This window comes from Vibrio sp. T3Y01 (assembly GCF_013114525.1).
GTDB lineage: Bacteria > Pseudomonadota > Gammaproteobacteria > Enterobacterales > Vibrionaceae > Vibrio > Vibrio chagasii_B.
The window spans coordinates 1-57671 of record NZ_VTXJ01000028.1 but is presented as its reverse complement, the minus strand read 5'-3'; the positions used below and the strand labels follow the sequence as shown (position 1 = coordinate 57671).

The window sequence follows — 57671 nt, the reverse complement described above, 5'->3', positions numbered from 1 at the left end:
CCGTGAACGATAATGACAGTGCGAACATCCATTCTTAAGCATTGGCGCAAAAATGACAGCACTTCGTTGCGAGCATCTTTCAGCGTCTTTCTATGGAGATCGAGTTTGGCCTGAATGGGGTACTTACCAAGGCGCAGTTTTTTGTATACGCCTTCCTGAACACCATCTTTCTTGTAAGCAATAACGTCGTCTGGCTTAACCATCGGAGAGTAATCGAGTGATAGGTAATCTTTCTCATCATCAGAGAGCCACATAGCGGCTTCACGCTTAGCAAGGTGAGACTCTGTAACGCGATGTACTTTCTGGTGTTCTGCGGTGTCATGGTCGATACGTTTAACATCGCCCATCATTTGTTGGAATAGATCTAAATCGTCATCATGAGACATAGTTTGCATCTCAAGTTGGTAAGGATGGAGTAAGTATACCTAAGTTGGGGTAGGGTTTAAAAATGAAAAAACCGGAGGAGACAAGAGAAGTCAGCTCCGGTGCAAAGCGTTTTCAAGTTTACCTATAGCAACGAGGCTTGAGGTAAATGATTTAGGCTGAGCGACTCTAGTGAGGAGATTTGTCAGTCATAACTTTGTAGATGAAGAAGCCTCCATAAAACATCATGAGACCCAGAGCCCCGAAGATTACTATCATTGAAGATAGTCCCACCGCATTACCAAATAGGAGATCTAGCCAAAAGTCCATGTGTATACCTCAAAGTTATATGACATGGCTTAGTGTATTAAGTAGCATTATCAATTCACTGATCTGGATCAATCCTGTTGCATAAGTTAAATACTTGTTGGTAACTGTGTGTTTTTCGTCACATTGAGCTTGTTGCTGTATGTCTTTTGTTCGAACGATTCAAAATCGCAATAAATATGATAAAAAGCCCTTGCGGATAAACTCAGAATCCGTATTATACGCTCCATCGACAGGCAATGAGCCAGTCAGATATCTCGGTGAATAGCGCAGCTTGGTAGCGCATCTGGTTTGGGACCAGAGGGTCGGGGGTTCGAATCCCTCTTCACCGACCACTTATAGAAAGCCTGCTCAATGAGCAGGCTTTCGTCGTTTAGGAGCGTAGAAAATAGGATTAGAACCTAAGTGGGGTTCGTCTGATACTCAAAATAAGCTCTTCACCGACCATATTAAAGAAAGCCGTAGCAGAGATGCTACGGCTTTTTTGCATTTGGGTTTTATGGTTTGATTTGGTTTAGAACCCAAGCGGGGTTCGCCTGATGTTCAAAACAAGCTCTTCACCTACAACATTAAGAAAGCCTGCTCAATGAGCAGGCTTTCGTCGTTTCGGAGTGTAGGAAAGAGGATGAGAGCCTAAGCGGGGTTCGCCTGATGCTCAAAACAAGCTCTTCACTGACCACATTAGAAAAAGCTGTAGCACTCTTTGTAACAGAAGGAGCTACGGCTTTTTTGCATTCGAACTGCTTTGGCTGTTTATGGTTGAGAGCATTAGAGATAGGGCTATTGAACGAACTCATTAGTAGCGACGTTATTCTTCACCCAAATCAAAGCTTGTAAGCGATTCTTCACCTTGATTTTTTTAAATGTATTGTGAAGGTGTGCCTTAACGGTATTCTCACTGACATAAAGCGTATCCGCAATTTGCGTGTTTGACGCGCCATCACCAAGTAGTTTGATGATCTGCTGTTCGCGTTTAGTGAGCTTAAGGTAATAAGGGCTGGTTTTCGCGCACTGCCTATCTCTGTAGAAGCTAATGTATTGGTAAATGAGTTTTCTGCTCATCCACATTTCACCCTGCAAGATACAGTTAAATCCTGTCACTAGCTTATCAAGCGTGTCAGATGCATAAAAAATACCAACGAGATACTGCCATTTGAGCATTTCAGAGTGAGGGAAGTCATTGGGCGTATTGAGTAATACTTCATGAACATCACTCTCGATGTCATCTCTAAGCTCTTGATATTTTTCGGTGTACTGTTTACTCATTGTAGGGTAATCAATAATTACCAAATCTAAGTTTGGAGCTTGTAATGACTTAGTCGATAGCCTTTCTGGTGACACTAGTTTTATGTTTAAATTTATCTTTTGTTCTATAGATTCTTTGAGCAGCGTTGATTGCAAATTATTCTCTGCTATTAAAATGGCTCGATGAACTCCCGGGCTAGCCATGTGTAAACTCCTTTTACTGATCACCGCGTACTTATTAGACTTTAAAGTTTATAGCACGTACTAGTATTCCGCTAATTTGAATATCAAATATTTGAATAATTTTGAGCCTAATTAATAGAACACGTGAAGGTATATTTTATTCTTAACTGGAAGTGTATGTTTTTTCTCAGTTTGTTTTCACTCTTTTGTGATTTCACAGGATTTGGAAATTTCCCATGTTTCGCTGTTGATATGATTCTCTAATTTTACAGGGAATTGATCTAAGCCTAATATTAAAGTTGTCTTACCGCTATTAACTTTCTGATTATACACTGAGTTGGTATGTGTTTTTAACGTTAATGAGAACGGAGAGTCGTTCTCAATTTTCAATATGATATCTTGTTTTTTTATTGAACATTCAATCGTGTCCAACGTGTTAGCGTAGGTATTTAAATGTGTTAGGTAAAATAAAGCGGCGATAAACGCCGCTTTGTCATATATAAAATATGTCATATTAATTTTGGTAGATAAGACCAACGTTTCCGTTTGCACCGTTACCTAATACTGCGGCATTGTCGTGAGACGTTTGTTCAACCATGATTTGGTTCATGTCACTGTTCGTCAAGTCAATGGTTGCGTTTGAATATGAACCAGTTTGTAACGTAAATAGACGGTTATCGTTACTGTTCATTAGGTCGATGTCTACATCGTTTCTATCACCACCACCCACATCGGTATTAACGATAGTTTCTACGTAGTTTCCATCACCCCAGATATCGATAGCCACATCGTTTCTCTCAACGCCACCGTTACTAAACTCTGTGTAAGTAGTATTTGAGTCACCGTTGATGTATACGTCAGCTTCGTTTCGTACTGAGCTACCTTTCGCTTTCACTACGGAAATGTTGTAGTCACCATCTTGAGTAACTCGTAGATCGTTATTTTTACCTGACCCTTTCACTTTCACTCTAGCTTGGTTGCTCAAGCCATCTTGATCGATAAGCGCGTTGTTTCTTTTATAACGTAGTTTTACGTGTGCCTCATTGAGGTTACCGTCTTGAAGAACGACTACGTCTGAGCGCTTACTGTTGTGAGTATCGACAAGTGCGATATGACCGTCAGTGATACCTGAAGTGTTTTGCTCAATCAACACGTTAGCATGGTCACCATCACCCATTTGCCAAATTGCGGTGTTATCCATCGCTAGAGGCTCAATAGCTGATGCTTTATTTGAGATTCTCAGATCAGTAACACCCTCTTTCACGCCCACTCCTGGGACTGGTGCAGAAGTTGGCAGTGGATCTGCGTGAGCTGCATTAAAACCAATAATGGCACCGACTAAAATTCCAATTTTTGTAAGTTTCATAAGTTGTATCCTTATACATTTCCATGTCGACTATGTGTCACCTCAAATGAAGCGACTTTGAATCAAGCTATCCATACTGCGCGCTAATTTGCTTGATTGATGAAGATTCTCATTGAGCTCGATGCATTGACGATCGCAAAGTCGTGCCCGTCTTGAGAAATCCCTAAATTATCTCCTCCTGAGCCAGCCATAAACGCCACATTGTGATTACCTTTTTGGTCAATGCTTAATTGGCTACCTTGTCCAGAGAAGTTCGCTTGTCCTATGACCGCTAAATTGTGGTTTCCATCTTGGGAAATTAACGCTTCGCTATTCCCACCAATCTGCCCAATTGCGGCGGTATTATCAGATCCGTCTTGATTTATATATGCGACATTATTCCGTCCCACTTGGTTAATACTCGCAGAATTAGAGTGACCACTTTGTTTTATCTTCGCTCTATTATTTGCTTTTATTCCGGGGCTGTATTGAATAATGGCAGAACTTGAATCCGAACTGTTTGTTATATCTATTTCTGAGTAGTTATCTAAATCTCCAGAAGAGATATTATATAAATCGCTGTAGTCATTAATAATGTCCTGGTCGACATTATGTAAAAAGTCCCCTTCAACACCAGAGGCTGCAGCAATATTTGTACTACCTATTGATAAATATAAAAAAGTTAAGCTGGCAAGTGATGCTGTCCTACTTATCATTATTTTTACCTTAAAGTGTCTGATGCTCGTGTGTTCAACTAAATAATATATTCCTTGTTGAACGCCGTGTAACTCACTAGCATGTCGAAATAGTAGGTTCACAGGTGAATATCATCTATAAACTTAAAGGTAAAAATATTTAATTGCATATGACGAGTTTAATTAGTAATTGGCTTTTTTATCCCTCCATTAGTTAATTAAATCATCTTGTAAATTAATCCAAAAGTTTATATATGCTACTGGGGGCATGAATTAGTCTTTAATTGTGTTTCGATGAATCACATTCTCATTTTGTAAATGGACTTTGAATGGGGGCCCTTATGAAAATCAAGCTGCTTACAATTGCTCTATTGTCTTGTGTTGTTAACGCAGGCGAAAAGAGCCATGGTCTTGAAAATGGCGCTCCTTTGGAAAATGGAACAAAACTTGAGGATTCGACAAATAACCTGAAGGAACAGTTTAACGACTTTAGTGAAGTGAACGGAATCATAGTGGATAGAACAATCACACGCTTAGGTGATGATTTCTATTTCTTCTTCTCGCAATCACTTAATGAGAGTTATCCCGACCTAAAGGAAAATTTGACGGTAAAAGAGAGGCCAACAGCTTTATCAGGAAGCATCATAGAGGTTCAACACTCTAGAAAACCGATCTTCCGTACAGCGTTGTCCCCCGGTCGTAGACAAGCAAAAGAACGAGCCGCTGATGCAACACGAGTTGTAGGGAATTACATCATTAGATGGCAAGCGGAAAGGCTCTTTCAGGATACTTACGACCTAGACCATGATGAATTTTAAGGAGCCAAGGATGTCGATACTTTTCAGAAAGGCAGCGCTTATTGCGTTGTTAGCTTCCCCTTCGATTTACGCGAGCGAATTAGTTTATACGCCCGTAAACCCAAGTTTCGGTGGAAACGCTTTAAACAGTTCTCACCTATTTAATCACGCTAACGCTATCAATGATTACGAAGATCCAAGTGCTAGGGATATTTTTGATGAACAAGAATCAGCATTAGATCGTTTAGCCTCCAGCTTAGAGTCTCGCCTGATTAGCCAATTGCTTGCTGACGTGGGTAATGGCAATACTGGGCAACTAGAAACGGAAGACTTCTTTCTCAACATCGTTGATGACTCAGGGACGTTATTGGTTCAAATCGTCGACAAAGCGACGGGTGAGTCAACTGAAATCAGCGTATCGGGATTAAATCCAGACCTCTAATCACAAGGATTGTGTTATGAAAACGATTATTATCGTCTTTCTAACCTTCGTGTTAGGGGGATGCACTTACTCTATGCAAATTCCAGAGACTTCTGAAACGCCTAAACTGATGCCGAGAGGGTCCACTTACACCGATCTCATTTCATTACCTCAGCCTCGCGGTAAGATATTGGTCTCAGTCTATGACTTTAGAGACCAAACGGGGCAATACAAACCTCAGCCAAACAGTAACTTCTCGACGGCTGTACCACAGGGCGGTACGTCACTACTCACGACAGCATTGATTGATTCACAATGGTTCGTCCCTCTAGAACGTGAAGGGCTACAGAACTTGTTGACTGAACGTAAGATCATTCGTGCAGCTCAGAAAAAAGACAAAGTCGTGAATAATCATGGTGCGGATTTGTCATCCTTGAGTTCCGCTAACATTGTTATCGAAGGCGGGATTGTGGCTTATGACTCAAATATTGTTACCGGAGGGGCAGGCGCTAAGTATTTAGGTATTGGTGGTTCTGGGCAGTACAGAACGGATCAAGTCACGGTGAATTTGAGAGCCGTCGATGTTCGAACTGGGCAAGTTCTTTTGAGTGTCACTACTACTAAAACCATTTCCTCTCATGAGATCGGCTTCGGTGCATTTCGCTTTGTTGACTATAAAGAGTTGTTAGAAGTTGAGATGGGCTACAGCCAAAATGAACCAGTGAATATTGCCGTAATGTCTGCGATAGATGCGGCAGTGATTCATTTAATCGTTAAAGGAATGAAACGTGGTATGTGGTCGCCTGGTGACCCTAATGCAATGCAAAACCCAATCATTGCACGTTATTCGGAAGCGAGCACTGACATTCTTTAAATAACCGAGTAAGCAGCAAAATAGGGCTATGCGGAAAATGGATCTTACCCGTAGCCCTGTTTTTTTATCTGTTACTCAGCTGATTTATTTGACGTCACAAGTAATGTCTTTGATCGGTGTCTCTGAAGTAACAAAACAAACATAAGCTTCTGCTGGATTATTTGGACCAATTCGAATGTAACCCGCCTTCACTTCATCTTCATTAAACGTAGCCGAACTAGAGTTCCCAGTTTGATTATCGTAGAAGCTTGCTTCAAAGTTTCCATTCATTTGGCTGGCGATGCGGTTTCTCGTTGTCGATGTTATGAATGTTATCGTCGCACATCGCATTGGCGGCTTCTCTGTTATGAGAAATTGCCCACTTTCTTTATCTATCACACCACCCTTTGTATCTGGCTGAATGTCGATAGCTTGAAATTGTTCTACCGTACAAGTTTCTTTGGCAGACACTACTGTAGGCATAAGGACGGCAAAGGCTAGAGGAAAAGCGAAAAGTACTGGTTTCATTAGAACAACACCATTTATAAAAAGAGCGAAAGATGATAGCACCACTATAGCGTTGCTAAATGTAAAATGTCTGTTATTAAGGAAACGCTTTTATAATGAAAAAGTCATGGCATCAAAATTAACTAGTGATCTTCAAACTGACACTGTGCTTTTTGGCTCTTTGATTGTTGCGTCACACTGAACCCTTTATCTTCTAACAACTGCAAAAGATTACCTTCGCCAATTAGGTGTAAGGTGCCGACGACTAACAAGTAGTGTCCTTTCGTATCGAGTTTCCAGTCATTGGATGATAGTTTATTTGCCCAGTCTACGTTACGATCCGTTAGGAATGCTTTCTCAAGCTCGGTTGGCATTTCAGACAATTCCGCAAAATCCTCAAGTTTGGACTCATCGCCCGCTTTCCAGCTTTCAATGAGGCAATGCACGACACGGTCCGTTTGGTCAAATTCTTCAAGGCTAGTCAACAACCACTCTTTACCCGAATCTTTTTGTCCTGCGATTAGGTCAATTTGAAATTGTAGAGGCTCTAAGCTGATCACCGGAACGTCTTGTATGGTTGCCTTATAGGCTAATGTTGCGTCTACACCGCCCGCCGAGCCATAGCCGAGATTCTTTAATTGCTGCATTTGTATCGATAGAGATGTCGCCCAAGGTGGAGAGCTCAATAGTTGCTGAGTCGGCATCCCCAAAGATTTTGAAATGCTTGTTAGTAACTGCTTTTGTTCTGCGCTGAGCACATCAGCCGTGGTAACTGTTGTAGCCGGGTATACGACACCTTCGGATTTCCTGATATCCGTTTCGATGATTAGGCCATCGCTCTCTTTTAATGTGTCGGTAATCTGCGTGGGAAGTGGATACATGCTTTCATCCCCAACGTGTACAGAACCTAAAATTGTTAAGGTCAGGTCATCTTTTTTGGCTTGCCAATACAGAGGTTCTGCTAAAGCGTGCTTAGTCGTAAAGGTAAGAGCGAGTAACGTTAAGTATAAGAATGTACGCAAAGAGAGCTCCTAGAGGAAGACGTAACTCGTTAAAAATGATTTTGACGGAGTTTTTTAACGGTTTTTTTTGAGAACAATGTCACGTTGTTTGTACGAAAAGTATAACAATACGCTGAAACTCTAAATCCTTTCTGACTACCAATGACACGATTTTATGAAATCGGTAAAAAAGATTGTGATTCATTTCTCAAATTTTACGTCAAAATTAAAATGACGGAAGTGCCGTTGCTTGTAACTTGATGATTTTATTTAAATTAAATTTATCAATATTTTTGAGATTTGAAGCCGATCACTTTATTAGCTCGATTTAATTCACGGTAAAAAATAAGCCCATATAGTTTATCTAACTTTCGAAGCGCTCCATTTTGCTTCTTACTCAATTTTTAACTTATGGGTGAATACGATGTTGAAGAGAAACTTACTATCTGTAGCGGTATTGGCTGGCCTAACAGGTTGTGCAGTAACGCAAGCACCAGAACAAAAAGTAGTGAATGCACTGGCTGACAATCTTGATGTTCAGTACGAAATTCTAACTAACCATGGTGCGAATGAAGGCTTGGCTTGTCAGGATCTAGGTGCTGAATGGGCGTCATGTAATAAAGTGAACATGACGCTAACCAATGACGGTGAAGCGATTGACTCTAAAGATTGGAGCATCTACTTCCACAGTATTCGTCTTATTTTAGATGTTGATAATGAGCAATTTAAGATCACTCGCGTTACTGGTGACCTTCACAAGCTAGAACCTACTGAAAAATTTGACGGCTTTGCGGCTGGTGAAGAAGTGGTTCTTCCGTTAACGAGTGAATACTGGCAACTGTTTGAAACTGACTTTATGCCAGGTGCATTCGTGACGGCGCCAAACGCAGAACCTAAGATGATTGCATCATTGAATACAGAAGATGTTGCATCGTTCGTAACCGGCCTTGAGGGTAATAACCTTAAGCGTACGCCTGATGATAACAACGTAATGGCGACAGCGGTGACGCGTTTTGAAAAGAATGCTGATCTAGCAACTCAAGATGTATCAACAACGCTATTGCCAACACCAATGTCGGTAGAAGCGGGTGAAGGTTCAGTAAGTATTGCTGGTGGTATTGCTTTACCAAAAGACGCATTCGACGCTGATCAGTTCGCTGCAATTGAAGAACGTGCAGATGTGGTAAACGTAGATGTGAGTGGTGACCTTCCTGTAAGTGTCGCTGTTGTTCCTACTCAGTTTACGGGTGATTTAGCGAAATCTGGCGCTTATGAACTAAGCATCTCGGAAGAGGGGATTGCGATTAAAGCGTTTGATAAAACCGGCGCTTTCTACGCAGTTCAGTCTATTTTTGGCCTAATAGATAGTCAGAACGCTGAATCATTACCACAACTGTCAATTAAAGATGCGCCGCGCTTTGATTATCGTGGTGTGATGGTGGATGTTGCTCGAAACTTCCACTCAAAAGATGCCATCTTAGCAACGCTAGATCAAATGGCGGCATACAAGATGAATAAACTGCACCTTCACTTAACGGATGATGAAGGTTGGCGTTTAGAAATTCCAGGTTTACCAGAGCTAACGGATGTAGGGTCTAATCGTTGTTTTGATTTGGATGAACAAAGCTGCTTACTGCCTCAGCTAGGTTCTGGTCCAACAACAGACAACTTTGGCTCTGGTTTCTTTAGTAAAGCGGATTACGTCGAGATCTTAAGCTACGCTAAAGCGCGCAGCATCGAAGTGATTCCTGAAATCGATATGCCAGCGCACGCTCGTGCAGCTGTGGTATCAATGGAAGCGCGTTACGACCGTCTAATGGATCAAGGTAAAGAAGCAGAAGCAAACGAATACCGCCTGATGGATCCTCAAGATACATCGAATGTAACCACGGTTCAGTTCTACAACAAGCAAAGCTTCATCAACCCATGTATGGAATCTTCAACTCGCTTTGTTGATAAGGTCATTTCTGAAGTGGCGGCAATGCACCAAGAAGCGGGCGCTCCACTAACAACATGGCACTTTGGTGGTGACGAAGCAAAGAACATCAAGCTAGGCGCTGGTTTCCAAGACGTTAACGCGGAAGATAAAGTCGCTTGGAAAGGTACGATTGACCTATCTAAACAAGACAAGCCATTCGCACAGTCTCCACAATGTCAGACGCTAATCGCAGATGGTACGGTAAGCGACTTTGGTCACCTACCAAGCCACTTTGCAGAAGAGGTGTCTAAGATTGTGGCAGAGAAGGGCATTCCAAACTTCCAAGCTTGGCAAGATGGCCTTAAGTACAGTGAAGGTGAGAATGCGTTCGCAACAGAAAACACACGCGTTAACTTCTGGGACGTTCTTTACTGGGGGGGCACATCATCAGTGTACGAGTGGTCTAAGAAAGGTTACGACGTGATCGCTTCTAACCCAGACTACGTGTACATGGACTTCCCATATGAGGTTGACTCGAAAGAGCGTGGTTACTATTGGGGTACTCGTGCAACCGATACTCGTAAAATGTTTGGTTTTGCACCAGAGAATATGCCTCAAAACGCGGAAACATCTGTAGACCGCGATGGCAACGGCTTTATTGGCAAAGGTGAAATCGAAGCGAAACCTTTCTACGGTCTATCAGCACAGCTTTGGTCTGAGACAGTACGTAACGATGAGCAATATGAATACATGGTGTTCCCTCGCGTACTAGCAGCAGCAGAGCGCGCATGGCACCGAGCAGATTGGGAAAACGACTACAAGGTTGGCGTTGAATACTCTCAAGAAACTAACCTAGTGAATAAGCAAGCGCTAAACAGCGACTTCAATCGCTTCGCCAATATCGTGGGTCAACGCGAGCTGGCTAAGCTAGAAAAAGCAGGTATTGACTACCGACTACCAGTACCAGGTGCGAAGGTTGTTGACGGTAAGCTAGCGATGAACGTTCAATTCCCTGGTGTAGAGCTTCAATACTCAGCAGATGGTGAAAACTGGCTAACGTATGATGAGCAACAACGTCCATCAGTTTCTGGTGAGACTTACATCCGCTCTATTTCAGAAAGTGGTGAGAAAGTAAGTCGAGTGACCTCAGTTAAATAATCGATAAGCACTATTAGTAGAAGAGCTCCTGGCCTTTATCTTATTCAAGATAAAACAGGAGCTCTTTTTGTTTACTGCGAATTAGGTGCCTATCCAAAACTGAAACATATAGAAATCTTGTTTGTTTATATCGTCAACAATGCACATAAGGTGACTTTAATCCCAAAAGTGACGAGCCTCTCATTATTCTCTTCAAAAAATAAGTCTCCAATAAAAAACTCTAAATCAGATGTGATTCAACTATCTAAATCTAATTTTTCTTCGTGAAATAACGTGATCCCGATCTGTATATTTTTCCATCTTGAGTTTTTTATCAATTTTTATGTTTTTAAGTTGTTGATTTTAAAGTTTTAAATAACTTGTCTTTTTTTGATAGTGAGAGGGATCACTCTGTTGGTCCTTTTATTTTGAAACGCAAATTAATTCGAGCAACATAGATTTCATGCCAGGGAGGCGACCAATTACTCAAGCGGTGAAGGTGAATGATATACCGAAGATATGCCGCTGAAAAAATCAAACTAAGGCAGTTTACTATGAAAAAAATTATCGCTCTAAGTGCTCTTTCTCTTGCTTTCGCTTCTAGTGCTTTTGCTGGTTCTTCTTACGTAACAGGTAACATCCAAATTCACGATGACGGCCGTATCCACGGTTCTGACATGACTTCTACGCTAGAAGCTGGCCACACGTTTGACAACTCTCTAGGCGGCTTCACGGTTTACACTGAGTTTGACGGCATCCAACTGGGTGAGCTTGAAGGACTAACTGCTGCTGAAACTGGTGGCTTGCCAACGACTGGTCAAGCGAACGCATTCATCACGGTTGGTGGTGAGCAAGCGTTCAATATCACTGACAACCTATGGGTTGCGGCGGGTTACCAACATGTATTCTCTGCGGGTGAGAGCATTCAATTCCGTCCATTAGTTAAGATCGGTTACAACTTCGATAACGGTATCTCGATTAGCAACCGTACTCGTGCTCACATCGATGATACTTCTGCTGATGCTGATACAGACTACCGCATGGATAACCGCATTGCTTACACAGTGAATGAAGACCTAGCACTTAGCTACAACAACGTTTACATGATTGACGCTGAAGCGATGGACCACGAGCTACGTGCAACATGGACTCGTCAAGGTGTTCAACCTTACTTTGAGTTCCGTAGCCAAGCTAACGGCGTAGATTTCGCAAACGGTGCTTCTAAGCAGAACAACGCATTCGTATTCGGTGCTTCTTACGGCTTCTAAGCTGATTTGCTTAGCTGCTTAGCTGCTTAGCTGCTTAGCTGCTTAGCTGCTTAGTCGATTAGATTATTAGCTGAGTGAACTTCTTTGTTAAATAGCTTTGCTAGCTAATTAGCGGGGGAATATAGCGGTACTAACAGCCCGGTTGGTACCGCGACAAGATTTGCTTTACTGTCCAAAAGCAAAGAGCCTAGTAAGCAAACCACAGTCTTGGGTTTGCTTGATACTAGGCTCTATTTTTATGCTTTCCATTCTACCGTAGGTGAATTGGTACTCTAGTTACCTTTATAGTGACGGTACTCAAACACCTGACCCTTATCATTAAACGCGTACACCGAGTACTCGTCTTTCTTATCGCCATATTCCATACCCGGTGAGCCCATCGGCATGCCCGGAACCGCCAAACCAATCGCATTACGTGGTGGGTTTTCTAAAAACGCTTTTACGTCTTCTGCTGGAATGTGACCTTCAAATACATAACCGTCGATCTCTGCGGTGTGGCATGAAGCCAGCTCTTGCGTTACGCCTAACTTTTGCTTGATAGGGTTCATATCATCGTGGAGCTTCTCTGTTACATCGAACCCGGCATCACGCATATGCTCCGTCCATTCTGTGCAGCAGCCGCAGTATGGAGATTTATGGTTTAGAACATCAGTAGCTAAAGCCTGTCCTGAAATTGCAGCGAGTGCAGTAAGAGTCATAACTTTACGAATCATGGTTAACCTCATGAATATGGTTTTTATTGATATTAGAATGAGTGGGCTTGAACAATCTCAGCCTGTTGGCATTGCTTACCACAGTAATTGACGACATCGCCATAGCAGCTCCTGCAACTACTGGGCTAAGCAGAAATCCAAAAAACGGGTAGAGCACACCGGCAGCAATAGGGATGCCAAGCGAGTTGTAGATGAAGGCCCCAAACAGGTTTTGCTTCATGTTTCTTACGGTCGCTTGAGATAGCTCGATCGCGTTGCTTACAGACAGTGGCGACGAGTTGAGGAGTGTCATTTGTGCACTTTCAATCGCAACATCACTGCCACTGCCCATTGCGATACCTATATCGGCTTGAGCCAGTGCTGGTGCGTCGTTAATACCGTCTCCAACCATGGCTACACTATTATATTGTTGTTGAAGCTGAACAATATGTTGCGCCTTCTGCTCTGGAAGTACTTCAGAGATAACCTCATCGATACCGACGCTTTTGCCAATCGCTTGAGCAACCGAGTGGTTGTCACCAGTGAGTAGCACAGTGTGAATTCCGGCGGATTTTAGTTGAGCAATAGCTTGTTTGCTATCTATTTTTAACGCGTCTGAAATGCCTAATATGCCTTCCAGTTTTTGGTCGATGACTACGAAGATGGGTGTCCATGCTTGTGTACGGCAAAGCTCGATGAAATCTGTGCCAATTTCTGTATTTACGCCTAATTGTGTTAGGTATTTCAGCGAACCGACTTGAACGTGTTTTCCGTTAATGTTGGCTTGTACGCCAAGGCCGCGGCTGTTTTCAAAGTCGCTGTGTGGGATTGCTGAAACTTCTAAGTTCTCGGCATATTGGCAAACAGCTTTGGCGAGTGGGTGCTCAGATCCTACTTCCACGGAATAAGCGTAAGCCAGTAATTCCCGTTCCGTTAGATTAGGGTAAAAGGCCTGTTGAACGCTTGGTTTACCTTGGGTTAGGGTGCCCGTTTTATCAAATACCACAGCATCAATTTTGCTCGCTGACTGCAATACATCGGCGTCTTTGATTAGAACACCAAACTCAGCAGCTTTTCCGACACCGACAGTAATAGAAAGTGGAGTGGCTAAGCCTAAGGCACACGGACAAGCGATGATCAGCACAGTCGTGGATACCACAAGCATGTAGCTTGCACTTGGTTGCGGACCAACAAAGAACCAAACTAGGGATGCAATTGCTGCGATCGCGACGACAACTGGGACGAAAATAGCTGAGATAGAGTCGGCAAGTTTCGCAATTGCAGGTTTACTGCTTTGTGCTTGGCGAACCATCTGGATAATGCGAGCCAACATAGTGCTTGAGCCAATTCCTGTCGCTTCAATAATTAAGCTGCCATCACCATTAATGGTACCTGCAGAAACGCCATCATTAACTGATTTTACGTTGGGAAGCGGCTCACCAGTTAGCATGGATTCATCGATGTAAGACTCACCTGATACCACAACGCCATCAACCGGTACTTTCTCACCCGGTTTGACACGTATCTGCATACCCACTTGGATAGCTTCTACAGCAATGATTTGCTCTTTGCCATCGACGATAACCATCGCTTTTTGAGGCTGTAAATTAATCAGTGCTTGTAGCGATTTCGTAGTGCGTGCTTTGGCCTTGGCTTCGATGTAGTGACCCAAAGAAATAAGGCCTATTATCATCGCGCTTGCTTCAAAGTAGACATGGCGAGAGGCTTCTGGAAACCATGATGGAATCAGCACAACCAACATTGAGTAGAACCATGCTGCGCCTGTACCCAAAGCAACTAGTGTGTCCATGGTCGCACGTTTATGCATCAGAGATTGCCAAGCATTGGTGAAGAAGCTGCGTCCAGAGGTGGCCAGCAGCACTAAACAAACCACACCGATTAATCCCCAAGCCAGTTGGTCGTTAAATGTAGTAATGGTCATGCTGCCGCCGAATACACCCCAAGCCATCAGCGGAGCTCCAAGCAGTAGCGCACTTACTGAGTTTTTCAGGAAGGCCTGTTGAGTGCGAAGTTGTTGCTCTTGCTGTTTTTGTTGTTGTGTTGCCGCATCATCAACAAACTCGGCACCATAACCTGCAGTTTTAACCGATTGGATGAGCTCGTTTTCGATGAGGTCACGTGTTTTAGAGGTGAAAACCAAGGCTGTTTGCTCGGCAAGGTTGATCTGAGCTTGGTCGACGAACTTGTTTTTTTTCAGTGCTTTTTCGACTGAAGAAACGCAGCTCGCACACGTCATTCCTTCAAGAACAAGGTGGTAAGTGTATTGACTCGCAACGGGGTCAGTTGGCGTCGCTTCTGTAGGATCTAATTTTTTATCTTCTTCTAAATCTGAACTCGGTGAGAGCTCATTTGCTTCAGAGTAGGGAGCGGCGTGATAACCCAGGCTTTCGACCAGCTTAATCACCTCAGATTCAGAAAGCAGAGTAACCAGTGATAATTCCTGTTTACTGACTTCTAGGTTTGAGGCTTGCTCAGTTTGTTCAAGCGCTTTAGTCAGTTTGCTCACACATTTGCCGCAACTCAGACCGGATAGCGAAAGGTGCAGCTGATTACCCATAGAATAGCCAAGCGTTGCTAACTGTTCGTTGAGCTGAATGTAACTAAATGGAGTCGAAATATCGATGTAGGTCGGTGATATGTCATTAATCATCGTGCTGTCGAGATCGCTAAACAGTGTGCGAACTTTCTTCGCGCAACCCATGCAATTTAGGCCGTTGAGCGCCGTTGTGTAGTGGTTCATATCGATACTCCAATTCTCATCTACGCCTAACATAAACCTTCCCGTAAGGGTAAGGTCAAACATAAATTCAAGAATTTGAACTTGGTGGAGTGCTAGCTGGTGGTTTCAGTTTGGAATGGAAGAGGGAAATTCAGAATGTGCGACTATAATCTACTGGCTAAGACTATTTATTTACGACTTTTAGGGCGTAATTGGCCTTTCAATAACGGCTTTCGTACAACAACAGCACATTAATCATTCACTACTGATTGTAGATTTAAGCGGTGGTGATAAAATAGCGCCCAAAATTTAGTGATGTTTGACTATTGCAGGCCTTGTAATAGGCTCCACTAAAAGAATCACCTACATAATCAAGGTATTTAAATGACGGTTAAAACTCGTTTTGCTCCTAGCCCAACTGGCTATCTTCACGTTGGTGGTGCACGTACTGCACTTTACTCTTGGCTATTCGCTAAAAACCAAGGCGGTGAATTCGTTCTACGTATCGAAGACACAGACCTTGAGCGTAACTCTCAAGAAGCGGTTGATGCAATTCTAGAAGGCATGCAATGGATGGGTATGGAATGGGACGAAGGTCCTTACTACCAATCTAAGCGTTTTGACCGTTACAACGAAATGGTTGATAAGCTTCTAGCTGAAGACAAAGCATACAAATGCTACGCGTCTAAAGAACTGCTTGATGAAATTCGTGCAGAGCAAGAAGCAAACAAAGAGATGGCTCGTTACGATGCGAACCACCCTAAAATTATTGCCGCTAACGAAGCAGCACAAGAAGGCGATGCGTGCGTTATCCGTTTCCGCAACCCTAAAGAAGGCAGTGTAGTATTTGATGACCAAATCCGTGGTCGCATCGAAATTTCTAACAGCCAACTTGATGACCTAATCATTCGTCGTACAGACGGTGCTCCTACTTACAACTTCGTAGTTGTAGTGGATGACTGGGACATGGGTATTACACACGTTGTTCGTGGTGAAGACCACATCAACAACACACCTCGTCAAATCAACATCTACGAAGCACTAGGCGCGCCAGTTCCAACTTTCGCTCACTGTGCAATGATCCTAGGTGATGACGGTGCGAAACTGTCTAAGCGTCACGGCGCTGTATCAGTAATGCAATACCGCGACGAAGGTTACCTACCAAACGCACTAAACAACTATCTTGTTCGTTTAGGTTGGTCTCACGGTGACCAAGAGATCTTCTCTCAAGAAGAGATGATTGAATTCTTCAGCCTGAACGCAATCAGCAAGTCTGCATCAGCATTCAACACTGAAAAGCTACTTTGGTTGAACAACCACTACATCAAGACTTCTGAGCCTGAGTACGTTGCAAAGTACCTACAATGGCACCTAGACGCACAGAAGATCGATACAACAAATGGCCCAGCGATCACTGAAGTGATCAAGCTAGTTGGCGAGCGTTGTAACACGCTTATCGAACTTGCTGAGCAATCTCGTTACTTCTACGAAGATTTCTCTGAGTTTGAAGCTGGCGCGGCTAAGAAGCACCTACGTGGTGTTGCTAAAGGCCCACTAGAGCTTGCTCTTGCTAAGGTTGAAGCACTTGAAGAGTTCACGACAGCAAACATCAAAGACGGTGTGATTGCAGCAGTATGTGAAGAGCTAGAGATCGGCATGGGTAAAATCGGTATGCCACTTCGCGTAGCAGTAACAGGCGGCGGTCAGTCTCCTTCTGTTGATGCTGTGATGGAGCTTGTTGGTAAAGAGCGCGTAATCGCTCGCATCAAGATGGCTCTTGAGTTCATCGCAGAGCGTGAAGCTAACGCTTAATTGAGCGATTGCTAGATTCAAAAAAGGGTCAGTAACTTGGTTGCTGACCCTTTTTATTTGTCTCAATTTTTATTGTCTAAACAACTTCGTTTGTTGTCTAAACAACTTTGCTATAGCTGGTCGTCGACAATCATTTGGGTTGCTTGCACGGCTGATTTCTTATCGAACAAGATATCCATCATCGCTTTGATGCGTTCCATATCGTCACCAAACTTGGAAAAGTTGCCGCTATTCGGCGCCTTAAACTCTACGTTACCAACGCGCTGTTGATCTTGATAAGCCGAGATCTTTGCGTCTGCCACAAAGGTTCTCAAATCCCAGCTCCAACGAGATACGTAATCTAGCGTGACTTCTTCAGGCTTGTGTTCAGAACCGTCCGCGACAACCTTACACTTTACTTGGTTGTTCAAACACCAGTCGAGCATCGAATCAAGAAACACAGTGCGTGTTTTGGTGTCTTCTACGATGGTGATGTTTTTAATGTTGTTTGCTTCTGGCAGTGCGTTTCCTGAATATTTAGGAGCACTACAACCTGCGAGTAAAGCGACAGCAGCAACGGCTAACCAGTTTTTCATTACGTATCCTAGATTTTCTTGAAGATGATTGAAGTGTTGATGCCGCCAAAGGCAAAGTTGTTGCTCATCAGATGTTCAACATCCAATTCGCGACCTGAGCCCGTGATGTAATCGAGCTTGCCGCACTGTTCATCGACATTCTCTAGGTTTAGGGTTGGGCTGAACCAACCGCTGTGCATCATCTCAAGGCTGAGCCAAGCTTCAATCGCACCACATGCGCCAAGCGTATGGCCAAAGTAACTCTTAAGAGAACTAATAGGTACTTCGCCAAAGATATTCGCTGTCGCGTTACTTTCGGCGATGTCACCTTTTTCAGTCGCAGTGCCATGCGCCGAGACATAGCCAATCTTTTCAGCTGGAAGTTGTGCGTCTCTCAATGCTTTTTCCATACAGATTTGCATGGTTTCCATTTGAGGTTGGGTCACGTGGGCGGCATCGCAGTTGCTAGCGAAACCAATGATTTCGGCATAGATTTTTGCGCCGCGAGCAACCGCATGTTCGTATTCTTCAAGGATAAGGGTTCCAGCGCCTTCGCCGATAACTAAGCCATCACGCTCGCTGTCGTATGGGCTAGGGGATTTCTTGGGTGTATCGTTTTTTAAACTGGTAGCGAAAAGGGTATCGAAAACGGCAGACTCAGTTGGGCATAGCTCTTCACCACCGCCAGCAACCATTACGGTTTGGTAGCCATGTTTGATCGCTTCATAGGCGTAACCAATGGCTTGGCTCCCTGAAGTACATGCACTGCTGGTGGGAATCACGCGGCCACGCAGTCCAAAGAACAGACCTACGTTAACTGCTGCAGTGTGCGGCATCATCTGTACGTAAGTGGTTGCTGTGATTGCTCGTGTAGACTTCTCGTTCAGCATCACTCCAAAAGCACCAACCGCATCGGTACTGCCGGTTGAAGAGCCGTAAGCGATACCAGTCTCACCATTGGTCAATACATCGTGACCAATTAAGCCGGCTTGCTCCAATGCATTCTCAGTAGCAACGGTTGCTAGACGTGATACTCGGCCCATGCCACGAACTTGCTTACGCTTGTAGTGTTTAGGCAGTTGGAAGTCATCAATAGGCGCTGCAAGCTTAGTGTTGAGACCATCATATTGCTCGAAGCTTGGCATATATTGAGTCGCATTTTCACAGGCCTTTAGTTTTGGCTCTATCTGTTGCCAGTCGTTACCAAAAGCAGTAACACCAGACATGCCAGTTACAACAACGCGGCGGGTCATACTAAGCCTCCATTTACTGAAATCACTTGGCGAGTTACGTAGCCTGCAATATCCGACATTAGGTAGCTCACTAGGCCTGCCACTTCTTCCGGCTCACCCATTCGGCGCAGTGGTACTTGAGGAAGCGCGTGATCTTTCACGTGCTCGTCAACCATACCTGTGTCAATTAAGCCTGGAGCGACACAGTTTACGGTGATCTTACGTTTTGCGAGTTCTAGAGCAAGAGACTTAGTTGCACCAATCACCCCCGCTTTTGCCGCTGCATAGTTAGTTTGCCCACGATTACCCATAATGCCTGATACAGACGCTAGAGTGACGATACGGCCACCTTTACGCTTTTGAACCATAGGCATAACACAAGGGTGAAGTACGTTGTAGAAGCTGTCTAGGTTGGTGTGGATCACGCCATCCCACTCTTCTTCTGTCATCGCAGGGAATGCATTGTCGCGAGTAATGCCTGCGTTGTTTACCACACCGTAGTAAGCGCCATGTTCAGCAATATCTGACTCTAGCTTTTCACGACATTCGCTGCGGTTGCTGATATCAAATTGGATAAGACGTCCAGCGCCACCTTGCTCGGTGATCGATTGTAGAGTCTCTTCAGCACCCTGTTTGTCACCCATGTAATGAACGGCGATTTCAAATCCGTCTTTCGCGAGTTGAATAGCGATCGCTTTACCAATGCCTTTGCTGGCACCAGTGACTAAAACCTGACGGGTCATGATGGGCTCCTAGTTTTCATTTCTTGTAATTTTTGTTCAGTTGGCACGTAGACATTGAGTTGGCATTGAGCCACTAATTCGCCTTGGTCTTCGACTCTCGCGGTAAACACGGCCATGCCGCTGTCTTCCATCAGTTGTTCAGCATAGATATCAAGGGTCTGGCCTTGAGTAAACTCATCACACAGTGATTTATAGCGACGAGAGCCAAGCAGAAAACCGATAGGGGGAGTGGTGCCGCTTTTCAGTGCGTGATATCCAGACCATGCCGCTACAGACTGCGCCATAAACTCGATGCCAACATATGCTGGTACTGTTTGAGATTCGGCATTAAAGAACAGATTATGGTCACCAATATCGACCTGACAGTGGATCGACAACGCCTCTACGCTGATAGCACGATCGATTAATATCATCGGATCATCGTGAGGGAGAAGTTGGTCTACAGAAGGGATATCAGTCATTTACTACACCAAAAATCAGGCTAATGTTGTTACCACCAAAAGCAAACGAGTTGCTTAAGATATTCTTTACTTTAAGTTTCTGGGAACAGTTTACCAAATCAACCTCAATATCTTCAGCTTTATCCCGACATTTTTGTAAGGGAAGCGGTAAGTCATATTTCAAAATATGCCAAGCAATTGCAGCCTCAATCGCACTTGCTGCGCCTAGAGTATGCCCGGTCAACGGCTTGGTAGAACTTACGGGAACCTTGTTTGCGAAAATACGATGGATGGCTTTACTTTCCATCGAGTCATTGAGTGGCGTTGCGGTACCATGCGCATTGATGTAACCGATGTCTTCTGCGGTTAACTGTGCAGAATATAAAGCTTTTTTCATTGCTTGTTCGGCGCCATTTCCTTCAGGGTGAGGCGCTGAAATATGGTGCGCATCAGAGCTGTCACCACAGCCTAATAAGGCAATTTGAGGTGTGTTTTGAGTAGAATGAACACGCTTGATCTTGGTTTTACTGAGCAACATAAATGCGGCTGCTTCACCAATATTAATGCCATCTCGAGATTCGCTAAATGGCTTACAATGTTTGGTTGAAAGGGCTTCAAGACCATGGAAACCATTGAGTGTCAGCTTACACAATGTATCCACACCACCGACTAACACGGCATCAGCCATGCCTGAATCTAACAAGCGTTGGGCGCTCAGAAATACACGGCCACTGGATGAGCAAGCCGTAGAGATGACATAGTTTGGTCCCGTTAACGCGCAATATTGGCTAACGAACTCAGAAGTGTCACCAAGCTCTTGTTTTGAGTAATGGTAATATTCTGGAAACTCACCGTTTGTCAGTTTTTGTTTGAAGGCCGCTTCACCATCCGAGATACCTGAGGTGCTGGTGCCAATTACCACAGCAATTCTATCTGCGCCAAATTGTGACTTTGCTTTCTTAATAGAGTCTTTGATTTGATTGAGAACTGATAACGCCAGTTGATTGTTGCGAGTGGCATACTTCGCGAGAGTGGACGGAACCTCTGGTAGCTCACCTGCGATTTTGCCAACGACAGTGTGTTTGCCGTCGTTCAGCATATCACTCACTTCAATCATGTTTGGTTCACGTTCGCCTTTTAGGCAGCCATGAATGTCAGTAATACTTGAGCCTAGCGCTGAGTGGAAACCACAGTCTTGGATATAAATAGGCATAGTGTTTAGCTCTTACTTGGGTTATCGATAATCGTTGAATTCAACGTTTGTATCGTAATGGTGTAGCCTTGGGTCAAATGTTTAAAAACAATGTTGCCTGCTGTTTTGTGTGTATTCGGTTGTGCTTGGTAATCAATTCGGATGATTGCCTGCTTCTTGTCATCAAACACAGTGCGGCTGTTATCTGTATCGACCAAATGCCACCCAATACCTTGTAGCGGTTGGGCCCATGCTTCTGCAGGCCACAAGGTGAGCATTAAATTAAACAGTACTTGTTCGGGCTGAGGTAGGGTAGCTCCGAGGCCAGATAGCACTTGTGTTTCAATGGCTTGGTTTTGATACTGCAGCGATAAGATGCGTGTACCCCAAGAAGAGAAGCCCGCCAAAACGACTTTATCGGGCGTGACTTCAACTTGAACCGGTAACTGCTGGGTATCCTCTTGCCAAGTCGCGCTGATCAACTGACTTGCCGTCAATGAGTATCCAAGATCCGCAGGAAGGGGTAAGGCTAATTCTGTCTCTTGATCGATTGCGACACTTGCACCTGTCGGTTGTTGAGAAACCAGTGAACAGGCATTGAGTAGGAAGCTAAATACGACAGCGAGTGCTATCTTGATCGTCTTGTTCATCTAAAGGCCTCACGAGGTTTGTTCTTTTCTGTGGCTTGCTCATTGTTGATCGCGAGTGGGGAGAGCAGCCACGCCACAAAAATTCCGGTTAACACGGTAATCCCGAAGCTATGAATAGCATGAGTCTGACTCAGTGACAGTAAGCCGAATGACAGCAGTGTCGTGAGGCCAGACAAAGTGATCGCTAATAGGGTGCTTAGCGACTTCTTCTGCTCCGCAAAGAACAGGGTATAGTCGATACCGATCCCTAAAATCAGAATCAAACCAAGCAGATTAAATAGGTTCAATGTTGAGCCTAAAACGCCAGTCACCGCTAACCCCGCTACACCTGCGATAAGAGATGGTAGAAGCATTAATAGGCTTTGTTTCACGCCATATCGCCAACCTAGCACCATGCCAATAGCAGCGAAGGCAATCAATAACAGCTCGGTAATTTTGACGCGGTACTCAGCAAAAAGAGAGGAGATTTCATCTGCTTTATTGAGGTATTTCACACCCTGTTGCTGAGCGAAGTCTGACTCCAACCACTGTGAGAACAGCTCAGTGTTAATGACGTCTTTGATCATGATAACCGACGCTGCTTGGTTATTGATTGGTTGTAACCAAAGCGGACGAATCGGCTCTGATACAGGCGACAATAGAAACTCATCGAGCGTGATCGGACTGTATTTAGGAAGCTCTGGGAAGCTCGGCCAGCCAAGCGTACTTTGCAATGTGGTGTTTTGACTATCATAAAGTTGCTTAACTAGCTGATAGTTTTGGTGTTGTTCTTGTTCACTTGGTAGGTGTTGATTGACGCTGCGATAACCTGAGATAGCTTGCAGAGCGACTAAGTTATCAAGATTAGAGCTGATCAACGCTAACTTATTGAGCAGCGCTTGGTTGCTTTCGGCAGTAACTAACAGCATGTTCTGAGCACTGCCTAGGCCAGATATTTCTGATATGGCCTGCTCTTGTTGTTTTAGCTCGTCAGGCATTGCTTGAAGTTGCCTGATATCGTCGTCGTAGCGGACCTGGGTGATTGACGCCAAACTTAAGACGGTCACTATCAATGGCAAGCCGATTCTAAATCTGGGGTTGCTCCACAAGTTTAACCATGTCTGCCAAAGGCCGGCCAAAGGAAGCGCTCGCTCTTGGCTTGGTTTAGAGGCCAATACAGGGTACCAGCACACCACGCTAGCGTAGGCGGCGATAAGCCCGATAGACGAGAATAGCGCAAGTTGCTGTAGGCCAGGGAAGGGCGCAACCAGCAGCCCTAGATATCCGATTAAGCTAGTGATTAAACCCAGGGTGATGGCAACTAAGATGTGCTTTAGCCCTTTATCACTCTGCCATCGGCTTCCTGCGGCCAAACGGTCAGTGAGGTAATGGAATGAGTAATCAATGGATACGCCAATCAAGCTCGCTCCAAACACCAAGCTGAATAGGTGGACCTTGCCAAAGATAGCGACGGTGCACGCCAGTGCGACCAATAACCCCGTGCTAATTGAGAGCAACGACAAGGCAAGTGGCAGTGCGCTACGAAAGGTTAACCACACCAATAAAATTACGCCCGCTAATGACCCTAAGCCAATAGTGCTGATTTCAGACTTCGCACTTTGAGTACCGTAATTTGCGTAGAAAACTACGCCAGTGTGCTGAACTTTAACGTCAAATTGCTTCTCAATGTCTCGCTCTAAAGTATCTAACGCAGGAAGCTGTTCTTGAATTGCCAAGCTATAAGGAGAGCCCGCGAGCGTCGCGGTAACGAGGATATGTGATTGCTCTTGAGATTGAGCGGTGAGATAGCCATCTTTAAGCCCAAAGTTACTCGAGCGGGTGCCCACCTCGCTTATATAGTCACGGAATAGCAGGAATGGGTCTAAGGTTAGCTCGGTCGCTGTCACGCCTGAAAAAGGGTTGTACAAGGATTGAATCACATACTGAGCACGTGACTCTGGTGCGTGCGTCAGAGTCTCTTTTTGTTGCTCTGTTAGTAGTTGAGCTCGATGACGGAAGTAGAAGTCACTCCATTGGCTTTGTGTGCTCGAGTTGATTTTACCTTGCACGTGTTTGAAGAGTACTGAACCACCTGAAAATGAGTCGTGATTGAGTGCTTTTTCAAAGACTTTGGTTGCCGCGATGGTGTTCTTGATGTCTGATCCACTCAAGATAAATACCACTTGCTCACTCATCGAGTTGGAAATCTGCTGGAAAGCTTGTTCAACCATAGGATCTTGCTGATTTTCAGGCAGCAATTTCATGATGTTGCTTTCGATCGGCACTGAAGAAGAAAAAGCGAACTGTTTAATCAACAGTCCGCTAAAAAGCGCCGCAATTACTAGCCAGACAAGGGCGAGCTTAGAGTTGAAATTGTTGCGCTTCGGCATCTGACAATACTTCCGGTTGGTGGCTTAGCTGGCTAAATTCGATCACCGTGCTATCTCCACGAATCTCTTTTAACTCGATACGCTCAATATCACCGTTGCCTTGCAGCGTGATGGCCTCAAATACTGCATTCATTGGCGCGCTTTTGGGCTTAAGAGTCAGTGTCCAAGATCCTGTGTTATGGTCTGAGCTTTGCACGGTTGCAGGCTGGAATGACAGTGAGAATTGGTCTTGAAGTTTTTGTGTATCACCGTGGAACACAGATAGGAAAATATGGCTGAAATAAAACGCCATTGGGTTTTCTTTATCAGTGATGATCTTTGCGGGCTGGTCGGCAAACCTTTGGCTCAACTTGTTGTCGGTGAGCACTAAGTTCACCGGAAACGGTGTGGTTTGTGTCCAGAGTAGGCCGTTTGATTTGTCTAATAGGAATGTACCTTGCGACGTCAGAGGCTGGGCGAACATTTCCATATTGCGTGTTTGAGTAAACTCGCCACGAACAATGCTATTTTCACTCAACACCGTTTGCAGTTCTGAAATAGAACCGACGGCAGCGGTGTTTTGACTAGCGCTAGCAAGGCCACTCGCAATCATCGCAGCGAGTCCTAACAGCAAGCCGCTGATGTGTTTACGACTGAGTTTAAACAGACTCATGATTCACCTGCTGTGGGTTAGAGGCCTGAGATTGATGTTCAGCTAGAGGTAAGCAGCCAAACTGGTGCCAGTGTTCTACCTTGTCGGTAAACACTTTCGGTGAAGCAAAGCACATCTCTTGCTCTTCAATGGTTACCGCAACCTGCATTGTGTGAGCACGTGTCATGCGAGCGCCTGTTAGAGCATCATGAATTTCATAATCGACGCGCAGGCGGTTTTCCCACTCGGTGAGCTTCGCCGTGACCTTAATCTTGTGATTAAACGGTATCGCCTTAATGTATTTTACGCGGGTATCGATGATAGGCCACATGTAACCTGAATCCTTCATCTCATGGTAGTTGTATTCAATCTTATCCATCATGATGCGTCTTACTTCTTCAAAAAATCGGAAGTAGTTGCCGTGATAGATCACACCCATTGGGTCGGCATCTTGGAATGAGGTGACAAGTGTCACCTCAGATTGTAATGGATGAAGGATTTCAGACATAAATCGCTCTCAACAATATTGCGTAAAGGGTTGGTTACTATATGAACTTAGCTACTTTATGAGGTTAACTACTCTATGAGTAAAGTTCTTTTAGTAAAGTGACCAATGCTGATTTTGAATACGAGAAATAAAGTGGCGTAGATCGCCTTCCAGCGGACGGTCCTCGACAATAAACTCAAACTCTTTCAGTACTTCGTCGCGAATGTGCTTGAGGTTCTCACTCATGTGGTGCTCATCAAGTTCATTGTGGCGTTTACGAAGTTCAAGCGCTTGCGTACCAGCCAGAAGTGACGCTGCCGCGACTTGTTCGGTTAGCTCTAGAACACGTAAACAGTCACGAGCAGCAATGGTGCCCATGCTTACTTTGTCTTGGTTGTGACACTCAGTTGAGCGAGAGAACACACTTGCAGGCATGGTGTGTTTCAATGCTTCTGCTGTCCAAGCTGACACGCCGATCTGTACTGCTTTGAAGCCGTGGTTGATTGGTTTACGTTCGCCTTCAGCACCCGTTAGGTTGAATGGTAAGCCGTTGTTGAACTTGTAATCCATCAGCTGGGCCATTTGGCGATCAAGCAGGTCAGCAAGGTTGGCTACGGCAGTTTTTAGTGTATCCATTGCCATTGCGATATGACCACCATAGAAGTGTCCACCGTGCAGTACGCGTTCGTTATCACCGTCGATAATTGGGTTGTCGTTTGCACTGTTTAACTCGTTCTCGATCATCTGGCGAAGCCAAGGTAGAGAGTCTTGAACCACACCGATAACATGTGGAGCACAGCGCAGAGAGTAACGATCTTGTAGGCGGTCACTGTTACGTGGCGGGCGATCTGCTTGCAGATCATCACGCAGCCATGCCGCAACTTGTTGTTGACCCGGATGAGGTTTTACTGCGAACAAGGCTTCATCGAAGTGGAAGTCATTGCCGTGCATACCGACCGATACCATAGCCGTGATCTTAGTTGATAGCTGAGCTAGGTATTCTGCACGCTTATAAGCGATACACGCTAATGCCGTCATGACAGACGTACCATTCATCAATGCCAAGCCTTCTTTTGGCTTAAGCTTAATAGGGCTAATGCCTAGCTCTTTGTAGACGTCACTGGTTGGGCGTACTTCACCTTTGTAGATGACATCACGCTCCCCAATCAACGCGGCTGCTAAGTAAGACAGAGGTGTTAAGTCGCCACTGGCACCCACCGATCCTTCTTGAGGAATACGCGGTGAGATATCTTGGTTGATAAGGGTAACGATCTGGTTAAGCAGATCATGAGTCACACCAGATACACCTTGTGAGAGCGAACAAAGACGAGTTGCAAGTACCGCACGTGCTTGCTCGTGAGACAGTATGTCACCCAAGCCACAACCGTGGAAGCGTGTTAGGTGAAGAGGCAGTTCATCGACAAGGCTTGGCGGAATCGCAACCGTACAAGAGTCACCGTAACCTGTTGTAACGCCGTAAATCACGCCTTCTTCTTTAAGTAGGCGCTCTAGGAATGCTACACCGCGGTCGATTTTTGAAGTGAACTCGTCACTGGTGTTCATCGAGGCTTTTGCGCCCTGTGAGATAGCGACAACATCCTCAATTGTGAGGCGTTCGGCACCAAAGGTGATGCTATTTGGATTCTTTTTCGTCATGGTGCTTGCTCAATGTCCAAAAATTAAAAAAGTTGTACCACTGAAGCGGTGCTTTCAGTGTGTAGTGCTGAAGTCGGTCTGCGTATTGTTGAACGACTTGCTTTAAAGATTGTTCGCGTGTTTTTCTGGGTAGCTCGATTCTGTCGCTAAAATGCTCGAAATAGACATTAAAGTGCGGGTTTGCTTGTGAATCGTCACGTAACCCAAATAGCAAAAATACGGGTGCTTTGAGTACAGAGGCTAACATAAATGGCCCTTGAGGGAACGGCGCTTCCTTACCCAAGAACTCTGCCCATACCGAGCGGCTCTCTTTGCTGGTGGAAGTTCTATCCCCGACAATAACGATCCACTCACCTTGCTCTAACTTCTGCTGTAAAAGGATAGCCGTATCAGGCCCCATTGAAGTCACTTGAATTAGGTTTAGATCTGACTGCGGATTAACCGCTTTCATTACTGAATTAAAACGCTCTGCGTGTTCTGTAAAAACCAGCGCATTGATTTTGATGTTTGAGTGTCTGCGACCTAAAGCGCGACATAATTCAATGTTGCCTAGGTGTGAGCCTAAAATCAGCACACCTTGCTTATTTGCCACCATGTTTTCGAATTGGTCTTGGCCATGGATGGTGAGGTTCTCTACTGAGAAATCGCCTTTCCATGCCGCAAGCTTGTCGAGCATGGTATGCCCAAACGAAAGCAGATGGTTGTAGCTGGTTAGTTCGCCGGGTAACTCAATATTTTGCTGTTCCGCATAGGCCTTCAACTGAAACAAGTATTGCTCAGAAGCGTTTCGCGCGCGCTTGCCCGTTAAGTGGTAGTAACGCATGACGGCACGCAGAATAAGGTTGAACACACCGCGACCTAACAAGGTATAAATGGCTAATAACAGTTTGATACCTAACACGGTGCCGCGTTCCTGGGTGCGAGACCAGTGCGGTTGCTCTGAAGTTTGCAGTTCTGAATCCGTCGATGAAGCTTGGTAACTTTCAGCAGAATCGGATTTGAAATGGCGAGCAATCAGCTTTGGTGCTCTTGGCAACATGCCGAAGAACAGGCGCGTATGCATCCAACTGATTTTGATGTTATCCCACAATGCATCGAAATGAGAGATGCCGTTTTCAGGATAGATGACTCGAGTTTCAACGAAGTCTATGTCGCAGCCTTCCCAGTACAGGCGAACTAGAATTTCGATATCGAAGTCCATTCTAGAGCCAATATCGTATTTGCTAAGTACCGCTTGTGTTTGGTTGATAGGGTACGCTCTAAAGCCGCACATGCTGTCTTTAATTGATAAAGAAAGGGTTTCTATCCATACCCAAATGTGTGTCGCGTAGCGCCCGTACAGTCTCGCCTTTGGCACACTCTCGTCGTAGACAGGCTGACCTGATATCAGACGTTGTGGCTTAGCTTGTGATGCCTTAATTAATGTTGGTAAGGCTTCAAGGTCGTGTTGTCCGTCAGCATCAATTTGAATGGCGTGGCTAAAGCCGAGTTCGTGTGCTTTTTTGATACCGGCCTTTACTGCACCGCCTTTGCCTTGGTTCTGGTCAAGTGTCACCAAGGTTACGTGTGAGTGCTCTGCAAGAGGAGCTAGAAACTGTTTTGTGGTCAGTTCACTGCCATCGTCGACGATGATGATCGGCAACTCAAAGTGATGGAGCGACGAGACCACAGTAGGCATGGTTGCGCCATGGTTAAAGCACGGGATAAGGAAGCAAGCCTTGTAGCTGCTTTCTTCTGTTGGGTGTTGAGAAGTAGCCTCGACGGGAGCGCTATTCACTTTTTTCTCCCAGCTTCATTTTGCCTGAAGAGTGGGTCTGTTCACCGTTGTTCGAGGTGTAACTAAAGCTCAGCTTGTCTTTGTCAGCATCCCATTTGAGTGATAGCTGGATTGTAGCGTCAGGCAGGATAGGCTCTTGGAACTTAATGACTTCCATGCCTTTAAAGAAACCAGGAACGCCTAACTCTTGGACTGCGTAGTGAAGTGCCCAATCAATTTGCGTGACGCCCGGTAGAATAGGGAAGCTCTTGAAGTGCCCCTTAAAATCGGTGATATCTCCGCTAACATGAAGTGTCAGGGTCGATTCATTTTCTACCGTGTCTACAGTAATGATGTTTGGTTTTCTTTTATCCATAGGGCGTGCTTAGAATCCTTGGGCAAATATTGGCTCTTTGACAAAAATATAAAAAGATAATCTCAGTGTAAAATACGATCAGCGGTTTCTATGATTTTATTAGCTGTTCTATGTGAGATGTTAATCGCTTGCCTTGGCTGTTGAGAGGGATCTCATCAACAATACGATACTTTCGTGGGATAGCGATTGGCTCTAACCACTTTCTGAGCTCTGTACGCAGCATCAACCAGAATTTACCTTTGCTCATGGTCGATAGAGCGGCTTGGCCTTCATCTGATAATACCAAAACAGAGGCTAAGATTAATCGTTCAGGCTCCTCAAATGGAATCACCACGCACTCACTTATCCAAGGCAGTTGCTCCAGTCGTTTCTCCACTTCAACCAGTGATACTCGTTTTTCTTCTATCTTGATCACTCGGTCGGTTCGGCCCTTCAATATGAATTGATTCTCCGAGACCATCTCGCACTCATCAGCGGTTTGATACCAGTTGTTCTTATCGATATACGGCGACAATAACTTAATGCAATTCTCACTGTTGAGACTAGCCTCAATACAGTCAAAAAGCTGCCAAGGGGTTTGAGCGCTCTCTTGTTGGCGAAAGGCGATGCCACCGGTCTCTGTGCTGCCAAATACCTCGATAGGTAAATGTCCTAGTAGATCTCGTGACTGGTGAGCCGACTCGGTAGGCAATGGGCCACCCGAAGAGAAGATTCCTGCAAGTTGTACCTTGTTGGTCTCATGCTTTAATCGCTTCAGTAGTGCAGGGCTGCTGATCAGAACACAGTTTTTATTGGCATGAGACAGAATTTGTTCAGGGTACTCGAGGTTGTTGCGAGCAAACGGAACACCAGAGCTGAGTGGCCATAAAATTCTAAACAGTAAACCATAGATATGTTGGTGCGAGACCGTACTTTGGACTCGGTTATTCTTGAGTAATTCGCCCCAGTTTTTGTTTAACTGAGCGGTCTCAATATCTAGGTGTTCTAACGTTTTATCTATCGCTTTTGGCGTACCGCTGGAACCTGAAGTAAACAGAGTTAATGGGATTGTTGCCAAATCAATGGTCGTAAGAGCACCGGTTAGAGGCTTTTGTAGTTCGGTGCTTGAGTCCAATAAGGTTTGGATATTGCGAACGTCACTTACCTCAACTTCGCCAATCGAGCCATCAACTAGCAGGCAATCAAACTGTTCACTTAACTCAGCAAGTGCACAAGGTTGGTAGTTACCCGGTAAGATGATGTGTTTGTTCGCTGCTGCACACGCTAAAAATGCTATCGAAAATAGGTAGCTATCTTGGGTACAAATCGCAACTCGTTGAAAAGGGGATGAAGATAAAAGGTGCACGAGTTGAGATAAGTCGTCGTTAAAGGCTTGCCACGTAATCTCACTATTGTCGTTAAAGCAGACAATAGATTCAGGGGCTCTGTTCTGGCTGAGAAGTTCAGACAACGAGGTGTAAGATACGGTTTGGGTCATAACAATTTAACTCTGACGAATGCGTTGTCTTACTACCCATTCCCCGGCAAAGAGCACCCCTGCAAACAGATAGCTGAGTAAGCCATTGTATAGGGTCCATACTTCTAGCGGTTGGAAGCAGGTGTAAAAAGCAATAGAGCCGTTGATAACGAAGAACAAGCACCAGACTTTGGTAACTTTTCTGGTGTAATCAATGCCACTTTGTGGAAGCTCAGGCTCTTGAAGGCGAGCAAGACGTTCGATAATCGTTTGTGGTTGCCATAGGCTTGAAGCAAATACAGCCAGCATGCAAACATTAACGATAACGGGATAATAGGTTAGCCAGCCATGCTGCTTAAAGGCTAAACCTAATGTCAGCAGAACAATACCAGCACTTCCACTGATCCAAGCTAGGTGTTTTAGCTCTTTGATTTTTGCCTGGCCGCCGGTAAAAATGCGAACAGCAAAGATAACGGCCAAGACGATACCCACGGTTTGCAGGCCAAACTTGTTGAGTCCAAAGTAAACCGCTATTGGATATGTGAAAAGTATGATTGCCGACAGCAAAGTCAGCAGAGGACGCATTATGCGTCCTTCAATAGTTCAACCACAGACTCTACAACGTCATTAACGGTGCGCACTGCTTTGAACTCTTCAGGCTTGATCTTCTTACCTGTTACGTTCTGTAGGTGAACGACCAAATCAACCGCATCAATGCTGTCTAGGTCTAGATCAAGATAAAGATGAGCTTCTGGTGTGATATCTTCAGCATCAAGCTCGAACAGCTCAATCAGCGCATCTTTAACCTGGTTGTATACTTCTTGTTGGTTAGCTTGTGTCATAAAGATCTGTCTAGTTGTTCGTTTGAGATGAGATGTACTTCGCTAGGTTTTCAACCGATGCAAAATGCTCGCGAGTGTTTGAATCATCAGCATCAATTACGATGTTGTACTTCTTCTTGATAGCAAGGCCAAGTTCTAGTGCATCAATAGAATCTAGTCCTAGTCCATCACCAAACAGTGGAGCTTCCGTTTCAATCTCATCAATGCTCATGTCTTCAAGATTTAATGCGTCGATGATCAGTTGTTTCAGTTCGTTGTGTAATGTTTCCACTTTGGCCTACTTAATGCTTTGTCTAAATGCTGCTTTAAGGGGGCGATTCTACATTATATGAGGTATTTTCGAAATGCCGATATCGCCTGTTATGTTATTGATACGCTAAATGTTTTCTTCGGAAGGGAAAATTGTTTGTGCAAGATGATGATTAAGGCGTCTTGCTGCCGAAGTTAAATTATTTGAGCCTTCAATAAATGGTGCGACTTCTATTTTACCTTTCACCGCGACATGAAAAAAGGGCTTCGTCACAGGAACTTGATACCATTTTTTCTCTTTCGTTAAGAATGTCGGAGAAACCGTAATATGAATCACCCGTAAATCGGTTTGTGTTCGGGTGGCAATTTGTGCCGCACCACGCTGTAAGGATGGTTCAATTCCGGGCGTTGTGCGAGTGCCTTCGGGAAAAACAAGTAACACATTCCCGCGCGAAAAGCGCTCTTCACAGCGTTCTAAAAGATCGTCGGGAGCCTGATTGGGTATGTAGCCCGCGGCTTTTACGATCCTTTTCATAAATGGGTTTTCCCAAATGGCTGCTTTAACGAGGCAATCACATTGAGGAAGTTGCGAGGCGATCAGTACATAGTCAATCAAACTTGGGTGATTGGCGACGATGATACAGTTGCGATCTTCTCGCAGTAGTTCCGCACCATCAATTCGATAATCTATTGCGCCTGTGAATTTCATGATCTGGCAGAAGGCATTGAATGAGAAGCGAATCAATCGTTGAGCTCTGAGCTCACGCTGAATGGTGTTAGGAGTGATGAGCGCGATAGATGGCAAGATCAAGAAGCTGAGAATTAGGCCTCCCAAGCCGAAGATGGTAAAGCAGAGGCCTGTCGCGAATACTCGCCAATATTGGTCGACCTTGCTCATTATAGTTCTCCGGCTTTCGCGTTGTTTGTCCAAGTCCAATCTTGATGCTTACCTGTTATGGTCCAGCTCTGTGAACCTAGAAGGATGTTTTGTAGCGCCTGCAAGCCTTGTGGTAAAGGAGTGGCTGAGCTTTCGTTAGCTACAGACTTTGATACTGAAGTTACAGCTCTTGATACTGAGTAATCACTTCCTGAGGTGAGCACTAACCCTAGCGCATAGTCGGCATAATTTTGAGCTTCGAACTCTTGATAGAGCTCAGGTAAAGGCTGGTCGAAATCGATAACTAAAACACGATGCGATGGATATTGATTCAGGTAAAGATAGGCTTCAATCAAAGCGTTGTGGAAAGTATCTTGGCCGGCCGCGATAGAGGTCAGAGGGATTGGTGCTTTCGCTGCGATGGTAGTTAACCCTGCGGCTGTATTATGCACGGACTGTGAAAACGCCATTGGCGAGGCATCATCACCTTCCAATATCGACTGGATCAAGGTTGCGGTTCGGTGCAGTTCACCATGTCGACTGGCAAAAACCAGATAATCAATCGAGTTGTCTTTTAAGAGTGTCAATGCAGTTTGAACGGCCAATTTACTTTGTAGGCTCATTCGGCGGCGCATCATCGGTGGGATCGCTTTAAATTCAGTTGAGCCATCTTGCGGCCAATCTAAATTAGTGCTCCAGGCTTGCCATTCGGCATCAGAATTGAGACCAGCCGAGTTTGCAGACCATTTCTCAATATTAAACGACATTAATTGGGATTGATTTGACATAGAGTATTGATTTGCTTTGGGTCTAACTAAATACTATGCGTGCTTATAAATAAACACAGGTAAGGAATTTAAATGAAATTACTAAAAATAGCCGTTTCAATGTTATTCATATTGGTTCTTGCAGGGTGTGGACGTGTCCAGCCTGTAATGAATGTTGAGGATACTCCAGTTGCACATAATCTTCAAAGTAAACAGGTGAAATCAGCTATTTATGAATCTGCTGAAAATCGAGGCTGGTTAGTTTCTGAGATTAAACCTGGTTTGATCCGCGCTGAATTGTATGTTCGTTCACATCACGCAGTGGTTGATATCCCTTATAACGACAAATTTTACTCTATTCTTTACGTTGAATCAGAGAATTTGAAGTATGACGATGGTGAAATACACCGTAATTACAACCGCTGGGTTAATAACTTAAACGTTGATATTAAACGTAAGCTTGCACAAATGGCAGCTGAGTAACCCTCTATTATTTATAAGTTAGGTTTTTCGTGTCGGAATATAAATTAGATCCATTCAATGCATTAGAAGCAAAAACAGAAGCACAAAAATTATCTTTTGCTCCTATTGTTTTTCATACTGCTCGTACACTTCGTGATTTAGGTATTTTAAAAGCGCTCGATGATGCCGGGAGCGATGGCTTACCTGCTGAGACTATTTCAGAAATAACAGGTGTATCTGAATATGGTGTGAAAGTGTTACTTGATATGGCGCTTAGCGCTCATATTGTTGTTTGGGAAAAGCCTAACTATAAGATAGCCAACCTTGGTTTCTACCTGTTGCATGATGGCATGACCAACGCAAACATGGATTTCACAGCCGATGTTTGTTATGCCGCGATGATGCATCTCACTGAAGCGATTGAAGAGGGCACTCCTGCTGGTTTGAAGGAGCTAGGGGATTGGGAGACGATCTACCAAGGCTTGTCTCAATTACCTGAAAAAGCGAAAGAGAGCTGGTTCAAGTTCGATCATTTCTATTCTGATCGCTCATTCCCCGTTTTGCTTGAGAAGGTTTTCAGCAAGAAACCTAAATCGCTGGTGGATATTGGCGGCAATACCGGTAAGTGGGCAATGCAGTGTTGCAACCATGATTCTGATGTTGAAGTCACGATTGTTGATTTGCCACAGCAGTTAGAAATGGCAATGGCGAACGCTAAGCAACATGGCCATCAAAACAGAGTGACGCCTTTCCCGGCCAACATGCTAGATAAGCAACAAGCGCTGCCAACGGGTGCGGATGTGTGGTGGATGAGTCAATTCCTCGATTGTTTCTCGCCAATGGAAATCCTTAGCATCTTAAAGCGTGTCCGCTCTCATATGTCAGAACAAGCGACCGTTTATATCCTTGAATTGTTCTGGGATGCACAGAAATACGATGCAGCTTCGTATAGCTTAAACGCGACTTCGCTTTACTTTACCTGCTTGGCAAACGGCAACAGTCGTTTTTACCGCAGTGAAGATTTCTTAGAGATAGTTGAAGAAGCTGGCTTTGAAGTGGTGACTCGTACCGATGATATTGGTCTTGGTCATACGCTTCTTGAATTGAAAGCTAGCGCGCAATAACACATAACAAACATGGCTTAAATTAATGAAAAAACTGTCTACTCAAGTAGTGATCATCGGAGCTGGGCCATCAGGGTCTATTGCCGCGTCTTTATTGCACAAAAAAGGCATCGATGTTCGAGTAATCGAAAAGAGCGTGTTCCCTCGCTTCTCAATTGGCGAAAGCCTACTACCCGCTTGTATGGAAGTGATTGAACAAGCGGGCATGACCGACGCGGTGACCAAGGCTAACTTCCAATACAAAGATGGCGCAGCATTTCGTAAAAATGGCGTGTACACCGCGTTCAATTTTGAGGATAAGTTCTCTACAGGGCCGGGAACCACTTTTCAGGTTCAACGTGGTGCTTTTGATAAGGTGCTTGCAGATACTGCTGAGGCACAAGGTGTCACTATTGATTACCAGCATGAGTTGACGGGCATTAATTTTACCGACGACAGCACTATTTTAGATGTTCAAGTACTTGATGGAGAAAGCTATCAGCTCGAAGCACAGTACGTTTTGGATGGCAGTGGTTTTGGTCGAGTGTTGCCGAAGATGCTTGATCTGGAAGAGCAATCATCACTTCCACCTCGAAAAGCTATTTTCACGCATATTAACGATCATATCGCTGAGGTGGATACTGAGCTAGATTATGACCGAAACAAAATCCTAATCTCTGTGCACCCAACCAATCCTGATGTCTGGTATTGGTTGATCCCGTTTAGCAACGGTGTTTCTTCATTTGGTGTGGTAGGGGAGCCGAAGTTCTTTGAGTCTTACCCTGAAGATAAGATTGCCGCGATTAAGCAATTGGCAATGGAAGAGCCGGGTTTGGCTGAAATATTGGCAAACGCTGAGTACCCAAACCCTGCGGGTGAAATCGGTGGTTACTCTGCCAACGTTAAACACCTTGCAACTGACAAATACGCACTACTGGGTAATGCTGGTGAGTTTCTTGATCCTGTGTTCTCGTCAGGCGTGACGATTGCCATGAAGTCGGCGCAGTTTGCGGTTGAGTGTGTGGAAAAGCAGCTCAATGGTGAGACGGTCGATTGGGAACGTGAATACGCGGACCCGCTGATGGTTGGCGTAAACACCTTCAGAACGTACGTTGAAGGTTGGTACTCCGGTACTCTGCAGGATGTGATTTTCTATCAGGATCCCAACCCTAAGATTAAACAAATGGTGTGCTCGATTTTAGCGGGCTACGCATGGGATCAAACCAATCCTTATGTGAAAGATTCAAAACGCCGATTGACGACACTGGCAGAGATTTGCCGAAGCTAGATGGTCTATTTAGTGCTTTGCCATCGTGATAGTTCTATCTCATTGCTCTAAAAATAAAAAAACAGCCGCAAATGCGGCTGTTTTTGTATCTGATTCATTAGGTAAACTGATTGGAATTTAAAGCTACTTCAGGTCGATGCTGTTGAGGCGTCCCATGAATATGAGTAAATCAATCACGTCTTTGTGAGCGTCAAGTAGTGCGCGTTTAGTTTGGCTGTATGCGGCCAGTCGACCGTGCTTTCTGATGGAGCAGACCTTGGTTTTGTATTTGTAATCGCCGTTATCGGAGAACACGCGCCATTTGGCTATATAGCACTCATCACGATGTTCAGGGTCAGTTTGTGTTGGGTTTGGCTTGAATACAATCTTAGGCTCTAAACTATGCGGAAGGCGCGTCATTAGGTAAGGCTCCTTGAGAACCTTCTTCCAAAACTTACCCCAAAGCTCTTTACCCAGCTCGTCTCTCAATTTGATGGTTTTCTTGAGTGCTTTTTCTTCGCCCATACGAACAAAACCGACAGACCGGTGCAGTACCGTGTCTTCTGGTGTGTGGATGTGGATCTTAAAAGCGGTCTTACCTTTCGAAATAAAGCGATAGCCGGTAGCACCAATTAGATTATTCTGACTCATAGCTTGCTAAATGATGATTATGTTATTAGTAAGGTTACGACAAATACGTAAAAACCGAAACTAATACCCATGAAAAAATTAAAGCCTTAACAGAGGTGCTAAGGCTTTATTAGAAACTATGAGTTTAGAGTGCTGCTAACTACATGATTTTTTGCATCACATCACCAATTTGAATGCTTCCCGCCAGGCTTGGCTGATCAATCGTCAGTTCAGCTTCGTTCTCGTAGACGCGAGAAACGGTCAGTGTGATATCGCTTTGTGAGACTTTATTGCGAGGTAAACCTCGTTGGTCGATAAACGAACCTGTGTGCCATAGCTGCAGTTTGTCACCCTGTTGTACGCCATGCATTCGGCCCAAATCAATGGTCACTGTGTTACCGAAGACGGCTGCAACTTCAGGAAGCGTGATCTTACAAGACACTTCAGACTCTAAGTCCAACATGATGTTACGGCTAACACGAAGCATCATGCTGCCGTAGGTCGATGCCCAGAAACGAGCACTGCGAGTGTCAACTTCACTGGTTTTAGCAAATGGCCACTTTGCTACTTCACGATAGCTACGGGTGTAGATTTGATGACCTGTCTTACCATCAAATACTTGCATCTCTAATGCAAACTGACGGTTGATGATGTCATCTTTTAATAGCTTGGATTCGATGGTTGCCGTTAAATCGGTAATGTCACCACCGATAATGTATTGCGCGCCCGTGTCTTGAGCGATCATCTTGATCACTTCAGGTTGACGTTTGTCGATGTCGTAATTGGTGGTACCGACAGAAACAAAGCTGCGAGACTCTTTTGCTAGCTGCCTATCAACCACGTGGCCGAAATCATCACCGATGTTGTAGATTCTTCCCATCACGGCTTGTTGTGGAGAGGTGACATCGATATTCCCCACCAAGAAGGTTTTCTTGTATTGGCTCTCATGGCAAGCATTTGCCGAAGGGTAGATGTCGACTCTTGCGGTGATCATTAAATTGCCACCGCGTTTCTTCTCTTTATCAACCAAGATGTAGCGTACTTCGTGGTTAGTAAATTGGTATTCCTTTTTCTTGCCATCGAGATAAGGCGTCAGGTTCGCAATACTGCCAATGTCAGCCCCCGAGAACTGAACGGCCTTATAGACCGCGTCTTCCAGAGCGTGGATCCTTGCCGTCTCTTCTGACGAGACGATGGTTGCGGTACCGGTAACTTCATACCATGAGGCATGAGCACTGAAGCTTATGATTATCAGTGAACCTATTGAAAATAAGTAAGAAATTATTTTTTTCATCTATTCGTTACCAGTTGGGTATAAATATTGCTTAACAAATAACTATAAGCTTGAAGCTGACTTAAGTGCGTTTTTCTTAATCTGAACCATTAATGAAAAGCAAAGACTGTTCCAACATTGTAATCCATTGAAAAGAATAATGGCGAGAACATATTGGAACAGGTAGCACTAAAACTATCTGGAGATTAGAGAATGAAAAAATGGCTCGTAGTAATGAGTGTCATGTTGCTGACATCATGCGCTTATTCGCCGATCTATAACGGCAAGACTGAGTATGCCGGCAGTCAGTTCATGCTGATGGACAGCCCTCGTCACACCATGGATTTCTTCGTTGAAAGCATGACTGAAGACTTGATCGTGTCGAACACCAGTATCTCAGCAAGAACGCCTATCGCGATCACCTCGTTTGTTGACCTGCAACACATGGACACAACAAACTGGCTTGGTAATTCAGTATCTGAAGGCTTCATTCATCAGTTTCAACGTCGTGGCTTCAAGGTGGTCGATTTTAAAACCACGGGTTCTATCCAAGTGACTCATCAAGGTGACTTTGCGATTAGCCGTGACTGGAAAGACTTAGCTCAAGAGCAAGACGTTCAATACGTACTAACGGGTACTATGCTGCGCCAAGAGGGCGGTGTGCTTGTTAATGCTCGAGTGGTGGGCATGCAAACTCGTATTGTCGTGGCTTCGGCACAAGGCTTTTTGCCTGCAGACCGTATTGGCCGTGACCTCGATACTCTGAACAGTATTCGAACTCAAGATGGCGTGATCATTCGTTCTGACCCAACGATCAGTCAGCCTTATACTGTTATTCTTCGCCCTTAGGAGTTCGAGATGAAGAAGTTAATATTTGTGGTTGCTGCTTTACTGCTTGTTGGCTGTCAGCCTTTGCAGAGCATGAGACCAGACGATTTCTTGGTTGCTGTTGGTTACGCGAGTATCAGTGAGCAAAAAGGTCGCAACGACGAAGAGAAGCGCATCCGTGCGATGAGAGCCTCTAAGATCGATGCCTATCGTGAACTTGCGGAACAAGTTTATGGGATGCGAGTCAGTGGCCGTGCTGAACTTGAAGACCAACGTCTTGGTACAGAGCGCACATCAGGTGCGGTTGATGGGGTTATCCGCGGTGCAGAAGTCGTGCGCAGTTACCCAGTTGGCGATAGCTATGTGACTGAGCTTCAGTTGGATATCCGCAAGATGGATCAATTACGTAACTACGGCGAAGTTCAGGCTGTACCTGAGAAGAGACAACAAACGCTGTTCTAGTATCGGAGCATGAATAAATGATATTGGCCGCCAGTCGCTTTCCAGATGGCGTATCGGCAACCAATAACTCATATGAATGAGAAAGCGGCAAGTATGAAAATACTTGCCGCTTTTTGTTTTTGCTGTCTTGGGCGTACTTTCAGATATGTGGGTGTTTGATTGGAGTCGAAATGTAGATAGGCTGAGATGCAGATGCAGATGCAGATACAGATACAGATACAGATACAGATACAGATAGGAAAAAACAATGGTGTTATCGAAAAGGTGTAGCTTAACTAAGCTTTTACGTTGGTTCCCAACGTTGAAATAGTGTGCGTTTGACCACCGGCGTTGTAAGTCATGCCAATTTTACCGTGGCTTTGTTGCATCATGTTGCTGAGTTTTTTGAAGCTGAGGTGTGCTCGATTTAGGGCTTCGCCATTCACCAGGTTCGCTTGATGACAATCGTGCACAATAGACTTGATGGTTGAGACTAACTGAGCGAGTTCAGGATTCTCGGTCAGTTCTGAGATATTGCTATGGGCAGCGATGCGTTGATCGGTTGATCTTAGCTGTTCGACAAGGACCACTTTTTCCTTGGCAATTCGCTCAATATCTGTCGATTGTCGGCTTGTAATAGCGGTTTTCTCTGAACTTAGTAGCTCAGATAAGGCTTTGGCATTTTGAAGTTGGAAATTAACTAAATCTGCTAGTGCCGCCATAACGTAACCTATCAATAACCTTGTGTGTCTTAAGTTAAGCACTCAGTACAAGAGGGGAGAACTTAAAGACCTTTTAATTCGTTTTCGAACTTCATCATATTGTCGGCCAGTTTTTCTGGGTCAACTGTGTATGAACCGTTCGCGATCGCTTCTTTGATTGCTGCAACTTTTGCAGAGTCAAAGCTTGGGTTTGCTGCCATGTCTTGGTGGAGTTGACCGATCGCTTTGCCTTGTTGGCTTAGTGAAACCGCATCTTTGCTCGCTGGTGATTTAGTTGAAACATCAGAGCGTGATGACTCGGAACTAGAATCAGAGCGTACTGCTGATCGGTTAGTGGTCGTTAGGGTTTGCCCTGAACGAATGTTATCAATGCCTGCCATAGTTAAGCCTTTTTCTTCAAAAATGGGAACCTGTACAGTCAATATCGACCAAGGGTTCGATTACTTTAGCAATTTTTCGCTCTTTAGTCGAAAAGGGATATAACACTGAAGCTACGTATTTCAATGCTAGAGTCGAAAGCGAAATAGCTAACGGTACCGCCAATTGAGAAGTAGAGAGTTAAAAGTAAACCGTGACTTCAGACATGTTGGTAACAATACCTTCAATTATACGCTGTGATTTATCATTTTTCACTCTTACTTGATCACCCATAGAGCCATCAGTTAGCGCTGTGCCTTTAGTAGTAATGGTCATGCCACCTTTTACTGCCTGTATGATAACCTTCTCGTTTCGACATACGACACAAATGTCACCCCTTTCGACAACGTCACCCGGCCTTAGGTTCTTTTTTACCTTGGCGCCGATAACTTGCTCTGGAGCGGTGAAGCCTTGGCGACGGAATTTGTTAAGAGAAATCATCGCGGTTGTCACATCGTATTGACCGATAATTTCGCCTCTCGCTAGTGCTCGAGTAGTCGTCACAAGCGGCACCGACATCGAAAGACGTACCGGTACATAAACTCGCCACTCATCAGGAACACATTGCACTAAAACCGTAATACTGCTGCGGGTATTGGTGGTGGTTGAGGCACTTGTCTCAAGAGGAACCGGGCAGTCTGTTGCTTTGATTCTTGAGTCAACATTTGCTGAATTAACAAAGAGTTCGCCGCCTCGTGGCTGTTCAACGGTATCAAGGATGTGTTGCTCCGCCGCAGACTGAATCATCTCAATTTGTTCTGGGGTCGCAGCTTGCACAAAAAAACTAAACAATATTGATAAAATGCCGATAAACTTAGCGACAGTTTTAAAAGTAGCTCTACACATTGCTATGGAAAGAGGTGGCAAATTTGTTTTATAATACGTCATTCCGTTTCTCTGGTGGTTCGTAGCCTGCAGTAGACTAACACTTTTTATACAAAAAAGTTTGATATGGAGATGAGCTCATGACGGGTATTCTTGATTCGGTGAATCAGCGTACGCAACTCGTCGGTCAAAACCGATTAGAATTACTAACCTTTCGCCTAATGGGGCGTCAGCGTTACGGCATTAATGTCTTTAAAGTAAAAGAAGTGCTTCAATGCCCTAAGCTGACGAAGATGCCAAACTTGAACCCACTGGTTAAAGGTGTCGCACACATTCGTGGCCAAACGATCTCTGTGATCGACCTGAGCTTAGCGATTGGTGGCCGTCCGACAACGGATGTTGAAAAGTGTTTTGTGGTTATCTCTGAGTTCAACCGAACCATTCAAGGTTTCTTGGTTAGTTCAGTAGAGCGCATTATCAACATGCACTGGGAATCGATTCTTCCGCCGCCAGATGGCGCTGGTAAAGCGAACTATCTGACAGCGGTAACCAACATCGATAATGAACTGGTTGAAATTCTTGATGTTGAAAAAATCCTAGCTGAAATTTCGCCTGTTGATGAAACCATGGACAGCAAGATTGCTGAAGAAATCGCAGAAGTAGAACAAGAAAAAGAACTCGTTCGCCGCATCTTGATTGCTGATGACTCAACCGTTGCACGTAAACAGGTTCAACGCGCTATTGAGTCGATTGGTTTTGAAGTGATTGCCGTGAAAGATGGTAAAGAAGCCTACGAGAAACTGATGCAGATGTCAGCAGAGGGCAGTATTTACGATCAGATTTCATTGGTGATTTCAGATATCGAAATGCCAGAGATGGATGGCTATACGCTGACTGCTGAGATTCGCCGTCACGCTGAACTAAAAGATTTATACGTAATTTTACACTCATCTTTGAGTGGTGTATTTAACCAAGCCATGGTTGAGCGTGTTGGAGCAAACTCCTTCATTGCTAAGTTCAATCCTGATGAGCTTGGTGCAGCCGTTAAAGCTGCGTTAACTAACTAAAAGAGACATTAATGACTGCTATAACAATAAGTGATCAAGAGTATCGCGATTTCAGCCGTTTCTTAGAATCTCAATGTGGCATTGTATTAGGTGACAGCAAACAGTACTTGGTGCGCAGCCGCCTAAGCCCATTAGTAGCAAAGTTTAACCTAGCTTCGCTGTCTGATTTATTGAGAGATGTAGTGACGGGGCGAAACCGTGAGTTGCGAGTGGCAGCAGTGGATGCTATGACGACGAACGAGACACTTTGGTTCCGAGATACTTACCCGTTTGCTGTGCTTGCGGATAAGCTTCTACCGGAAATAGCGGCAAATAAACGTCCTATTAAGATTTGGTCTGCGGCAAGCTCTTCAGGCCAAGAAGCATACTCAATGGCAATGACGATTCTTGAAACTCAAGCTCGTAAGCCAGGTATGCTGCCAAATGTATCGATTACCGCAACTGACATCTCAGCAAGTATGTTGGATATGTGCCGTACTGGCGCTTACGACAACCTTGCATTGGGACGTGGGCTTTCTCCAGAGCGCCGTCGTACTTTCTTTGAAGATGCGGGCGATGGCCGTATGAAAGTGAAAGATAACGTCAAGCGCATGGTGAACTTCCGCCCTCAGAACTTGATGGACAGCTATGCATTGTTAGGCAAGTTCGACATCATTTTCTGTCGTAACGTGCTGATTTACTTCTCGCCTGATATGAAGTCAAAGGTACTTAACCAGATGGCAAATAGCCTGAACCCTGGTGGTTACTTACTATTGGGTGCGTCTGAATCGTTAACAGGCTTAACCGATCGTTTTGAAATGGTTCGTTGTAACCCAGGTATCATCTACAAATTGAAGTAATTGCCGCCACCTAAATATGGTGTGACATTACTGAATAATTTTAAAACCCAGCCAAGTGCTGGGCTTTCTTTTTCCGGCTTAACCTATATCTTTAAGTCAGAGTGACATTCCAATTTACTCTATTTTTTGGCTTGTATATTGCAAGTTTACCCACGAGTAACCTGTAAAAGTATAAATAGACCACTTCGTTTTAAAAGTTGGTATATATATTGCTTTGGTTATTTCATAACAGTCAGTTCTTGAGTTGAGGTTTAGATGGCTATTTCTTTTGATAATGCTTTAGGCATTCACCAACACACAGTTGGTGTACGTGAGCGTAACGCTGAGGTGCTTTCCACCAATATCGCGCAAGCAAACACGCCTGGGTATAAAGCAAAGGGATTAGACTTTAAGAAATCACTGCAGGCGGCAAGTTCTGGGGCAAGCATTGGTCTTAGCCGCACAGACGGTCGGCACATTTCTGCCGAAACGACGGTGAACGGGGAAACGAAGTATCGAATTCCTACCCAACCTGATACAGGAGATGGCAACACGGTTGATTTGGATTTGGAAAGAAACCTTTTCATGCAAAACCAAATTAGGCATCAAGCCTCTCTCGACTTCCTTGGAAGTAAGTTCAAGAATTTAACTAAAGCGATTAAAGGGGAATAATTAGATGAGCTTATTTAATGTATTCAATGTGACTGGTTCTGCGATGAGTGCTGAATCTGTTCGTCTAAATACGACCTCGAGCAACCTTGCAAACGCGGACAGTGTAAGTAGTTCTGCTAAAGAAACTTACAAGGCTCGCCACGCAGTGTTCGGCGCTGAGTTAAATCGAGCACGCAACAGTGACCACACTGTGCCTGTGAAAGTATTAGGTATTGTGGAAAGCGATAAGCCGCTGAGCGCGGAGTACAACCCAGACCACCCATTAGCGAACAACGAAGGCTTCATTTACAAGTCTAACGTGAACGTTATGGAAGAGATGGCAAATATGATTTCGGCATCACGTGCGTACCAAACGAACGTACAGGTTGCTGACTCGAGTAAACAAATGCTGCTGCGTACGCTGCAGATGGGTCAATAAGGATAAGGAGGTAGCACATGGCTGGAATCAACAACAATGTTGGTCAAAGCGGCTTGTCCTATGTTGACCAGCTGAAGAGTCTTCAAGATGGCGCTAAGAAGCCCGACGAAACAACAGGTAAGCAGGATCTTAAGCAAGAAGATTTCTTATCTTTGTTGACTAAGCAACTAGCACAGCAAGACCCTTTTAAGCCGGTTAGCAATGACCAGATGATTGCGCAAATGGCTTCATTTGCGACCGTAGATGGCATCGGCAAAATGAATTCACAGTTTGAAAGCTTGAACTCATCGATGACCTCTAACCAAGCACTGCAGGCCTCCTCTTTGGTTGGTCGTGATGTGTTGGTTCCTGGTGCGGCAGGTGTAAAGCAAGGTGATGGCGGTATGGCGGCAATGGTTAAGCTTCCTCAAGCGATGGACAATGTTATGGTCCGTGTTGAGAACGAAGTGGGCCAATTAGTTCGCACTTTTGATATTGGCTCTAAACCTTCAGGCGATACACGTGTTGAATGGGACGGAAAAGACGAAGACGGTAACCCATTGCCGGCCGGTAAATACAACGTGAAAGCGTCGGGTTTACTGGATGGCGAGAACACAGAGTTCCAAGTTTCCAGCTATGCGAACGTGAACAGTGTGCTTCTTGGTAAGGGTGATGGCAACGTACTACTCAATCTGGCTGGTTTCACATCGCCAGTACGACTTGCTGAAGTACTAGAAGTTGGTAAAGCGTAGCTCTTAAGTGAGTGAACATGCTAGCTAGATAGATTAGGAGAATATTGGAATGTCATATGTAGCTTTAAGCGGCCTATCCGCTGCACAATTAGACCTGAATACAACCAGTAACAACATTGCGAACGCAAACACATTTGGCTTTAAAGAGTCTCGTGCTGAATTTGGTGATGTTTACTCAAACTCGTTGTTTACAAACGCAAAAACGACGTCAGGTGGCGGTGCGCAAGCTAGCCAAGTGGCGCAACAGTTCCACGAAGGTTCAAGTATTTATACAAACAACCCAATGGATCTACGCGTAAGTGGTACAGGTTTCTTTGCGGTAGCGAAAGACCGTATGGTGCCAGAGATTAACGAACTAACACGTAATGGTGCATTTCACTTAAACAAAGACAACTACATGGTTACGGCTAACGATGAGTTTCTTTTAGGTTACGATGTTGATCCAAACTCGGGTGAAGTTCTTTCTTATGCGCCAAAGCCTCTCGACATTCCAGCTGAATTTGGTAAGCCAAAGCAGACAGAAAACATTGAAGTAGGGGTTAACCTTCCTGCAAACGGTGACCTTAAAGATCCGGCTGCATTTAACTTCAAAGATGCTGATACCTATAACCGTGCAACGTCTTCGACGGTATACGATTCTATGGGCCAGTCTTACAAGTTAACGACTTACTACCTCAAAGATCAGACGCAACCAAATACTTGGCAGACGTACTACACCATGACTGATGAGACTGGCGAGAAGCCACTCAACATTACTGGTGGTGATGCAACGAATGCTCAAGGTCATGTTGGTCACACAATGAAGTTCAACAATGACGGTACGTTAGCAAGCTTGAACAGTGGTCAACCGATAAACTCGGACCCACTAGGTGCTGGTGCGAACCCAATCGACTTGAACGGTGCAGATCCAACACAAGTGCTTAAGTTTGGTCTAGATTCTTCAACCCAATTTGCGGCTCCGTTTGAACTGACTAAGTTTGATGAAGATGGTGCAACAACAGGTTTCTTAACCAAAATCGATTTCGATGAGTACGGCAGTGTTCTAGGTACTTACTCAAATGGTGAAAACGTAATGCTTGGTCGTGTTGGCCTAGTACGCGTACCAAACGAGCAAGGTCTGGATAAGAAAGGCGGTACCCAGTGGGATTCTACTAACGACTCAGGTGACAAAATCTGGGGTGAATCGAATAAAGGTTCATTTGGTAGTATCAACAACGGCTCACTTGAGCAGTCGAACATCGATATGACTCAAGAACTGGTTGATTTGATTTCTGCTCAACGTAACTTCCAAGCGAACTCGCGTTCTCTAGAAGTACACAACCAACTACAACAGAATATTCTTCAGATTCGTTAATCGTTTCTAACGTTTGAATCATCTGTGAATACCCAATTCAATGTTATTGAATTGGGTATTGTTGTTTGCTTTTTTATTTGCCGCCCTTATTGCCGCCCGGTAATGCCACTGGCAACAATTCTTCCTCAATGATCCTTTTGTGATCACCTTTCTTGTTTGTTTTTCATTTAAATTGTTGATAAATAACAGTTAAAAATATTGGCACAGTGTTTGCTTTATTAGCCCCAGAAGATGATTTTTGGAGCAAAATTATGGATCGCGCACTGTTTCTTGCCATGAGTGGCGCTAAGCAAAATATGCAAGCTTTGCAGCTACGTGCAAACAACCTTGCCAACGTAAGTACAACGGGTTTCCGTGCTGATTTAGCACAAGCGCGTTCAATGCAAGCGTATGGCGAAGGTATGCCTACTCGTGTTTTCAGCATGACAGAACGTCCAGGACATAATTTTGCGCAGGGTAGTGTTGTTACCACTGGTCGTGATCTTGATGTCACTATCCAAGGTGATGGTTGGATTTCGGTAATGGACAACACTGGTCGCGAAGGCTTAACACGTAACGGTAACCTAAAGGTTGACCAAAACGGTTTGTTGACCAATGCCAGTGGTCACTTGGTATTGGGCGAAAATGACGCGCCAATCACACTGCCAATCCCAATCAGTAAAGTCGAAATTGGGACAGACGGTACGATCTCAGTCATTCCTCAAGGCGCTCCAGCTGAGGAATTGGAGGTTGTTGATCGTATTAAACTTGTACGTCCAGATAATCAAAGTTTGTTTAAAGATACGAATGGTCTATTCCGTTCGAAAAACCCAGATCAAGCATACGAAGCAGATGCAGCGGTAACGTTGCTAAAAGGTGCAGTCGAAGGCAGTAACGTAAATGCTGTAGGTGAAATGACCAGCCTAATTGACTTACAACGTCAGTTTGAAATGCAGGTCAAGATGATGAGCACAGCAGAGGAAATGGACAAGTCGTCTGATTCACTGCTTCGTATGAGCTAATAGAATTTAAAGGAAATTGCTATGCATCCAGCATTATGGGTAAGTAAAACAGGTTTAGACGCCCAACAAACCAATATTTCAACCATTTCAAACAACCTTGCTAACGCCTCGACGATTGGTTTTAAAAAGAGCCGTGCAGTATTTGAAGATCTGTTCTATCAGAATATTAACCAGCCTGGCGGTCAGTCGTCTCAGAACACTGAGTTACCAAGTGGTTTGATGCTAGGTGCGGGTTCTAAAGTGGTTGCGACTCAAAAGGTTCACACTCACGGTAACGCACAAACAACGTCGAACAGCTTAGATATGATGATTGAAGGCGACGGCTTCTTCCAAGTTGAGATGCCAGACGGTGAAACAGGTTACAGCCGTAATGGTCAGTTCACATTGAACGGTGACGGCGCAATCGTGACATCGGGTCAAGGTTACCCGCTACAACCAGAAATCGTTATTCCTGAAGATGCAATCTCAGTGACAGTAGGTAACGACGGTGAGGTATCGGTTCGTCTCCGTGGCGAGCAAAACAACGTAGTGGTAGGTCAGATCACTATTACTGACTTTGTAAACCCAGGCGGTTTAGAACCAGTAGGTCAGAACCTTTACTTGCCGACAGGTGCGAGTGGTGACCCACAAGAAGGTGTACCAGGCTTCGATGGCCTAGGTAACATCCGCCAATCGATGCTAGAAACATCGAACGTAAACGTAACCGAAGAGCTTGTGAATATGATCGAAGCTCAACGTGTTTACGAAATGAACTCGAAAGTTATCTCGTCGGTAGACAAGATGATGAGCTTTGTTAACCAACAGCTGTAATCGGTTTATTCGCCGTTTACTGGTTTCGTATTAATCGACGTGTTCGTCACGGCCTACTAATTACCACGACTTGCTGAGAGTATATCGCCATGAAACGTATTTTTTGTTTAGCCCTGTTAGCTTCGATGACTGGTTGTACTGTACTGGATCCAATAGAGACGCCAGCACAAGAGAACGCGACCACAGTGGTTGATGCGGTAGAAGGCGATAAATCGGCTCAAGAAAGCTCAGGTATTATCGACACACTTCGCGGTAGAACGGATCCTATCGCAGGTGATCCTGCATGGGCGCCAATTAATCCAAAACAGAAGCCAGAGCATTATGCAGCGGCAACCGGTTCACTATTCAACTTAAATCATATTGGCAGCATGTACGATGATTCAAAGCCTCGCGGTATTGGTGACATCATTACTGTGGCATTGGATGAAAATACTCGTGCGACGAAAAAAGCCAATGCAGATATGTCTAAGTCGAACGATGCATCTATGGAGCCTTTGGCTGTTGGCGGCCAAGAGCTGACTATAGACAAGTACAATTTTTCGTATGACCTAAGCAACACTAATACCTTCGCAGGTGATGCTTCTGCTAATCAGAGCAACAGCATCAGTGGTTACATTACTGTGGAAGTGATTGAAGTGCTTGCTAACGGCAACCTAGTGGTGCGTGGTGAAAAGTGGATGACATTGAACACCGGTGATGAGTACATCCGTTTAAGTGGCACCATCCGTCCAGACGATATTGATTTCGACAATACCATCGCTTCAAACCGTGTTTCTAATGCTCGAATCCAGTATTCAGGTACCGGAGTGCAACAAGATATGCAAGAGCCTGGATTCTTGGCACGATTCTTTAATGTATCTCTGTAGAGCTTGAGAGGGTGTCGACATACTGACAGCCCGTGTTACTCAACAATATTTCGCTAAGTTATTATTAATTAAAGCAATACAGACAGGTTACTCAATGAAAAAACTGACACTCGTACTATTCGGCATGCTATTTCTTGCCACCAGTGCCCATGCTGCGCGTATTAAAGACGTGGCAAAAGTGGCGGGTGTTCGTAGTAACCAACTTGTCGGTTATGGTTTGGTCACGGGTTTGCCGGGTACCGGTGAGACAACTCCCTTTACCGATCAAACATTTAACGCGATGCTGCAAAATTTTGGCATCCAATTGCCGCCTGGCACTAAGCCAAAAACCAAAAACGTAGCGGCAGTAATTGTTACCGCTGAACTGCCGGCTTTCTCTAAGCAAGGTCAGGAAGTTGACGTCACGGTTTCTTCTATCGGTTCGGCAAAAAGCCTACGTGGTGGTACCTTGCTACAAACCTTCCTAAAAGGTCTAGATGGTCAGGTTTATGCGGTCGCGCAAGGTAACTTAGTGGTAAGTGGCTTTAGTGCTCAGGGTAACGATGGTTCTAAGATTGTTGGCAATAACCCTAACGTCGGTATCATCTCTAGTGGTGCAACAGTAGAGCAAGAGATCCCAACGCCTTTCGGCCGTGGCGACTACATCACCTTCAACCTAATCCAATCAGATTTCACAACAGCGCAGCGCATGGCTGATGCAGTTAATAATTTCTTAGGCCCACAAATGGCTTCAGCGGTCGATGCGACGTCTGTAAAAGTACGTGCGCCTCGAGAAATCAGCCAACGTGTGGCGTTCTTATCGGCAATCGAAAACATTGAATTTGACCCAGCTGAAGGTTCAGCGAAAATCATCGTTAACTCTCGTACTGGTACTATTGTCGTTGGTAAGCACGTGCGCCTAAAAGCGGCGGCGGTAACACACGGCGGTATGACAGTCGCGATTAAAGAAAACTTAAACGTGAGCCAGCCGAATGCATTCTCTGGTGGTCAAACGGTAGTGGTTCCAGATTCTGATATCGAAGTCACTGAAGCCGATGGCAAGATGTTTAAGTTCGAACCTGGCTTAACATTGGATGATTTGGTTCGTGCGGTTAACGAAGTCGGCGCAGCGCCTTCTGATCTAATGGCAATCCTTCAAGCACTGAAACAAGCGGGTGCGATTGAAGGCCAGCTGATCATTATCTAAGGAATAGAGCATGATTAAGAATAACAACGACATCGGCTTTATTCACGATATCGGCAGCCTAGACCGCCTTCGTCAACAAGCAGTAAACGGTGAAGAGGGCAGTGAGAAAGAAGCACTTACCGCAGCGGCAAAACAGTTTGAAGCGATTTTCACCTCAATGTTGTTTAAGTCGATGCGCGATGCGAACTCTAGCTTTAAATCGGATATGTTGAACAGCCAGAACGAACAGTTCTACCGTCAGATGCAAGACGACCAAATGGCGAGTGAGCTCAGCGCGAATGGCTCATTAGGCCTTGCGGATATGATTGTTGCACAGCTAAGTGCGGGTCAAGCAAGCGACGCGACAGAAGATAAGGTTCGTAGTGAAGGTTTTGATACTTCATTGCAACGACCTCAGTACTCAGGCCGTTCAGAAGAGAGAGCACTAGACGTGCAATCTGCGTCAGCGACTAAACAGCCAGCCTCTTTCGATTCACCAGAATCCTTTGTGACCTCAATGAAGCCTTACGCAGAAAAAGCGGCAAGCGCGCTTGGTGTAGATCCATCTCTATTATTGGCTCAAGCGGCACTGGAAACAGGCTGGGGCTCAAAGATGGTCAAGAACTCTTTAGGTAACAGTAATAACCTGTTCAACATCAAAGCCGACAGAAGTTGGAAAGGCGATAAAGTGGCGACTCAAACACTTGAGTTCCATGGTAAAACGGCCGTTAAAGAATCCGCTTCTTTCCGTTCGTACTCAAGTTTTGAAGACAGTTTTAACGATTATGTGAAGTTCTTGAACGAAAACCCAAGGTATGAAACGGCGCTGCAGCACCAAGGCAATTCGGAGAACTTCATCAAAGGTATTCATCAAGCAGGCTACGCAACTGACCCTAACTATGCTGATAAGGTATTGCGAGTTAAAGCTAAGATTGATGAGATGAATTAGGTCAATTAGATTGAGCATTTAGAGCTTGCCAGTGGCAGGCTCTTTTCTTATCTGCCGTTTAAAAGTCAACAGCACCACATCTACTTATCTCTTTATACTTCAATAAATTAACGCCTTTTAACTCTCTTCTTTCTCTATTGGCACATATATTGCTTTTTAAACTGGTAGTTAATCAGCTTATCCTGATTTTGTTAAGTTTTTTGGGGGCATTATGGCGTCGGATCTTCTGAATGTAGGGGCACAAAGTGTTCTTACTGCTCAGAGACAGCTAAACACCACAGGTCATAACATTTCTAACGCCAATACAGAGGGCTATAGCCGCCAATCTGTGATTCAAGGTGTTAATGACCCGCGCCAGTACGGTGGTCAAACCTACGGCATGGGTGTGCATGTGGAAAATGTTCGCCGCTCTTGGGATCAATTTGCCGTCAATGAACTTAACCTATCGACAACCAATGCCGCCAACAAAGGCGACACTCAAGGCAACTTGGATATGTTGTCGAGCATGTTGTCTTCGGTGGCTTCGAAGAAGATTCCAGAAAACCTAAATGAATGGTTTGACTCGGTTAAAACCTTAGCCGATACACCGAATGACGTTGGTGCTCGAAAAGTCGTAATAGAGAAGGCTGGGTTACTGAGTAAAACGTTGAATGAATTTCATGAAACGGTTCGTCAACAGTCTGATTCTACGAATAAAAAATTAGATATGGGTATCGAGCGAGTTAATCAACTCGCGATCGAGATCCGTGATGTACAACGCCTGATGATGCGAACTCCAGGACCTCATAACGACCTGCGAGATCAGCATGAAAAGCTAATTAATGAGCTTTCTGGTTACACCAAAGTAACGGTGACACCGCGCTCAAATGCCGAAGGCTTCAATGTCCATATTGGTAACGGCCACACCTTGGTATCAGGTAGTGAGGCAAGCCAGTTAAAAATGGTGGATGGTTTACCTGATGCACACCAGCGTCGCTTGGCGATTGTTGAAGGTAAGTCTTTAAAGCCGATCACCAGCAGTGACATTGATGGAAAAATCGGTGCCATGTTAGACATGCGTGATGAGCACATCCCAGCCATCATGGATGAGCTTGGCCGTTTGGCAACTGCGTTTTCGTACAAGGTTAATGCGCTTCAAGAGCAAGGTTTGGATCTCAACGGCAACGTGGGCAAGAACCTGTTTACCGATGTGAACTCAGAGCTGGTGGCAAAATCTCGTGTGACGGCAAGTGGGCAGTCCAAAGCCGATGTAGCCGTATTTATTGATGATACTTCTGCCTTAAAAGGTGGAGAGTACGGTCTCAAATACGATGGTAGTGATTACGTGGTGACCAAGCCAAGTGGCGAAACGGTCAAAGTGAGTACCGATTCAAGCGGCAACGCGTTTTATCTTGATGGTATGCGCGTCGAAATTCGTAATCCGCCTGAACTTGGTGAAAAGCTGCTACTGCGTCCGACGCGTAATTTTGCCGCGCAGATTCACATGGAAACCACAGATCCGAAAGACATTGCCGCACAAAGCTATGAAGCATCGACGACGTTCGCCAAAGGCACCGCTGGCTTCAAAATCCTAGAGGCAGGCCAACTGCGTGAGTTTGAAGTGATTGTGTCACCAAAGGGCGAGCAATTTGCGGTGACGGATCCAAAAGGCAATATCTTAATGCAGCCTCAACCGTATCCGCCACAAGGACCGGTGACGATTAACGGCACGACCTTCGAGTTAACGGCAGGCGCGTTGGCAAACGACAAATTTACGGCAAACCTTGTCCCATCAGAAGGTGACAATGGCAACTTACGTAAGCTGCAAGATCTCCAAACGGGCAAGATCTTGAACGATGGTGAGTCTACGATTCTAGACCTTTACCACAACCTGAATACCAACACGGGTCTGAAGTCTTCAACGGCCAATCGCTTGAGTGATATTGCGACGTTAGAAAAGCAGTCAGCCCAGGAGCGTATTGCTTCAATCTCAGGGGTTAACCTTGATGAAGAAGCGGCAAATATGATGAAGTTTCAACAAGCGTATATGGCTTCTTCACGCATCATGCAAGCTGCTAACGATACCTTTAATACTATTTTGGCTCTGAGGTAGGAAGTATAAATGTTAAATCGTATATCTAGCTTCCATAACTACCAGTCCGTACAAAATGACTTGCGCCGCCAAGAGAACAAGGTGCATCACAACCAAGCGCAACTCGCTTCCGGTAAGAAGCTGCAGTCGCCAAGTGATGACCCGTTAGCGACGCACTATTTACAGAATATTGGTCAGCAATCAGAGCAGCTTAAACAGTACGTTGATGCCATTACTCTGGTTAGAAACCGCCTTGAGCACCATGAGGTGATGATCGCCAACTCGGAAGGCTTTGCTGATGAAGCAAAACGAACCGTGATGGAAATGATCAACGGTGCGCTGTCACCTGAAGACCGTTTAGCGAAGAAGCGTGAAATCCAAGAGTTAGCGAATAACTTTTTGTACTTAGCGAACTCTCAAGACGAGTCTGGCAACTACACATTCGCTGGTACTAAGCCGAAAAGCCAGCCCTTCTTTCGCGATAACGAAGGAACGGTGACGTATCAAGGAGATGACTATCAGCGCAAGATGCGTGTAGCGAGCAGCTTTGAAATGGCGATGAATGATCCGGGCAGTAAGTTATTTATGGAAATAGATAACCCATTCGGTGATTTTGAGCCTCAATACGAGCTAGAGCCAGCATCTGAGTTACTACTTGGTCGTGCAACCAACAGTGCAGAAGATGGTTCTACTTATAAAGTAACCTTTGTTGATATGCAGACCGGTAAGTTTGCCTACCAACTTGAAAAAGATGGCGCTGTGGTTGCTGCTGAAGATTTTGACCCTGCGACTGGCATTGTCTACGAAGGGTTAAATATTCAGTTTAAAGGACAAGTCACCAAGGGTGATTCGATCACCTTAGAGCCGAGAGAGACATTCTCGATCTTTGACACGTTCAAAGAAGCGGCAGAACAGGTAGAAAACCCTGTGTCCGATGCATCGGCAACGGCAAAACTGCACCAAATGACAGAAGAGTTTCATGCTGCGTTTATCCATTTAACGAAAGCAAGAACGGATGTCGGTGCCCGTTTGAGTACATTGGATATTCAAGAGCAACAACATGAAGACTTTAAGTTGTCTTTGGCGAAAGCGAAAAGCAACTTTGAAGATTTGGATTACTCGAAAGCCATCATTGAATTCAATGAAAACTCTCGAGCATTGCAAGCTTCACAGCAAGCGTTTGGCAAAACAAAAGACCTAACCTTGTTTAACTATATTTAATACTTAATCGGTATTTGGTGGTGGGCTGCTAAATACCACGGAGTCGATTCTTTGCCTTATGTGCTATGCCATACGAGCGAATGACTTCAAAAATTGCCGCTTTTTCGTACGAGACATAGTGTTTCTTGATATAGCGGCAAAAAACGGCAACAAGCGGGTAGAGGTAGTTTCATCCTCTAGAAGCAAACAATCATAATCGCGTTTAATTTTCTGTAAGTTCTTGATTATTAGTTAATAAAAAAATTATTTATACAAAATTAAACTTGGCATACAACTTGTATCTGTGTTGGTTATAAATGATTAATACAGATCTTAAACCTTGTATAAGGTTTATTGAGTAACATACGGTCAGTGCTTATCCATATGAGAGTAAAGCTGGCCGCTTCGCAGAGAGCTTGCGAACTCATAAGGAGAGCAAAATGGCAGTTAATGTAAGTACTAACGTTTCCGCAATGACAGCGCAGCGTTACCTGAACAAAGCGTCTAATGACTTAGCGACTTCTATGGAGCGTTTGTCATCTGGTCACAAGATCAACAGCGCAAAAGATGATGCGGCAGGTCTGCAAATCTCGAACCGTCTAACGGCTCAGTCTCGTGGTCTTGATGTGGCAATGCGTAATGCCAACGACGGTATTTCGATTGCTCAAACAGCAGAAGGCGCGATGAACGAATCGACTAACGTACTACAACGTATGCGTGATCTAGCGATTCAATCATCAAACGGCACTAACTCGCCGGCAGAGCGTACAGCACTAAACGAAGAGTCAATGGCACTTCAAGATGAGCTTAACCGTATCGCGGAAACCACATCGTTTGGTGGTCGTCGTCTACTGAACGGTTCATTCGGTGAAGCTTCATTCCAGATCGGTTCTAACTCTGGTGAAGCAATGATCATGGCTCTGACAAGTATCCGTGCAGATGACTACCGTATGGGTGGTACTACGTTCGATTCAGAAAACGCGAAAGATAAGAACTGGGAAGTGCCGCCAACAGCGAGCGATCTTAAGTTTGAATTCAAAACCAAAGCGGGTGAAGACATCGTTCTAGATATCAACACTAAAGCGGGTGACGATATTGAAGAGTTAGCGACTTACATTAATGGTCAATCTGACTTAGTAAACGCATCGGTTACTGATGATGGCCGTTTACAGTTATTCGTAGCAGAACCTGACCTAGATGGCGCTATGTCTATCTCTGGTGGCCTGGCATCAGAGCTTGGTCTTAAGAGCGAAGGCCGTGCAACATCAGTTCAAGATATCAGCCTAACAAGTGTTGCTGGTTCACAGAACGCTATCAGCGTTATCGATTCTGCAATGAAGTACGTAGATTCACAGCGTGCTGATTTGGGTGCGAAACAGAACCGTCTAAGCCACAGCATTAATAACTTGGCAAACGTTCAAGAGAACGTAGACGCTTCAAACAGTCGAATCAAAGATACGGACTTTGCGAAAGAGACGACGCAAATGACTAAATCACAAATTCTGCAGCAAGCGGGTACTTCAATACTTGCTCAAGCAAAACAGTTGCCTAACTCTGCAATGTCACTATTGCAATAGTTATTGGTTGAACTTGCTGCTCGTGTTCAGACGTGAGCCATGCAGCAAGGGAAACTGGCAAGCATACTTACTATTGGGTGTTTAGCTCTCTCATCTCTCACCTGCTATCCATTTTTACGGTAAGAATGCAACGGCGAGTCGGAAATGTGTTCATTTCTCGATGATCTCCACACAGGCTCTGACGCGCCAACTAGCCCCGGTTCTCTCAAAGGAAAAGGGGCTTTTTCCTTTTTACTGATTGTGTTTTATTTTCCCTTCTAACGATCTTTCTTCGTTTTCTCGCTCTGCTGGTTTTAATTTTCTCTGCCGACTTTGTGAGAGCAGCTCACCTTTTTGCCTAATATTTGTCCGTCTCCAAGAACTTTGGTGATTAATCATTTCTGCGCCGTTATTAAAAGTAACTTTGAGAGAACTACTTGGTTTTCCGAGACGTCGGAAACCGCAATACCGGAAAATCAATTGGAGAAATCACCATGGCAGTGAATGTAAATACAAACGTTTCAGCGATGACTGCGCAACGTTACCTAAACAACGCAAACAGCGCACAACAAACATCAATGGAGCGTCTAGCTTCTGGCTCTAAAATCAACAGCGCAAAAGATGACGCTGCGGGCCTACAAATCTCTAACCGTTTGAACGTTCAAAGCCGCGGCCTAGACGTTGCTGTTCGTAACGCGAACGATGGTATCTCTATCGCACAAACCGCTGAAGGTGCAATGAACGAGACGACTAACATCCTGCAACGTATGCGTGATCTTTCTCTACAATCTGCGAACGGCTCAAACTCTAAGTCTGAGCGTGTAGCGATTCAAGAAGAAGTAACAGCACTGAACGACGAGCTAAACCGTATCGCGGAAACGACGTCTTTTGGTGGTAACAAGCTACTTAACGGTACTCACGGTACTAAATCATTCCAAATCGGTGCGGATAACGGTGAAGCGGTAATGCTTCAACTGAAAGACATGCGTTCTGATAACGCTCAGATGGGTGGTAAGAGCTACCAAACTGAGAACGCTAAAGACAAAGACTGGAACGTACAAGCGGGCTCTAACGACCTAAAACTGTCGTTCACTGACAACTTTGGTCAAGCACAAGAAATCGACATCAGCGCAAAAGCGGGTGACGACATCGAAGAGCTAGCGACTTACATCAACGGTCAGCAAGATTCTGTTAAAGCGTCTGTGACTGAAGACGGCAAGCTACAAATGTTCACTGGTAACAACAAAGTGAGCGGCGATGTGTCTTTCTCTGGTGGTCTTGCTGGTGAGCTAGGCATTCAAGCGGGTAAAGACGTAACCGTTGATACTATCGACGTAACGTCTGTTGGCGGCGCACAAGAGTCTGTAGCAGTAATCGATGCAGCACTTAAGTACGTAGACAGCCACCGTGCAGAGCTAGGTGCTTTCCAAAACCGTTTCGACCA

General features: G+C 44.8%; 58 protein-coding genes and 1 tRNA gene (1 of these 59 running past the window's edge). 27 read left to right on the top strand and 32 right to left on the bottom strand.

Going from position 1 to position 57671, the window contains the following annotated elements; translation table 11 throughout:
* Together smrA and F0232_RS22420 are read right to left on the bottom strand one after the other, a co-directional pair.
* Nucleotides 1-386: the 5' portion of a DNA endonuclease SmrA gene (gene smrA / locus F0232_RS22425; RefSeq protein WP_008224527.1), read on the bottom strand. The gene continues 196 nt to the left of window position 1, outside the view; 386 of the gene's 582 nt are visible here — the first part of the coding sequence; it begins with the start codon at nt 384-386; its stop codon lies beyond the left edge, outside the window.
* Between the two features lie 166 nt (nt 387-552).
* Nucleotides 553-693: a DUF3149 domain-containing protein gene (locus tag F0232_RS22420; protein ID WP_004739790.1), complete on the bottom strand. Its 141-nt coding sequence runs from the start codon at nt 691-693 to the stop codon at nt 553-555.
* A gap of 255 nt (nt 694-948) precedes the next feature.
* Here F0232_RS22420 and F0232_RS22415 point away from each other — a divergent pair.
* A tRNA-Pro gene (locus F0232_RS22415) sits at nt 949-1025 on the top strand.
* A gap of 445 nt (nt 1026-1470) precedes the next feature.
* On the opposite strand, the gene F0232_RS22410 is transcribed toward F0232_RS22415, so the two are convergent.
* From F0232_RS22410 to F0232_RS22400, 3 genes are all read right to left on the bottom strand, one after another.
* The gene (locus F0232_RS22410) at nt 1471-2139 is read right to left on the bottom strand and encodes a LuxR C-terminal-related transcriptional regulator (RefSeq protein WP_061034141.1); all 669 of its coding nucleotides are present in this window, start codon (nt 2137-2139) and stop codon (nt 1471-1473) included.
* A gap of 493 nt (nt 2140-2632) precedes the next feature.
* Nucleotides 2633-3484, bottom strand: coding sequence for a curlin (locus F0232_RS22405; RefSeq protein WP_061034139.1), 852 nt, complete (start codon nt 3482-3484; stop codon nt 2633-2635).
* Nucleotides 3485-3567: 83 nt separating this feature from the next.
* Complete coding sequence (locus tag F0232_RS22400; protein ID WP_061034138.1) at nt 3568-4179, bottom strand: curlin subunit CsgB; 612 nt, start codon at nt 4177-4179, stop codon at nt 3568-3570.
* A gap of 320 nt (nt 4180-4499) precedes the next feature.
* On the opposite strand from F0232_RS22400, the gene F0232_RS22395 reads away from it, so the two are divergent.
* The 3 genes from F0232_RS22395 to F0232_RS22385 are packed head-to-tail and all read left to right on the top strand — an operon-like array spanning nt 4500 to nt 6250.
* Entirely contained in the window at nt 4500-4976 is a 477-nt protein-coding gene (locus tag F0232_RS22395) for a curli production assembly/transport protein CsgE (protein ID WP_162884285.1), read from the top strand.
* Between the two features lie 10 nt (nt 4977-4986).
* Nucleotides 4987-5397: a curli assembly protein CsgF gene (locus F0232_RS22390; RefSeq protein ID WP_004739781.1), complete on the top strand. Its 411-nt coding sequence runs from the start codon at nt 4987-4989 to the stop codon at nt 5395-5397.
* Nucleotides 5398-5413: 16 nt separating this feature from the next.
* On the top strand, nt 5414-6250 hold the full coding sequence (locus F0232_RS22385; RefSeq protein ID WP_061034136.1) for a CsgG/HfaB family protein: 837 nt from the start codon (nt 5414-5416) through the stop codon (nt 6248-6250).
* Nucleotides 6251-6334: 84 nt separating this feature from the next.
* Here the strand turns inward: F0232_RS22385 and F0232_RS22380 are convergent, their stop codons facing one another.
* Together F0232_RS22380 and F0232_RS22375 are read right to left on the bottom strand one after the other, a co-directional pair.
* Complete coding sequence (locus F0232_RS22380; protein WP_105059141.1) at nt 6335-6757, bottom strand: hypothetical protein; 423 nt, start codon at nt 6755-6757, stop codon at nt 6335-6337.
* Nucleotides 6758-6879: 122 nt separating this feature from the next.
* A complete protein-coding gene (locus tag F0232_RS22375; protein ID WP_105059142.1) occupies nt 6880-7758 on the bottom strand; it encodes a TraB/GumN family protein in 879 nt (292 codons plus the stop codon).
* 403 nt (nt 7759-8161) lie between these two features.
* Here F0232_RS22375 and F0232_RS22370 point away from each other — a divergent pair, with 403 nt between their 5' ends.
* Together F0232_RS22370 and F0232_RS22365 are read left to right on the top strand one after the other, a co-directional pair.
* Nucleotides 8162-10813 carry a beta-N-acetylhexosaminidase gene (locus F0232_RS22370; RefSeq protein WP_105059143.1) on the top strand — a complete coding sequence of 884 codons (2652 nt, stop codon included), beginning with the start codon at nt 8162-8164 and terminating at the stop codon, nt 10811-10813.
* A gap of 533 nt (nt 10814-11346) precedes the next feature.
* The gene (locus F0232_RS22365; RefSeq protein WP_105059144.1) at nt 11347-12060 is read left to right on the top strand and encodes an oligogalacturonate-specific porin KdgM family protein; all 714 of its coding nucleotides are present in this window, start codon (nt 11347-11349) and stop codon (nt 12058-12060) included.
* Nucleotides 12061-12332: 272 nt separating this feature from the next.
* Here the strand turns inward: F0232_RS22365 and F0232_RS22360 are convergent, their stop codons facing one another.
* Together F0232_RS22360 and F0232_RS22355 are read right to left on the bottom strand one after the other, a co-directional pair.
* On the bottom strand, nt 12333-12773 hold the full coding sequence (locus tag F0232_RS22360) for a DUF411 domain-containing protein (protein ID WP_017631063.1): 441 nt from the start codon (nt 12771-12773) through the stop codon (nt 12333-12335).
* Nucleotides 12763-15576 carry a heavy metal translocating P-type ATPase gene (locus F0232_RS22355; RefSeq protein ID WP_105059145.1) on the bottom strand — a complete coding sequence of 938 codons (2814 nt, stop codon included), beginning with the start codon at nt 15574-15576 and terminating at the stop codon, nt 12763-12765. The genes F0232_RS22360 and F0232_RS22355 overlap by 11 nt, the downstream gene beginning before the upstream one ends.
* Before the next feature lie 300 nt (nt 15577-15876).
* Between F0232_RS22355 and gltX the strand changes: the two genes are divergently transcribed.
* Nucleotides 15877-17304: a glutamate--tRNA ligase gene (gltX, locus tag F0232_RS22350; protein ID WP_008218185.1), complete on the top strand. Its 1428-nt coding sequence runs from the start codon at nt 15877-15879 to the stop codon at nt 17302-17304.
* 110 nt (nt 17305-17414) lie between these two features.
* Here the strand turns inward: gltX and F0232_RS22345 are convergent, their stop codons facing one another.
* The 18 genes from F0232_RS22345 to F0232_RS22260 all read right to left on the bottom strand — a co-directional run bounded on the left by F0232_RS22345 (nt 17415) and on the right by F0232_RS22260 (nt 33602).
* Nucleotides 17415-17879, bottom strand: coding sequence for an Sbal_3080 family lipoprotein (locus tag F0232_RS22345; RefSeq protein ID WP_105059146.1), 465 nt, complete (start codon nt 17877-17879; stop codon nt 17415-17417).
* 8 nt (nt 17880-17887) lie between these two features.
* Complete coding sequence (locus tag F0232_RS22340) at nt 17888-19111, bottom strand: beta-ketoacyl-ACP synthase (RefSeq protein WP_171750975.1); 1224 nt, start codon at nt 19109-19111, stop codon at nt 17888-17890.
* On the bottom strand, nt 19108-19833 hold the full coding sequence (locus F0232_RS22335) for a 3-ketoacyl-ACP reductase FabG2 (protein ID WP_105059147.1): 726 nt from the start codon (nt 19831-19833) through the stop codon (nt 19108-19110). Before F0232_RS22335 ends, F0232_RS22340 begins: the two co-directional genes overlap by 4 nt.
* Nucleotides 19830-20294 carry a hotdog family protein gene (locus tag F0232_RS22330; RefSeq protein WP_008218193.1) on the bottom strand — a complete coding sequence of 155 codons (465 nt, stop codon included), beginning with the start codon at nt 20292-20294 and terminating at the stop codon, nt 19830-19832. The genes F0232_RS22335 and F0232_RS22330 overlap by 4 nt, the downstream gene beginning before the upstream one ends.
* Entirely contained in the window at nt 20287-21486 is a 1200-nt protein-coding gene (locus F0232_RS22325; RefSeq protein ID WP_105059148.1) for a beta-ketoacyl-[acyl-carrier-protein] synthase family protein, read from the bottom strand. The genes F0232_RS22330 and F0232_RS22325 overlap by 8 nt, the downstream gene beginning before the upstream one ends.
* Before the next feature lie 5 nt (nt 21487-21491).
* Nucleotides 21492-22115, bottom strand: coding sequence for a DUF3261 domain-containing protein (locus tag F0232_RS22320; RefSeq protein ID WP_105059149.1), 624 nt, complete (start codon nt 22113-22115; stop codon nt 21492-21494).
* Nucleotides 22112-24484 (bottom strand): MMPL family transporter, encoded by a 2373-nt coding sequence (locus F0232_RS22315; protein ID WP_105059150.1) that lies wholly within the window; start codon nt 24482-24484, stop codon nt 22112-22114. Before F0232_RS22315 ends, F0232_RS22320 begins: the two co-directional genes overlap by 4 nt.
* Nucleotides 24456-25136 (bottom strand): outer membrane lipoprotein carrier protein LolA, encoded by a 681-nt coding sequence (locus tag F0232_RS22310; RefSeq protein WP_105059151.1) that lies wholly within the window; start codon nt 25134-25136, stop codon nt 24456-24458. Before F0232_RS22310 ends, F0232_RS22315 begins: the two co-directional genes overlap by 29 nt.
* Complete coding sequence (locus F0232_RS22305; protein WP_061034123.1) at nt 25123-25623, bottom strand: thioesterase family protein; 501 nt, start codon at nt 25621-25623, stop codon at nt 25123-25125. The genes F0232_RS22310 and F0232_RS22305 overlap by 14 nt, the downstream gene beginning before the upstream one ends.
* A 90-nt stretch (nt 25624-25713) precedes the next feature.
* Nucleotides 25714-27258: a histidine ammonia-lyase gene (gene hutH / locus F0232_RS22300; RefSeq protein ID WP_105059152.1), complete on the bottom strand. Its 1545-nt coding sequence runs from the start codon at nt 27256-27258 to the stop codon at nt 25714-25716.
* Nucleotides 27236-29035, bottom strand: coding sequence for a glycosyltransferase (locus F0232_RS22295; RefSeq protein ID WP_105059153.1), 1800 nt, complete (start codon nt 29033-29035; stop codon nt 27236-27238). The genes hutH and F0232_RS22295 overlap by 23 nt, the downstream gene beginning before the upstream one ends.
* Nucleotides 29028-29390: a 3-hydroxyacyl-ACP dehydratase gene (locus F0232_RS22290; protein ID WP_105059154.1), complete on the bottom strand. Its 363-nt coding sequence runs from the start codon at nt 29388-29390 to the stop codon at nt 29028-29030. The genes F0232_RS22295 and F0232_RS22290 overlap by 8 nt, the downstream gene beginning before the upstream one ends.
* An 88-nt stretch (nt 29391-29478) precedes the next feature.
* On the bottom strand, nt 29479-30867 hold the full coding sequence (locus tag F0232_RS22285) for an AMP-binding protein (RefSeq protein ID WP_105059155.1): 1389 nt from the start codon (nt 30865-30867) through the stop codon (nt 29479-29481).
* Nucleotides 30868-30873: 6 nt separating this feature from the next.
* A complete protein-coding gene (locus F0232_RS22280; RefSeq protein ID WP_105059156.1) occupies nt 30874-31431 on the bottom strand; it encodes a septation protein IspZ in 558 nt (185 codons plus the stop codon).
* On the bottom strand, nt 31431-31688 hold the full coding sequence (locus tag F0232_RS22275) for an acyl carrier protein (protein ID WP_004739745.1): 258 nt from the start codon (nt 31686-31688) through the stop codon (nt 31431-31433). The genes F0232_RS22280 and F0232_RS22275 overlap by 1 nt, the downstream gene beginning before the upstream one ends.
* Nucleotides 31689-31698: 10 nt before the next feature.
* A complete protein-coding gene (locus F0232_RS22270; RefSeq protein ID WP_061034117.1) occupies nt 31699-31959 on the bottom strand; it encodes a phosphopantetheine-binding protein in 261 nt (86 codons plus the stop codon).
* Nucleotides 31960-32064: 105 nt separating this feature from the next.
* Nucleotides 32065-32835, bottom strand: a complete 771-nt coding sequence (locus tag F0232_RS22265) for a 1-acyl-sn-glycerol-3-phosphate acyltransferase (protein WP_105059157.1) — start codon at nt 32833-32835, stop codon at nt 32065-32067.
* On the bottom strand, nt 32835-33602 hold the full coding sequence (locus F0232_RS22260) for a beta-ketoacyl synthase chain length factor (protein WP_105059158.1): 768 nt from the start codon (nt 33600-33602) through the stop codon (nt 32835-32837). Before F0232_RS22260 ends, F0232_RS22265 begins: the two co-directional genes overlap by 1 nt.
* A 72-nt stretch (nt 33603-33674) precedes the next feature.
* Here F0232_RS22260 and F0232_RS22255 point away from each other — a divergent pair, with 72 nt between their 5' ends.
* Genes F0232_RS22255 through F0232_RS22245 form a run of 3 tightly spaced genes read left to right on the top strand, consistent with a single transcriptional unit; the run spans nt 33675 to nt 36434 of the window.
* On the top strand, nt 33675-34064 hold the full coding sequence (locus tag F0232_RS22255) for a hypothetical protein (RefSeq protein WP_061034114.1): 390 nt from the start codon (nt 33675-33677) through the stop codon (nt 34062-34064).
* Between the two features lie 29 nt (nt 34065-34093).
* Complete coding sequence (locus F0232_RS22250; protein ID WP_105059159.1) at nt 34094-35167, top strand: methyltransferase; 1074 nt, start codon at nt 34094-34096, stop codon at nt 35165-35167.
* A 25-nt stretch (nt 35168-35192) separates the two neighbouring features.
* Nucleotides 35193-36434, top strand: a complete 1242-nt coding sequence (locus F0232_RS22245; RefSeq protein WP_105059160.1) for an NAD(P)/FAD-dependent oxidoreductase — start codon at nt 35193-35195, stop codon at nt 36432-36434.
* Nucleotides 36435-36557: 123 nt separating this feature from the next.
* On the opposite strand, the gene F0232_RS22240 is transcribed toward F0232_RS22245, so the two are convergent.
* The gene (locus F0232_RS22240) at nt 36558-37064 is read right to left on the bottom strand and encodes a hypothetical protein (protein ID WP_061034111.1); all 507 of its coding nucleotides are present in this window, start codon (nt 37062-37064) and stop codon (nt 36558-36560) included.
* Between the two features lie 139 nt (nt 37065-37203).
* A complete protein-coding gene (locus F0232_RS22235) occupies nt 37204-38337 on the bottom strand; it encodes a flagellar assembly protein FlgT (RefSeq protein ID WP_061034110.1) in 1134 nt (377 codons plus the stop codon).
* 192 nt (nt 38338-38529) lie between these two features.
* Between F0232_RS22235 and F0232_RS22230 the strand changes: the two genes are divergently transcribed.
* Both F0232_RS22230 and flgP read left to right on the top strand, forming a co-directional pair.
* Nucleotides 38530-39165 (top strand): FlgO family outer membrane protein, encoded by a 636-nt coding sequence (locus F0232_RS22230; protein WP_032498316.1) that lies wholly within the window; start codon nt 38530-38532, stop codon nt 39163-39165.
* Between the two features lie 9 nt (nt 39166-39174).
* Nucleotides 39175-39606, top strand: coding sequence for a flagellar assembly lipoprotein FlgP (gene flgP / locus F0232_RS22225; RefSeq protein ID WP_008218224.1), 432 nt, complete (start codon nt 39175-39177; stop codon nt 39604-39606).
* Nucleotides 39607-39881: 275 nt separating this feature from the next.
* On the opposite strand, the gene F0232_RS22220 is transcribed toward flgP, so the two are convergent.
* The 3 genes from F0232_RS22220 to flgA form a co-directional block, all read right to left on the bottom strand.
* Nucleotides 39882-40307, bottom strand: a complete 426-nt coding sequence (locus F0232_RS22220; RefSeq protein ID WP_004739725.1) for a flagella synthesis protein FlgN — start codon at nt 40305-40307, stop codon at nt 39882-39884.
* 62 nt (nt 40308-40369) lie between these two features.
* Nucleotides 40370-40687 carry a flagellar biosynthesis anti-sigma factor FlgM gene (flgM, locus tag F0232_RS22215; protein ID WP_061034108.1) on the bottom strand — a complete coding sequence of 106 codons (318 nt, stop codon included), beginning with the start codon at nt 40685-40687 and terminating at the stop codon, nt 40370-40372.
* 178 nt (nt 40688-40865) lie between these two features.
* Nucleotides 40866-41612 carry a flagellar basal body P-ring formation chaperone FlgA gene (gene flgA / locus F0232_RS22210; protein ID WP_032498317.1) on the bottom strand — a complete coding sequence of 249 codons (747 nt, stop codon included), beginning with the start codon at nt 41610-41612 and terminating at the stop codon, nt 40866-40868.
* A 77-nt stretch (nt 41613-41689) separates the two neighbouring features.
* Between flgA and F0232_RS22205 the strand changes: the two genes are divergently transcribed.
* From F0232_RS22205 to F0232_RS22135, 15 genes are all read left to right on the top strand, one after another.
* Entirely contained in the window at nt 41690-42616 is a 927-nt protein-coding gene (locus tag F0232_RS22205) for a chemotaxis protein CheV (RefSeq protein ID WP_004739721.1), read from the top strand.
* Nucleotides 42617-42627: 11 nt separating this feature from the next.
* Complete coding sequence (locus tag F0232_RS22200; RefSeq protein ID WP_060983619.1) at nt 42628-43455, top strand: protein-glutamate O-methyltransferase; 828 nt, start codon at nt 42628-42630, stop codon at nt 43453-43455.
* Between the two features lie 255 nt (nt 43456-43710).
* Nucleotides 43711-44106, top strand: a complete 396-nt coding sequence (gene flgB, locus F0232_RS22195; RefSeq protein ID WP_004739719.1) for a flagellar basal body rod protein FlgB — start codon at nt 43711-43713, stop codon at nt 44104-44106.
* 4 nt (nt 44107-44110) lie between these two features.
* The gene (gene flgC, locus F0232_RS22190) at nt 44111-44524 is read left to right on the top strand and encodes a flagellar basal body rod protein FlgC (protein WP_008218235.1); all 414 of its coding nucleotides are present in this window, start codon (nt 44111-44113) and stop codon (nt 44522-44524) included.
* Nucleotides 44525-44541: 17 nt separating this feature from the next.
* Nucleotides 44542-45255, top strand: coding sequence for a flagellar hook assembly protein FlgD (gene flgD, locus F0232_RS22185; protein WP_008218237.1), 714 nt, complete (start codon nt 44542-44544; stop codon nt 45253-45255).
* Nucleotides 45256-45304: 49 nt separating this feature from the next.
* Nucleotides 45305-46609 carry a flagellar hook protein FlgE gene (gene flgE, locus F0232_RS22180; RefSeq protein WP_008218239.1) on the top strand — a complete coding sequence of 435 codons (1305 nt, stop codon included), beginning with the start codon at nt 45305-45307 and terminating at the stop codon, nt 46607-46609.
* Nucleotides 46610-46860: 251 nt separating this feature from the next.
* A complete protein-coding gene (locus F0232_RS22175; protein ID WP_004739714.1) occupies nt 46861-47610 on the top strand; it encodes a flagellar basal body rod protein FlgF in 750 nt (249 codons plus the stop codon).
* 21 nt (nt 47611-47631) lie between these two features.
* Nucleotides 47632-48420 carry a flagellar basal-body rod protein FlgG gene (gene flgG, locus F0232_RS22170; protein WP_004739713.1) on the top strand — a complete coding sequence of 263 codons (789 nt, stop codon included), beginning with the start codon at nt 47632-47634 and terminating at the stop codon, nt 48418-48420.
* 89 nt (nt 48421-48509) lie between these two features.
* Nucleotides 48510-49286, top strand: a complete 777-nt coding sequence (gene flgH / locus F0232_RS22165) for a flagellar basal body L-ring protein FlgH (protein WP_105059161.1) — start codon at nt 48510-48512, stop codon at nt 49284-49286.
* Between the two features lie 94 nt (nt 49287-49380).
* Complete coding sequence (locus F0232_RS22160; protein ID WP_008218243.1) at nt 49381-50472, top strand: flagellar basal body P-ring protein FlgI; 1092 nt, start codon at nt 49381-49383, stop codon at nt 50470-50472.
* A gap of 10 nt (nt 50473-50482) precedes the next feature.
* On the top strand, nt 50483-51400 hold the full coding sequence (flgJ, locus tag F0232_RS22155; protein WP_105059162.1) for a flagellar assembly peptidoglycan hydrolase FlgJ: 918 nt from the start codon (nt 50483-50485) through the stop codon (nt 51398-51400).
* A gap of 211 nt (nt 51401-51611) precedes the next feature.
* Nucleotides 51612-53492, top strand: a complete 1881-nt coding sequence (flgK, locus tag F0232_RS22150; RefSeq protein WP_061034103.1) for a flagellar hook-associated protein FlgK — start codon at nt 51612-51614, stop codon at nt 53490-53492.
* Nucleotides 53493-53501: 9 nt separating this feature from the next.
* Nucleotides 53502-54692: a flagellar hook-associated protein FlgL gene (gene flgL, locus F0232_RS22145; protein ID WP_061034102.1), complete on the top strand. Its 1191-nt coding sequence runs from the start codon at nt 53502-53504 to the stop codon at nt 54690-54692.
* 419 nt (nt 54693-55111) lie between these two features.
* Nucleotides 55112-56248: a flagellin gene (locus tag F0232_RS22140; RefSeq protein ID WP_061034101.1), complete on the top strand. Its 1137-nt coding sequence runs from the start codon at nt 55112-55114 to the stop codon at nt 56246-56248.
* A gap of 473 nt (nt 56249-56721) precedes the next feature.
* Nucleotides 56722-57671, top strand: a 950-nt coding sequence (locus tag F0232_RS22135) for a flagellin (RefSeq protein WP_171750974.1), incomplete at its 3' end; no start/stop codon positions are given.

Bases quoted from the DNA above. Each gene is read 5' to 3' on its own strand.
- F0232_RS22400 (WP_061034138.1), bottom strand. From the start codon at position 4,179: ATGATAAGTAGGACAGCATCACTTGCCAGCTTAACTTTTTTATATTTA.
- hutH (WP_105059152.1), bottom strand. From the start codon at position 27,258: ATGACGAAAAAGAATCCAAATAGCATCACCTTTGGTGCCGAACGCCTC.
- F0232_RS22410 (WP_061034141.1), bottom strand. From the start codon at position 2,139: ATGGCTAGCCCGGGAGTTCATCGAGCCATTTTAATAGCAGAGAATAAT.
- F0232_RS22385 (WP_061034136.1), top strand. From the start codon at position 5,414: ATGAAAACGATTATTATCGTCTTTCTAACCTTCGTGTTAGGGGGATGC.
- flgP (WP_008218224.1), top strand. From the start codon at position 39,175: ATGAAGAAGTTAATATTTGTGGTTGCTGCTTTACTGCTTGTTGGCTGT.
- F0232_RS22335 (WP_105059147.1), bottom strand. From the start codon at position 19,833: ATGACCCGTCAGGTTTTAGTCACTGGTGCCAGCAAAGGCATTGGTAAA.
- flgH (WP_105059161.1), top strand. From the start codon at position 48,510: ATGAAACGTATTTTTTGTTTAGCCCTGTTAGCTTCGATGACTGGTTGT.
- flgB (WP_004739719.1), top strand. From the start codon at position 43,711: ATGGCTATTTCTTTTGATAATGCTTTAGGCATTCACCAACACACAGTT.
- F0232_RS22360 (WP_017631063.1), bottom strand. From the start codon at position 12,773: ATGATTCGTAAAGTTATGACTCTTACTGCACTCGCTGCAATTTCAGGA.
- flgE (WP_008218239.1), top strand. From the start codon at position 45,305: ATGTCATATGTAGCTTTAAGCGGCCTATCCGCTGCACAATTAGACCTG.
- F0232_RS22405 (WP_061034139.1), bottom strand. From the start codon at position 3,484: ATGAAACTTACAAAAATTGGAATTTTAGTCGGTGCCATTATTGGTTTT.
- F0232_RS22245 (WP_105059160.1), top strand. From the start codon at position 35,193: ATGAAAAAACTGTCTACTCAAGTAGTGATCATCGGAGCTGGGCCATCA.
- flgL (WP_061034102.1), top strand. From the start codon at position 53,502: ATGTTAAATCGTATATCTAGCTTCCATAACTACCAGTCCGTACAAAAT.
- F0232_RS22325 (WP_105059148.1), bottom strand. From the start codon at position 21,486: ATGCCTATTTATATCCAAGACTGTGGTTTCCACTCAGCGCTAGGCTCA.
- F0232_RS22340 (WP_171750975.1), bottom strand. From the start codon at position 19,111: ATGACCCGCCGCGTTGTTGTAACTGGCATGTCTGGTGTTACTGCTTTT.
- F0232_RS22315 (WP_105059150.1), bottom strand. From the start codon at position 24,484: ATGCCGAAGCGCAACAATTTCAACTCTAAGCTCGCCCTTGTCTGGCTA.
- F0232_RS22370 (WP_105059143.1), top strand. From the start codon at position 8,162: ATGTTGAAGAGAAACTTACTATCTGTAGCGGTATTGGCTGGCCTAACA.
- F0232_RS22395 (WP_162884285.1), top strand. From the start codon at position 4,500: ATGAAAATCAAGCTGCTTACAATTGCTCTATTGTCTTGTGTTGTTAAC.
- flgA (WP_032498317.1), bottom strand. From the start codon at position 41,612: ATGACGTATTATAAAACAAATTTGCCACCTCTTTCCATAGCAATGTGT.
- F0232_RS22380 (WP_105059141.1), bottom strand. From the start codon at position 6,757: ATGAAACCAGTACTTTTCGCTTTTCCTCTAGCCTTTGCCGTCCTTATG.
- flgC (WP_008218235.1), top strand. From the start codon at position 44,111: ATGAGCTTATTTAATGTATTCAATGTGACTGGTTCTGCGATGAGTGCT.
- F0232_RS22305 (WP_061034123.1), bottom strand. From the start codon at position 25,623: ATGTCTGAAATCCTTCATCCATTACAATCTGAGGTGACACTTGTCACC.
- F0232_RS22280 (WP_105059156.1), bottom strand. From the start codon at position 31,431: ATGCGTCCTCTGCTGACTTTGCTGTCGGCAATCATACTTTTCACATAT.
- F0232_RS22255 (WP_061034114.1), top strand. From the start codon at position 33,675: ATGAAATTACTAAAAATAGCCGTTTCAATGTTATTCATATTGGTTCTT.
- F0232_RS22275 (WP_004739745.1), bottom strand. From the start codon at position 31,688: ATGACACAAGCTAACCAACAAGAAGTATACAACCAGGTTAAAGATGCG.
- F0232_RS22345 (WP_105059146.1), bottom strand. From the start codon at position 17,879: ATGAAAAACTGGTTAGCCGTTGCTGCTGTCGCTTTACTCGCAGGTTGT.
- F0232_RS22320 (WP_105059149.1), bottom strand. From the start codon at position 22,115: ATGAACAAGACGATCAAGATAGCACTCGCTGTCGTATTTAGCTTCCTA.
- F0232_RS22220 (WP_004739725.1), bottom strand. From the start codon at position 40,307: ATGGCGGCACTAGCAGATTTAGTTAATTTCCAACTTCAAAATGCCAAA.
- flgD (WP_008218237.1), top strand. From the start codon at position 44,542: ATGGCTGGAATCAACAACAATGTTGGTCAAAGCGGCTTGTCCTATGTT.
- F0232_RS22420 (WP_004739790.1), bottom strand. From the start codon at position 693: ATGGACTTTTGGCTAGATCTCCTATTTGGTAATGCGGTGGGACTATCT.
- F0232_RS22265 (WP_105059157.1), bottom strand. From the start codon at position 32,835: ATGAGCAAGGTCGACCAATATTGGCGAGTATTCGCGACAGGCCTCTGC.
- flgM (WP_061034108.1), bottom strand. From the start codon at position 40,687: ATGGCAGGCATTGATAACATTCGTTCAGGGCAAACCCTAACGACCACT.
- F0232_RS22160 (WP_008218243.1), top strand. From the start codon at position 49,381: ATGAAAAAACTGACACTCGTACTATTCGGCATGCTATTTCTTGCCACC.
- flgG (WP_004739713.1), top strand. From the start codon at position 47,632: ATGCATCCAGCATTATGGGTAAGTAAAACAGGTTTAGACGCCCAACAA.
- F0232_RS22390 (WP_004739781.1), top strand. From the start codon at position 4,987: ATGTCGATACTTTTCAGAAAGGCAGCGCTTATTGCGTTGTTAGCTTCC.
- F0232_RS22175 (WP_004739714.1), top strand. From the start codon at position 46,861: ATGGATCGCGCACTGTTTCTTGCCATGAGTGGCGCTAAGCAAAATATG.
- F0232_RS22290 (WP_105059154.1), bottom strand. From the start codon at position 29,390: ATGGATAAAAGAAAACCAAACATCATTACTGTAGACACGGTAGAAAAT.
- F0232_RS22205 (WP_004739721.1), top strand. From the start codon at position 41,690: ATGACGGGTATTCTTGATTCGGTGAATCAGCGTACGCAACTCGTCGGT.
- F0232_RS22230 (WP_032498316.1), top strand. From the start codon at position 38,530: ATGAAAAAATGGCTCGTAGTAATGAGTGTCATGTTGCTGACATCATGC.
- F0232_RS22260 (WP_105059158.1), bottom strand. From the start codon at position 33,602: ATGTCAAATCAATCCCAATTAATGTCGTTTAATATTGAGAAATGGTCT.
- F0232_RS22240 (WP_061034111.1), bottom strand. From the start codon at position 37,064: ATGAGTCAGAATAATCTAATTGGTGCTACCGGCTATCGCTTTATTTCG.
- F0232_RS22200 (WP_060983619.1), top strand. From the start codon at position 42,628: ATGACTGCTATAACAATAAGTGATCAAGAGTATCGCGATTTCAGCCGT.
- F0232_RS22330 (WP_008218193.1), bottom strand. From the start codon at position 20,294: ATGACTGATATCCCTTCTGTAGACCAACTTCTCCCTCACGATGATCCG.
- F0232_RS22235 (WP_061034110.1), bottom strand. From the start codon at position 38,337: ATGAAAAAAATAATTTCTTACTTATTTTCAATAGGTTCACTGATAATC.
- flgK (WP_061034103.1), top strand. From the start codon at position 51,612: ATGGCGTCGGATCTTCTGAATGTAGGGGCACAAAGTGTTCTTACTGCT.
- F0232_RS22355 (WP_105059145.1), bottom strand. From the start codon at position 15,576: ATGTTTGACCTTACCCTTACGGGAAGGTTTATGTTAGGCGTAGATGAG.
- F0232_RS22140 (WP_061034101.1), top strand. From the start codon at position 55,112: ATGGCAGTTAATGTAAGTACTAACGTTTCCGCAATGACAGCGCAGCGT.
- gltX (WP_008218185.1), top strand. From the start codon at position 15,877: ATGACGGTTAAAACTCGTTTTGCTCCTAGCCCAACTGGCTATCTTCAC.
- flgJ (WP_105059162.1), top strand. From the start codon at position 50,483: ATGATTAAGAATAACAACGACATCGGCTTTATTCACGATATCGGCAGC.
- F0232_RS22365 (WP_105059144.1), top strand. From the start codon at position 11,347: ATGAAAAAAATTATCGCTCTAAGTGCTCTTTCTCTTGCTTTCGCTTCT.
- F0232_RS22310 (WP_105059151.1), bottom strand. From the start codon at position 25,136: ATGAGTCTGTTTAAACTCAGTCGTAAACACATCAGCGGCTTGCTGTTA.
- F0232_RS22285 (WP_105059155.1), bottom strand. From the start codon at position 30,867: ATGACCCAAACCGTATCTTACACCTCGTTGTCTGAACTTCTCAGCCAG.